Annotated in this window: 54 protein-coding genes; 26 read left to right on the forward strand and 28 right to left on the reverse strand. The window is 52.7% G+C overall.

Features of this window, described 5'->3' with window-relative positions; all coding sequences use genetic code 11:
• Positions 1–21 precede the first annotated feature (21 nt).
• From JYB84_RS12205 to JYB84_RS12225, 5 genes are all read left to right on the forward strand, one after another.
• A complete protein-coding gene (locus JYB84_RS12205; RefSeq protein WP_207320341.1) occupies positions 22–1,263 on the forward strand; it encodes an integrase domain-containing protein in 1,242 nt (413 codons plus the stop codon).
• A complete protein-coding gene (locus JYB84_RS12210; RefSeq protein ID WP_207320342.1) occupies positions 1,260–2,114 on the forward strand; it encodes a hypothetical protein in 855 nt (284 codons plus the stop codon). The genes JYB84_RS12205 and JYB84_RS12210 overlap by 4 nt, the downstream gene beginning before the upstream one ends.
• A gap of 334 nt (positions 2,115–2,448) precedes the next feature.
• On the forward strand, positions 2,449–2,718 hold the full coding sequence (locus tag JYB84_RS12215) for a helix-turn-helix transcriptional regulator (protein ID WP_228290765.1): 270 nt from the start codon (positions 2,449–2,451) through the stop codon (positions 2,716–2,718).
• Between the two features lie 299 nt (positions 2,719–3,017).
• Positions 3,018–3,620, forward strand: a complete 603-nt coding sequence (locus JYB84_RS12220; protein ID WP_207320343.1) for a YagK/YfjJ domain-containing protein — start codon at positions 3,018–3,020, stop codon at positions 3,618–3,620.
• A 521-nt stretch (positions 3,621–4,141) separates the two neighbouring features.
• Positions 4,142–4,978 carry a hypothetical protein gene (locus JYB84_RS12225; protein WP_207320344.1) on the forward strand — a complete coding sequence of 279 codons (837 nt, stop codon included), beginning with the start codon at positions 4,142–4,144 and terminating at the stop codon, positions 4,976–4,978.
• A 304-nt stretch (positions 4,979–5,282) separates the two neighbouring features.
• Here the strand turns inward: JYB84_RS12225 and JYB84_RS12230 are convergent, their stop codons facing one another.
• The 4 genes from JYB84_RS12230 to JYB84_RS12245 form a co-directional block, all read right to left on the reverse strand.
• Entirely contained in the window at positions 5,283–6,236 is a 954-nt protein-coding gene (locus tag JYB84_RS12230; protein WP_207320345.1) for a competence protein CoiA family protein, read from the reverse strand.
• Between the two features lie 92 nt (positions 6,237–6,328).
• On the reverse strand, positions 6,329–7,609 hold the full coding sequence (locus JYB84_RS12235; RefSeq protein ID WP_207320346.1) for a hypothetical protein: 1,281 nt from the start codon (positions 7,607–7,609) through the stop codon (positions 6,329–6,331).
• Positions 7,610–7,632: 23 nt separating this feature from the next.
• Positions 7,633–9,483, reverse strand: a complete 1,851-nt coding sequence (locus JYB84_RS12240) for a restriction endonuclease subunit S (protein ID WP_207320347.1) — start codon at positions 9,481–9,483, stop codon at positions 7,633–7,635.
• A complete protein-coding gene (locus JYB84_RS12245; RefSeq protein WP_207320348.1) occupies positions 9,483–10,958 on the reverse strand; it encodes a type I restriction-modification system subunit M in 1,476 nt (491 codons plus the stop codon). Before JYB84_RS12245 ends, JYB84_RS12240 begins: the two co-directional genes overlap by 1 nt.
• A 248-nt stretch (positions 10,959–11,206) precedes the next feature.
• Between JYB84_RS12245 and JYB84_RS12250 the strand changes: the two genes are divergently transcribed.
• Entirely contained in the window at positions 11,207–11,614 is a 408-nt protein-coding gene (locus tag JYB84_RS12250; RefSeq protein WP_207320349.1) for a hypothetical protein, read from the forward strand.
• A gap of 166 nt (positions 11,615–11,780) precedes the next feature.
• Here the strand turns inward: JYB84_RS12250 and JYB84_RS12255 are convergent, their stop codons facing one another.
• Entirely contained in the window at positions 11,781–11,930 is a 150-nt protein-coding gene (locus JYB84_RS12255; protein ID WP_207320350.1) for a hypothetical protein, read from the reverse strand.
• Positions 11,931–12,005: 75 nt separating this feature from the next.
• On the opposite strand from JYB84_RS12255, the gene JYB84_RS12260 reads away from it, so the two are divergent.
• A complete protein-coding gene (locus JYB84_RS12260; RefSeq protein WP_207320351.1) occupies positions 12,006–12,389 on the forward strand; it encodes a hypothetical protein in 384 nt (127 codons plus the stop codon).
• A gap of 30 nt (positions 12,390–12,419) precedes the next feature.
• Here JYB84_RS12260 and hsdR read toward each other — a convergent pair whose 3' ends face one another.
• Entirely contained in the window at positions 12,420–14,861 is a 2,442-nt protein-coding gene (hsdR, locus tag JYB84_RS12265) for an EcoAI/FtnUII family type I restriction enzme subunit R (protein WP_207320352.1), read from the reverse strand.
• A 470-nt stretch (positions 14,862–15,331) separates the two neighbouring features.
• Here hsdR and JYB84_RS12270 point away from each other — a divergent pair, with 470 nt between their 5' ends.
• The 6 genes from JYB84_RS12270 to JYB84_RS12295 all read left to right on the forward strand — a co-directional run bounded on the left by JYB84_RS12270 (position 15,332) and on the right by JYB84_RS12295 (position 21,087).
• Positions 15,332–15,724 carry a PDDEXK-like family protein gene (locus tag JYB84_RS12270; protein WP_207320353.1) on the forward strand — a complete coding sequence of 131 codons (393 nt, stop codon included), beginning with the start codon at positions 15,332–15,334 and terminating at the stop codon, positions 15,722–15,724.
• A gap of 435 nt (positions 15,725–16,159) precedes the next feature.
• Complete coding sequence (locus tag JYB84_RS12275; RefSeq protein WP_207320354.1) at positions 16,160–18,214, forward strand: AAA family ATPase; 2,055 nt, start codon at positions 16,160–16,162, stop codon at positions 18,212–18,214.
• 60 nt (positions 18,215–18,274) lie between these two features.
• Positions 18,275–19,267 carry a helix-turn-helix transcriptional regulator gene (locus JYB84_RS12280; protein WP_207320355.1) on the forward strand — a complete coding sequence of 331 codons (993 nt, stop codon included), beginning with the start codon at positions 18,275–18,277 and terminating at the stop codon, positions 19,265–19,267.
• A 101-nt stretch (positions 19,268–19,368) separates the two neighbouring features.
• Entirely contained in the window at positions 19,369–19,578 is a 210-nt protein-coding gene (locus tag JYB84_RS12285) for a hypothetical protein (RefSeq protein WP_207320356.1), read from the forward strand.
• Positions 19,553–20,779, forward strand: a complete 1,227-nt coding sequence (locus tag JYB84_RS12290) for a hypothetical protein (protein ID WP_207320357.1) — start codon at positions 19,553–19,555, stop codon at positions 20,777–20,779. Before JYB84_RS12285 ends, JYB84_RS12290 begins: the two co-directional genes overlap by 26 nt.
• Positions 20,780–20,820: 41 nt before the next feature.
• Entirely contained in the window at positions 20,821–21,087 is a 267-nt protein-coding gene (locus tag JYB84_RS12295) for a hypothetical protein (protein WP_207320358.1), read from the forward strand.
• Between the two features lie 583 nt (positions 21,088–21,670).
• Here JYB84_RS12295 and JYB84_RS12300 read toward each other — a convergent pair.
• A complete protein-coding gene (locus JYB84_RS12300) occupies positions 21,671–21,919 on the reverse strand; it encodes a DUF3297 family protein (RefSeq protein ID WP_207323213.1) in 249 nt (82 codons plus the stop codon).
• Between the two features lie 196 nt (positions 21,920–22,115).
• Between JYB84_RS12300 and JYB84_RS12305 the strand changes: the two genes are divergently transcribed.
• Positions 22,116–22,481: a thiol-disulfide oxidoreductase DCC family protein gene (locus tag JYB84_RS12305; protein WP_207320359.1), complete on the forward strand. Its 366-nt coding sequence runs from the start codon at positions 22,116–22,118 to the stop codon at positions 22,479–22,481.
• Between the two features lie 175 nt (positions 22,482–22,656).
• On the opposite strand, the gene JYB84_RS12310 is transcribed toward JYB84_RS12305, so the two are convergent.
• Entirely contained in the window at positions 22,657–23,880 is a 1,224-nt protein-coding gene (locus tag JYB84_RS12310) for a DEAD/DEAH box helicase (RefSeq protein ID WP_207320360.1), read from the reverse strand.
• Positions 23,881–23,925: 45 nt separating this feature from the next.
• Complete coding sequence (locus JYB84_RS12315) at positions 23,926–26,352, reverse strand: putative bifunctional diguanylate cyclase/phosphodiesterase (protein WP_228290766.1); 2,427 nt, start codon at positions 26,350–26,352, stop codon at positions 23,926–23,928.
• Between the two features lie 236 nt (positions 26,353–26,588).
• Here JYB84_RS12315 and JYB84_RS12320 point away from each other — a divergent pair, with 236 nt between their 5' ends.
• The 3 genes from JYB84_RS12320 (at position 26,589) to JYB84_RS12330 (ending at position 30,245) form a co-directional block, all read left to right on the forward strand.
• A complete protein-coding gene (locus JYB84_RS12320; RefSeq protein WP_207320361.1) occupies positions 26,589–28,955 on the forward strand; it encodes a Lon protease family protein in 2,367 nt (788 codons plus the stop codon).
• A gap of 173 nt (positions 28,956–29,128) precedes the next feature.
• Positions 29,129–29,563 carry a MarR family winged helix-turn-helix transcriptional regulator gene (locus JYB84_RS12325; RefSeq protein ID WP_207320362.1) on the forward strand — a complete coding sequence of 145 codons (435 nt, stop codon included), beginning with the start codon at positions 29,129–29,131 and terminating at the stop codon, positions 29,561–29,563.
• Between the two features lie 259 nt (positions 29,564–29,822).
• The gene (locus JYB84_RS12330) at positions 29,823–30,245 is read left to right on the forward strand and encodes an organic hydroperoxide resistance protein (protein WP_207320363.1); all 423 of its coding nucleotides are present in this window, start codon (positions 29,823–29,825) and stop codon (positions 30,243–30,245) included.
• A gap of 231 nt (positions 30,246–30,476) precedes the next feature.
• Here the strand turns inward: JYB84_RS12330 and JYB84_RS12335 are convergent, their stop codons facing one another.
• Positions 30,477–31,520: an alkene reductase gene (locus JYB84_RS12335; protein ID WP_207320364.1), complete on the reverse strand. Its 1,044-nt coding sequence runs from the start codon at positions 31,518–31,520 to the stop codon at positions 30,477–30,479.
• A 127-nt stretch (positions 31,521–31,647) separates the two neighbouring features.
• Here JYB84_RS12335 and JYB84_RS12340 point away from each other — a divergent pair, with 127 nt between their 5' ends.
• Complete coding sequence (locus JYB84_RS12340) at positions 31,648–32,229, forward strand: TetR/AcrR family transcriptional regulator (protein ID WP_207320365.1); 582 nt, start codon at positions 31,648–31,650, stop codon at positions 32,227–32,229.
• A 65-nt stretch (positions 32,230–32,294) separates the two neighbouring features.
• Here the strand turns inward: JYB84_RS12340 and JYB84_RS12345 are convergent, their stop codons facing one another.
• Positions 32,295–32,582: a TIGR02922 family protein gene (locus JYB84_RS12345; RefSeq protein ID WP_207320366.1), complete on the reverse strand. Its 288-nt coding sequence runs from the start codon at positions 32,580–32,582 to the stop codon at positions 32,295–32,297.
• A 258-nt stretch (positions 32,583–32,840) separates the two neighbouring features.
• Here JYB84_RS12345 and JYB84_RS12350 point away from each other — a divergent pair, with 258 nt between their 5' ends.
• Positions 32,841–33,563 (forward strand): YebC/PmpR family DNA-binding transcriptional regulator, encoded by a 723-nt coding sequence (locus JYB84_RS12350; protein ID WP_207320367.1) that lies wholly within the window; start codon positions 32,841–32,843, stop codon positions 33,561–33,563.
• A gap of 83 nt (positions 33,564–33,646) precedes the next feature.
• Here the strand turns inward: JYB84_RS12350 and JYB84_RS12355 are convergent, their stop codons facing one another.
• Together JYB84_RS12355 and JYB84_RS12360 are read right to left on the reverse strand one after the other, a co-directional pair.
• The gene (locus JYB84_RS12355; protein WP_207320368.1) at positions 33,647–34,066 is read right to left on the reverse strand and encodes a GNAT family N-acetyltransferase; all 420 of its coding nucleotides are present in this window, start codon (positions 34,064–34,066) and stop codon (positions 33,647–33,649) included.
• The gene (locus JYB84_RS12360) at positions 34,063–34,959 is read right to left on the reverse strand and encodes a DMT family transporter (RefSeq protein ID WP_207320369.1); all 897 of its coding nucleotides are present in this window, start codon (positions 34,957–34,959) and stop codon (positions 34,063–34,065) included. Before JYB84_RS12360 ends, JYB84_RS12355 begins: the two co-directional genes overlap by 4 nt.
• 192 nt (positions 34,960–35,151) lie before the next feature.
• Here JYB84_RS12360 and JYB84_RS12365 point away from each other — a divergent pair, with 192 nt between their 5' ends.
• The gene (locus tag JYB84_RS12365) at positions 35,152–35,364 is read left to right on the forward strand and encodes a hypothetical protein (RefSeq protein WP_207320370.1); all 213 of its coding nucleotides are present in this window, start codon (positions 35,152–35,154) and stop codon (positions 35,362–35,364) included.
• Between the two features lie 30 nt (positions 35,365–35,394).
• On the opposite strand, the gene JYB84_RS12370 is transcribed toward JYB84_RS12365, so the two are convergent.
• The 5 genes from JYB84_RS12370 to JYB84_RS12390 form a co-directional block, all read right to left on the reverse strand.
• A complete protein-coding gene (locus JYB84_RS12370; RefSeq protein ID WP_207320371.1) occupies positions 35,395–35,985 on the reverse strand; it encodes a hypothetical protein in 591 nt (196 codons plus the stop codon).
• 24 nt (positions 35,986–36,009) lie between these two features.
• A complete protein-coding gene (locus JYB84_RS12375; protein WP_207320372.1) occupies positions 36,010–36,765 on the reverse strand; it encodes a substrate-binding periplasmic protein in 756 nt (251 codons plus the stop codon).
• Positions 36,766–36,903: 138 nt separating this feature from the next.
• A complete protein-coding gene (locus JYB84_RS12380; RefSeq protein ID WP_207320373.1) occupies positions 36,904–37,512 on the reverse strand; it encodes a fumarylacetoacetate hydrolase family protein in 609 nt (202 codons plus the stop codon).
• A 29-nt stretch (positions 37,513–37,541) separates the two neighbouring features.
• Positions 37,542–38,552, reverse strand: a complete 1,011-nt coding sequence (locus JYB84_RS12385; protein ID WP_207320374.1) for a succinylglutamate desuccinylase/aspartoacylase family protein — start codon at positions 38,550–38,552, stop codon at positions 37,542–37,544.
• A 132-nt stretch (positions 38,553–38,684) separates the two neighbouring features.
• Positions 38,685–39,251: a PhnA domain-containing protein gene (locus JYB84_RS12390; RefSeq protein WP_407695859.1), complete on the reverse strand. Its 567-nt coding sequence runs from the start codon at positions 39,249–39,251 to the stop codon at positions 38,685–38,687.
• 116 nt (positions 39,252–39,367) lie between these two features.
• On the opposite strand from JYB84_RS12390, the gene JYB84_RS12395 reads away from it, so the two are divergent.
• From JYB84_RS12395 to JYB84_RS12405, 3 genes are all read left to right on the forward strand, one after another.
• Positions 39,368–40,039, forward strand: a complete 672-nt coding sequence (locus tag JYB84_RS12395) for a DUF2461 domain-containing protein (RefSeq protein ID WP_207320375.1) — start codon at positions 39,368–39,370, stop codon at positions 40,037–40,039.
• Between the two features lie 94 nt (positions 40,040–40,133).
• Complete coding sequence (locus tag JYB84_RS12400) at positions 40,134–41,450, forward strand: RsmB/NOP family class I SAM-dependent RNA methyltransferase (RefSeq protein WP_228290767.1); 1,317 nt, start codon at positions 40,134–40,136, stop codon at positions 41,448–41,450.
• A gap of 464 nt (positions 41,451–41,914) precedes the next feature.
• On the forward strand, positions 41,915–42,076 hold the full coding sequence (locus JYB84_RS12405; protein WP_207320376.1) for a small highly charged protein: 162 nt from the start codon (positions 41,915–41,917) through the stop codon (positions 42,074–42,076).
• Between the two features lie 179 nt (positions 42,077–42,255).
• Here JYB84_RS12405 and JYB84_RS12410 read toward each other — a convergent pair whose 3' ends face one another.
• Both JYB84_RS12410 and JYB84_RS12415 read right to left on the reverse strand, forming a co-directional pair.
• A complete protein-coding gene (locus tag JYB84_RS12410) occupies positions 42,256–42,762 on the reverse strand; it encodes a GNAT family N-acetyltransferase (protein ID WP_207320377.1) in 507 nt (168 codons plus the stop codon).
• Between the two features lie 7 nt (positions 42,763–42,769).
• Positions 42,770–44,146 (reverse strand): magnesium transporter, encoded by a 1,377-nt coding sequence (locus JYB84_RS12415; RefSeq protein ID WP_207320378.1) that lies wholly within the window; start codon positions 44,144–44,146, stop codon positions 42,770–42,772.
• 150 nt (positions 44,147–44,296) lie between these two features.
• On the opposite strand from JYB84_RS12415, the gene JYB84_RS12420 reads away from it, so the two are divergent.
• A complete protein-coding gene (locus JYB84_RS12420) occupies positions 44,297–44,785 on the forward strand; it encodes a glutathione peroxidase (protein WP_228290768.1) in 489 nt (162 codons plus the stop codon).
• Positions 44,786–45,231: 446 nt separating this feature from the next.
• On the opposite strand, the gene JYB84_RS12425 is transcribed toward JYB84_RS12420, so the two are convergent.
• The 5 genes from JYB84_RS12425 to JYB84_RS12445 form a co-directional block, all read right to left on the reverse strand.
• Positions 45,232–47,052 (reverse strand): M1 family metallopeptidase, encoded by a 1,821-nt coding sequence (locus JYB84_RS12425; protein WP_207320380.1) that lies wholly within the window; start codon positions 47,050–47,052, stop codon positions 45,232–45,234.
• Positions 47,053–47,374: 322 nt separating this feature from the next.
• The gene (locus JYB84_RS12430; RefSeq protein WP_207320381.1) at positions 47,375–48,346 is read right to left on the reverse strand and encodes a PstS family phosphate ABC transporter substrate-binding protein; all 972 of its coding nucleotides are present in this window, start codon (positions 48,344–48,346) and stop codon (positions 47,375–47,377) included.
• A 189-nt stretch (positions 48,347–48,535) separates the two neighbouring features.
• The gene (gene phoR, locus JYB84_RS12435) at positions 48,536–49,846 is read right to left on the reverse strand and encodes a phosphate regulon sensor histidine kinase PhoR (protein WP_207320382.1); all 1,311 of its coding nucleotides are present in this window, start codon (positions 49,844–49,846) and stop codon (positions 48,536–48,538) included.
• Positions 49,847–49,918: 72 nt separating this feature from the next.
• Positions 49,919–50,608, reverse strand: coding sequence for a phosphate regulon transcriptional regulator PhoB (phoB, locus tag JYB84_RS12440; RefSeq protein WP_207320383.1), 690 nt, complete (start codon positions 50,606–50,608; stop codon positions 49,919–49,921).
• Between the two features lie 197 nt (positions 50,609–50,805).
• The gene (locus JYB84_RS12445; protein WP_207320384.1) at positions 50,806–51,732 is read right to left on the reverse strand and encodes a porin; all 927 of its coding nucleotides are present in this window, start codon (positions 51,730–51,732) and stop codon (positions 50,806–50,808) included.
• A 283-nt stretch (positions 51,733–52,015) separates the two neighbouring features.
• Between JYB84_RS12445 and rdgC the strand changes: the two genes are divergently transcribed.
• Positions 52,016–52,927, forward strand: coding sequence for a recombination-associated protein RdgC (rdgC, locus tag JYB84_RS12450; protein ID WP_207320385.1), 912 nt, complete (start codon positions 52,016–52,018; stop codon positions 52,925–52,927).
• A 99-nt stretch (positions 52,928–53,026) separates the two neighbouring features.
• Positions 53,027–54,253: an HD-GYP domain-containing protein gene (locus JYB84_RS12455; RefSeq protein ID WP_207320386.1), complete on the forward strand. Its 1,227-nt coding sequence runs from the start codon at positions 53,027–53,029 to the stop codon at positions 54,251–54,253.
• A 12-nt stretch (positions 54,254–54,265) separates the two neighbouring features.
• Here JYB84_RS12455 and JYB84_RS12460 read toward each other — a convergent pair whose 3' ends face one another.
• The 3 genes from JYB84_RS12460 to JYB84_RS12470 form a co-directional block, all read right to left on the reverse strand.
• Positions 54,266–55,063: a substrate-binding periplasmic protein gene (locus JYB84_RS12460; protein WP_207320387.1), complete on the reverse strand. Its 798-nt coding sequence runs from the start codon at positions 55,061–55,063 to the stop codon at positions 54,266–54,268.
• Between the two features lie 102 nt (positions 55,064–55,165).
• Positions 55,166–55,813, reverse strand: coding sequence for a hypothetical protein (locus JYB84_RS12465; protein WP_207320388.1), 648 nt, complete (start codon positions 55,811–55,813; stop codon positions 55,166–55,168).
• Complete coding sequence (locus JYB84_RS12470) at positions 55,800–56,390, reverse strand: sigma-70 family RNA polymerase sigma factor (protein WP_207320389.1); 591 nt, start codon at positions 56,388–56,390, stop codon at positions 55,800–55,802. Before JYB84_RS12470 ends, JYB84_RS12465 begins: the two co-directional genes overlap by 14 nt.
• Positions 56,391–56,528 lie beyond the last annotated feature (138 nt).

A 56,528-nucleotide genomic window follows, 5' to 3' on the forward strand; every position in this document is an offset into this window, starting at 1 on the left:
ACCCAATGCCGTGTACCTAAAATGGCCAGAATGACAACCAAGCTCAGTGATACAGCAGTCAAGAACGCGAAGCCTCAAGAGCGTGAATATCTTCTGTTCGACGGGGATGGGCTCAGGTTAAGGGTCACCCCCTCTGGCACAAAGCTCTGGCTGTTTAATTACACCAAACCACACACAAAAACCCGATCAAACCTCAGCCTTGGCAATTATCCCCAAGTTTCTCTGGCACAGGCACGCAAAAAAGTGCTGGAAGCCAAGGAACTGCTAGCGGAAGGCATTGACCCCAAACAGCAGCGAGACCAAGACGCTGCAGCAAAAGCCGCCATTGAAGAACATACCTTTGAGAAGGTCGCGGCAGACTGGTTTGAGCGAAAGAAAGACGACATCACTGAAGCACACGCCAATTCCACCTGGAACTCATTGGCGCTGCATGTATTGCCGGCACTGGGCAAACTGCCTGTCAGTCAAGTCAGTGCCCCTCAGGTAGTAAAAATGCTGCGACCCATTGAGGCCAAGGGCAGCCTTGAAACCGTAAAGCGGCTCACCCAGCGTATCAATGAAATCATGACCTATGCGGTGAACACCGGGCTGATCCACGCGAACCCCTTGTCCGGGATAAAAGCAGCGTTCAAAAAGCCCAAGAAGCAAAACATGGCCGCGCTTTCCCCTGCTGAACTGCCTCTGCTGCTACACGCCCTCAGCGAAGCCAATATCAAAAAGGTCACCCGCGGCCTGATCTTCTGGCAACTGCATACCATGACCCGCCCCAACGAAGCTGCCGGCACCAGATGGGCAGAGATTGATGAAGAAGCAAGGCTTTGGACCATCCCGGCCGAACGGATGAAGATGCGCCGCGAACATGTAATTCCGCTCAGCGATGAGGCCATGGCCATTTTGGCAACGATCAAACCCTTGAGCGGTCATCGGGAATACGTCTTTCCATCCGATATAGATCCCAAAACCCACACCCATGTGCAAACTGCCAACATGGCCTTAAAGCGTATGGGACTGCAGGGCCGAACCACTGCCCACGGATTGCGAGCTTTGGCCAGTACCACACTCAATGAACAAGGCTTCGATTGGGACGTGGTAGAAGCTGCACTGGCCCACACAGACAAGAATCAGGTACGTAGCGCCTACAATCGCGCGTCTTACCTTGAAAGGCGCCGAGAAATGATGTGCTGGTGGAGTAATTTCATTCAGGAAGTTGCCAGAGGAACTCGGACAATCCCTTACCCACAAGCCAAATTGAGGGCCATATGAACAATCGGCAAAAATTGCGAAAACATAACATTGCACCAGTTGACAGGGAAAGACTGCACAGCCTTGGATTCACAGATGATGTCGAAAATGACCGGCTTAAAACAAAGGTGCGCGCCTATCCTTTGACCAAGGGCGAAATGTCCGAAGCGCACAAATATCTTGATGACATCAAATCAAAGTTCGAAGACACATTAAATTTGTACCTCAGGCTTCTTACACATGAACCAGGAATAGCAGCTGATCTGGCTCACATTCACCAACAACTACAGCGTGATGGCAATCCAGGGTATCTAAGTACCACTTCTCAAGATTGGCCAAGTTTGGAAAATGACGAATCTGCACAGATATTGAGCAATTTAACAAGCGGCCTCTTAAGAAACATAAAGGCAATTGAGATATACCATGCCCAAAGAACCAGCCGCTCACTAGTGCAGCTTGGGGACATCATCATGGAGAAAAAAATTACCAGCGGAAAAGAAAGGATGTTTGGCATACTGATTGATGCCTGGTACAGGGTACACCCTGAAGGCCAAGGTTCTTTGCCAGATGAATTTTTTGAATTTGTGGCAATCATGGTGGAAAGTTCAGATGCTCCGGGTAGCCAACCTCCTGACCCTGACAAAATGGAGCAGTGGTATAAGGAAGCCATCCGTGAAGATTTGAAAACTGGTGATTGCATACGGTTTCCAGTCAATACCATCCACCACCCCGATGGCACTATGTCTTATTGTCGGACCATTCCAGCCCATAAAATAAAAGACCCGGATAATTTGCCCGATAACATCCTGAAGGTCCATGCGGCAGATGGTTCCCCCATTTACTGGGAGTTTCAGTCACGTCTTGATTTTTAAGTCTGAAAAATCTTGCGCAGTGCTACTAAATCAGGATGTACCGCTTAGTAGCACAATAATTTTAACTTTTTAAAGCAGCAATCCATTAGCCGTTACAGTTCACGCCTTTGGATTTAGCCTGTAGAGAAAGCACTGCAGTATCCAACAGAAATAAGATGTTAATAACATCAGCCTCTTGTTGAATAACCCGCCGAACCCAACACCCATAATCACACCGACAAGTCAAGTGTAAAAACAGCGAAAAATTGTGATTTTTTATCCGTGATTCTGCGTTCTCATTCTCCGATTATCCCAGGTGTGAACTTTTTCACGGTCCAATAAGAGGGGAAAACGTATGAAAATGTCTCAAAACGACCGAATCATTAGGAAGCCCGAAGTGATGGCATTGCTAGGGCTCAGTAAGAGCACCGTGCATGAAAGGATCAACGCCGGCCTACTGCTACCACCATTTCAACTGGGGTGTCGCGCAGTAGGTTGGCTCGAAAGCGAAATTCTCCAGCTTATGGTGGCAATGGCTGCAGGCATATGCGATGAACTGCTGGTGGATTTAAATCAATACTTACTGGAGGAACGTCAAAGGTTATGGGCTGAACTACGCAAATGACCATGATCAGCCATGAATGGGGACAAGGACAGTCCCTGTCATGGGCATAGCTGACGTACAGCAATGGTCATTAAAACCCCTGCTCATACAGCAAAGGAAACAACTACTGGTTTTTTACCCCGAATATTGTGCCACAGATCCTATGTAACCCATTGACGAGCATTAATTCTAGCAGTGCATTGTGCCTCAGGCCAAAGGGGGTAATTGATATTATCTAGGCCGCAGATCTTAGATCGTATTTTATCAATCGAGATCCAGGATCCTTCTCAAAATAGCCACTGCATGGAAGGCATTCAAGAATGGGCATTTCACATTCAGACTATTTTCCTGGTGGCGATCTGTATTGGAAGGTGAACAACAAGCCGTCAGGTTTTTACCCACATATATTGCGGGCCATGTTTGACCAGGTGTTTGCATTTCTCTGTTATCACAGCCGGTTGTTTGCAGTGCGCTATGATCTCCACCAGCCCAGCTTTACCGCAGATAATCAGCGCATGACGACCTTCATACGCAGACTCAGCAAACAGCTCAATACACGATACGGTTTTAAGTATATTGGCTATGTGTGGGTTCGGGAGCAGGTTACTGGCCAAGGGCAACACTACCACCTACTGCTACTGTTGGATGGCAAATTGGTCCAGCATCCTCAAAGAATAACGGAAATTTGTCGACAAATTTGGCAGGACATGAGTGGTACGCTGTACGTACCAGACAGTCCCTACTACAACATCAAACGCAGTGATCAGCATACCCTGGCTAAACTGCTTTTTCGGCTGAGTTACTTCGCAAAGGCCAAAGACAAGGACCGTAACCCGACATACACCAACAACTACGGCCGCAGCCGAATAAAACCAAAGCTTGGATGGCAGTATGCCCCCAGCTCACCTGCGCTGTTCTCATAACGGTCTCTGCTGGTGGCCCTTTTTCATCTTCCAAGCCACCAGTAATTTGAAATTTTAAGGTACAAAATGAAGTCGAATTCAGGATGCTCAATGCTGGAATTGCCCCGGAGTTTTCGACACTCTAAAAACGGACAGCAAGCACAGTCATCGGACCAAAATGGATGCCAAAAGGTAGTGAAATCTGGATGTTACAACTAGGTAAAACTAGGTAACTTTTAATGGTGCTGTCACCTAACCACTTTTGAATGAGCAAGATCTCAACACCTATACAAGTAACTGACAAGCCTGGAATTGCGCCTTAAAGACGTATGACCTAGGCTAGCGAAGCTTCGGCCTGCCGATAAAAATGCCCATCAGGCAAAATACTTGCTAAATCAAAAGGCACCAACTCCTTTGCCTCTGGGGCTTTGATTTACTCAACAACATCATTGGCGATTGTAATAAACTGCAAATCCATCAATCTTTACTATGCTTATTGCTATGAAATAAGCTATGCCATTTGCCAACAAGGAAGGCCCATAATGAATCAGAGAATTCAATTGCTTTTTATTGTAATCATTACATATGCACAGCTCACCGCTTGTTCTCAGTTCAACAGTATTAATGGACATGATGACCAATCATTTCAACAGTCAGTTTCATCTATTGCGTTATCGCTTAACGATAAGCAGAGACATTCATTTTTATCGGCTCTTGATCTAATCATTGCCTACAAGAGTGGGGGGCTGGCAAGCAAAGATTCTCCAGGTGCAGAAATTAGGATTTCGCTTCATGGAATGACTTTGCAACAAGTTCTAAATGAAGCAGATAAAATTAAGACAAAACTTGCCAATACCCAAAAGGATGATCTATGTCTAAAAATTGCAACTGAATATAATGACATAAATATAAGTTACGAAACTGAAGAAGACTTGAATAATGAGAGAGAAAAACATGATAAAACTGCATTCATATGGACAGACGAATATAAAAGCGAGTGGTTTGACGGTCCTAGAGAGCGGCGAAGAATCCTTTCTGAACAACTAACTAAAATTACTAACAAACAAACCGCAGAAAAGCTATTCCTCCTAATCAATAGTTATAAAAAATCTCTTAGTAGCTACATGATTAATCTGCAAATGAAAAGACTTTTAACTGATGAAAAAGGAAACTACCTTTTATCGAGTTTTGAGGAAAAAAATAAAAAGCTAGAAATAGAGTTTTTGAGATCGATAATAAGCATCAACAATGCCTTGCCTAACCTCTCCAAACCAATTCAACCTGTATGTTCCCTAGATTGTTGGGAAGAAATGAGCCATTTGGACGGGGACCCAATTCCATTTGACCTTTCGGACAAAATGGCGAAATTGAAAAAGTGATATGAATTATTTAAGTGCATTAGTCAAGACTAATGCTGCTCAAAACTCACGCTAACGTTTAAAAGGCTGTTCATTGTGATGCTGCATGTACCACTGAAAACTTTCAATCTAGGCAATTTTAAGCCAGCAGTCCTAAAAATGCCCTACACCACAATGTAATCGGGCTAACGATGGCCTCCAAAGGGGTTGCTGAAAGCAGCTCGGTTAACCCCAGTTGATGCCGGGCGGCGATGTAGAGGCAAATGATGTCACCAAGGCCATCTTTGTATTGTTGGAAGGCATTGCCCTTTAACGTGTTCGCCCGTTAATACCCGGAATCCTGGCTGAGAAAACGCTTCTGAGTCACGTAGAGGTGAGTACAGCAAATCGGGCAGGCATTGGCCTTACCTTTAAAACCGGTGAACTCCTTGCCACAAACACATTTGCAGCGCACCAGCTTGTTGGGGTCAATACTAGAGGCTTTTGTATGGTGCTCTGTCACAGCCGCTAAAAGGTCTCCCAACTCCACATCGTCAGGTGTTGGGCTGCCAACTAATTTCTGCTCTTCAAGCGCTGCATCAATCAGTTGATGCTTTTTGGCGAGGCGTTCATCCTCTCTGGGATGGTATAGCCAAAACTTTGCCCGAGTGCCGGTGTTGAGCCAGCCCAGCAGCTGCGCTTTAGCACTGCCAAGCACGCCCCCTTCGGCCATGGGGTCACGATAAAAGTGGTGGGATAAGACCTCAAGGTCCAACAGTATCGCACCAGCGCCCATTTGCCGCAGCAGACGTTTCTCTATCGGGAAAGTGCGCCCCTGGTACACGAAATACACTATCAATGACGCCTCAGGGAATTCATACAGAGCATCAACCTTGTGCCCCATAAAGTCGGCATCCACGGTCAGCTTCCCCATTGCCGGGGTTAAAACGACCTCTTTGGCACACTTAACTTCAGGCTTGAAGCGGTGCTGCAACACCGGGGGAACAGTGACGTGAATGAGATACTCAGGCACGGTTAACCCGGCGCCTTCATTCAGCAGCTGGTGCGCCATCATCCTGAGCGACACTTCAAAGGAGTACTCGCAATCGACTATTTCTTCTTTGGGGATATTGCGGGTATGGTGGGAAAAGTGCCATTCGCGCTCATCGCCATGGCGGGCAGACAAGCGCAAACCACAGGAGGGACAAATACAGCCACACGCCAGACCACGCTCAACCTCGGCGACATCTTTCCAGTCGCCGGTCGCTTCATCCTTTCCGAAGGGTACGCCAAATTTCATCTCTGCCATCCTTAGCACGCTTAAGTCCTGTTATTCTGAATGCCTATCACCGTCTACGCTTAGTTACTGTATGCACAAAATCACAAGTGCCTTTAATCAGGATGGATGACACTTCCACTTACATCCGTGATAAAAGGCGTTCCAGCGCCGTTATTACCCAATACAATCGGAAAAGCAACAATCAACGATGTTTGAATACTATCACCATAAAACATCTTATCCTCATGATTCGTACCAGAAACAACGCAGCTCATCTCGGCTTCCCAGCGATTCAATGACACGTTGAAATTGACCGAATTCACTTGATAGTCACTGATCTCATCGAAATAGGCATTTGTCTCAGCCATGGGCCCACTAAGACCATCACTTTGAAAAACATCAACTTGGTTATCTTCGAAATATGAAATGGCTTCATCCTCTAAGGATTCGCTAGATATTAATCTACAATGCTCAACAGTTTCAAACAATGTAACTAGATAGTCAAACAGCTGGTTTTCATCTATAGAAATAGTGCTATCAGACTCCACTAAATCCTGTAGTTCCGAGAGAAAATATTCATGATCATAAATAACAACCGACAAGTCTTTCAGCGCATTTAAATTAAAACCCTTGTCTTTTAATATTGAACTTTTTGAATCGAATCCGAACGCAATTTCAATTGCTCTCCTCATGATCTCAACTTTTAACACAACACCATCATTCACCAGTATTTCTGACATATTTTCAAGATATTCATATAGCGTTGGAAATTGAGCTGATATGATTTGGTTATCATGAAACGCTTTTGCTCGTTCATGAGCTTGTCTCTCACGCTCATCCACAAGCCTTTGCTTTTCCAGCTCCATTTCAGCTTTAGCAGCCTCCGCTTTAGCCTTTTCTGCTAGTGCAGATTTAGCTTCTGCTTCAGCCCTAGAAGAATCAGCATCAGCAGCTACTTTCTTAGCTTCAGACTCCTTTTGTTCTATATCGGCTTTTATTTTTCGACCGATGTAGTCATTATCCGGATTAGACTTGTACCTTTCTTCATTTAATTTAAAAAGCTTCTTTTCCTTTTCTATATCAGTATCTACTACTTCGTTATACCTCAACAACTCTGCATGTCGCCTGAATTTTTGGGTGATTACATTTAAATATGGGAGCCCAAAAACATAGATAAGAGCGGCTACAAATGGCCAAAGCCAAAACTGATAGTCAGAAAAACTATTTGAATCTTGAAACGCTTGCAACCTTGCACTGAGACTTTCATCGCCCCAGAACAACAACAAGAACTTGTCCCAGTTGAATAATAGCCAAGCACTTAAAAATGCCCCAATCACTGGACTGGTGACTTTAACTTGATTATCCTTTAACCAACTTGAAATTATGTCATTCATTATTTATTCCAACATGTTTATTTCTATACGTGCTGTTCTAAAATCGCATCGGTGAGCTTGAGCTGGGTTTGCTGACTGTCGCTGAGGCGTTGTTTGAGTTGGTCGCAGATGGCCATTAGTTCATCGACTTTAGCTACAATGGCTTTTTGTTCTTTCTGTGGAGGGAAACTAACCAAAAAACTTCTTATAAGAGAAAGATTTAGATTCCCTTGTGATACTCCTTTACCTAAAGTATTTCTCTCTGAGAAGCCCCGGCCGATAGGTGAGTTGAGCCAAATAGCGAGGTATTTGGAATAAACCGCATTCCTATGGGGTTTAAGCAGTCCCGTACTTACGTATATTGCAAACTCCAAGTCAGTGTCAATAACAGCCGCTTCCCCAATACCTGCACCAACACGAGACAATAGAATATCCCCAAATTCAGGCTTCCGACTTTTAATATATAATTGATAATGCTCCTCAGATACGTAGCGACAAAATTCCGGCATGAATCTGAATGGTTTTACACACTGTGCCGAAACAAATGGACGCCCTCTATCTGTATATTTTGGCGTCTGGTGAGTACCATCTGTTATCAGTGAACACAGATCTTGCATATATGCAAAAGCCCAACCCTCAGGTATGGGGAAGGGTTTCTCGTCCTCGGTGATGGCGGGGAGCGGTTTGTCTTTTTTGATTTTTTTCTCTTTCACCAAACGCGCTTTTTCGGCGGCGATGCGCTCGAGCAGCTTGGCGGCGGGTTCATAGTCGGGACTGTTTCTCGCCTCGCGGCTGGCTTGGGGCACCAGCTTACCCATGACCGCCAGTTGCAGTATGGTCTGCTTTAAGGCGTCGATGCTGGCTTCGGTGGTAAACAGGGTATCGAAATGGTCGCTAATGCGGGCCCAGTTGGCCATGAAGTCATCGGCAGCAGAATTTATTAGCGAATCCAACAGGACGGTGACCAGCTGCTGGTGGGCCTCGATGCTGGCTTCGGTTTGCTGCTCCAGCTGATCGCATAGCGCCATCAGCTCTTCGACTTTAGCGACGATGCGGTGTTGTTCTTCGAGGGGGGGAACTGGTAGTAGAAGTGTAAGAACTGAACTGGTATTCAATTCAACTTGTTTGGTCGAACCCGATACGAGAGATTTCTCATGATCCGGTTCTATTCTACTTTGAATGCCAGGGGCTGCAACATAACACTTTAAAAAGTCCGAACTAACGCCCAATGGCCTAATTACAGTGACGTGCGAGTCGGCAACGATCTTTGCGCCAAGTGTATCCTTCAGCACATTTATTCGACCTACGGTACCCGTTCCCGTGGAGTTCCACAATAAATCGCCTGATTGTAAAAAACGCTCTTCTTGATAACCACCTAATGAAGAGTCCTCAATGAATCTCGCTTGTGAAATATCAAAACCTGACCATTGAATACACTTCTGAGAAACCACCTTGACCACACCACAGTCAGCATACGATGGTCCTTTGCCTCGTTGAATATATGAGCTTAGAGACTGAAAGTGACACCACTCCCATCCCTCCGGCAGCGCAAACGGCTTCTCGTCTTCACCAATTTCTGGCAACGCCTTGGGCTTTTTGACCTTGCCTTCTTTCACCAACTGCGCCTTTTCAGCAGCAATCCGCTCAAGCAGCTCAGACGCTGGCTCGTCCGTTGGATCCTGAGGCACCAGCTTGCCACGCACGGCCAGCTCCAAAATCAGCTCGCGCAGCTTTTTGATACCGTAAAGATCGATTTTCTTGCCACTGCCACGGCCGGAGGCGGACTTGGCTTGAATAGCAGAAGTCCAGATATCGATATGGTCGATAATTGCTCCTGCATGATCGACATTCACGCCATCCATGGCGCTCGCAGTTATAAGCTTCTCGACTGACATCAGTTGAACTCTCCTTGAGTGCCGGAGCTGAGCGCCTTACCGAGAATGTCTTTCAGCTGGGTGCGCAGCGCGCTTATCTCCTGCTGCTGGGCGGCAAAGCGGGCGAGCAGTTCATCTGGGTCATGGCTTTCGACCTCACCGACATGGGGGTTTTTGATGTCGAGATTGAAGTTACGCTCGATAAGGGTGTCGATGCTGACCTTCCAGGCGTGCTCATTCTCGACCCGGGCGGCAAAACCGTCGGCCTCGTCGCCCCACCACTGGATTTCGGCTTCAAACTCTTCAAACTTCATCGGCTTGGTTTTGCTGTAATTTTTAACGCCGTCCGGATAGGGGTGCTCGTAGAACCAGACGTCTTTGGTGGGCGCTCCCTTGGTGAAGAACAGGATATTGGTTTTGATGCCGGTGTAGGGGTTAAACACGCCGTTTGGCAGGCGCACTATGGTGTGCAGGTTACAGCTGTCACAGAGCAGCTTTTTGATTTTGGTTTTAACGCCTTCGCCAAATAGGGTGCCGTCCGGCAGGACCACTGCGGCGCGGCCCTTGTCAGCCAAGACTTCGATAATGAGCTGCAGGAACAGATCGGCGGTTTCGCGGGTTTGCATGTCGGCCGGGAAGTTCTTTTCGATGCCATCTTCTTCGGTGCCGCCAAAGGGCGGGTTGGTGATGATGACATCGACATCGTTATCCCAGCTGGATAGCGGCTGGCTTAAGGTATTGCCGTGTTTGATTTGCACCGGAACCTCGATGCCGTGCAGCAGCATGTTGGTGGTACACAGGAGGTGCGGCAGCTGCTTTTTCTCAACGCCGTGGATTTGCTGCTGCAGTAACTGATGCTCGGCGGCGGTATTTACCTGGGCTTTAAGGTGCTCGACCGCGCAGGCGAGAAAGCCGCCGGTGCCGCAGGCCGGGTCCATGATTTTTTCGCCAAGCTGTGGGTTAATGCGATTGACCATAAACTTGGTGACGGCGCGAGGGGTATAGAACTCACCGGCATTACCGGCGCTTTGCAAGTCGCGCAGGATTTGCTCGTAGATGTCGCCAAACAGGTGGCGTTCGCTGGAGTCGGTAAAATCGACCTCGTTGAGCTTGTTGATCACCTGGCGCAGCAGAGTGCCGTTTTTCATGTAGTTGAAGGCATCGCTGAAGGCTTCTTTAACCACATAACCGCGGGGGTTGGTGTCTTTGGGGGCGGTTAAGTTTTTCAGGTCTACAAACAGCTCGTTGTTGATGAATTCCAGCAGTTCATCGCCGGTAATGCCTTCTTTGTCTTCGGCCCAGTTACGCCACAGATACTCGCTGGGGATGGGTAAGCGGTAGTCGTCCTGCTCAAATTCCAGTTCCTGCTCCTGGGCATCAAATATCTTGAGAAACAGCAGCCATGAAAGCTGACCGAGGCGCTGGGCATCACCATCGACGCCGGCATCTTTGCGCATGATGTCCTGGATGGATTTAATAACGGAACTGATGGACATAAATGAAATCTCTGAATACCTGAAAATGCTTGGGATAGTAGCAAAATAGTGGCGGCAGTACACTGATGCAGACTCGAATTTGGGGATACACAGCAGAAGCTTGGCGATTAAAAAATCAGCTTGCAGCAAGCGGTTAACGCAAGGCTTCACAAAATCTGGTTATCGCGGCCACAAAGCCTGTGCAAGGGGTAAAACTTTGTGCTTAAATGCGCGCCACAACAACTCATTAACAGGGACGAGAGTGAGCAATGATTATTGAATGCCCCCACTGCAAACACGACAACGAAATAGAACAGGCCGAACAAATCCGCTGCATCAAGTGCGAGAAGGACTATAAGGGATTTACCTTTTCAAAGCGCAAATGGCTTGCCACTGGAACCATTATCGTTGGCGTGGCCTTTGGTATTCATACAGGGAAAGAGCACCTGCTGCACGACAATACCGATCGCTACCCCTTGGAAGTGGAATATGCCTTTTTAGACAGCTGCGTTAATGCCAGCAATAACCTGCACACCATCAGTGGCTATCAGAATAAACGTGAGCGCTGTGTATGCGCCATGACCAAGACGCAAAAGAAAATCAGCTACGCTGAGGCCAGTAAAAATCCAAACAGCTTTAAGGTATTGTTCGAGACTTACGCCCGTAGCTGTAGTTAAATAAAAAGCCCACCATAAATGGCAGGCTTTTCAGTTCAGCAGTGATTAACGCTTAGGAGTATTACCACGGCCCGGGCCGGACGGATTACCGGTTTTGCTGGGGTAGTTTGGGTTATTGGCACGTAATGATGGCTTGATAAATTCTACGGCTTTCATGGTTATCTCCTTATTTACCGGCTTTTTGGTTTTTTGCCGCCGCGCGATCGGCGCGTGCTGAGAACGAGTCTTTACCCACCTTACCACCGTTTTGCTTCGCTTCATTTGACTTAATGCGAGCAGCGGCTTCAGGAGTCATTGGGGTTTTATTGTTGGACATGTTCAATTCCTTATATTGAGTTAATTGGGTGTCTTCGCTAAGACAGGCACAGAATCGCACAGGGACCGGGGACAAATGGGGACAGCGCAAGAGCAACAAAGACGAAAGCGAAAACAAATTAAAGAAATATTGAACAAGTTACAGCTGAGCATCCCGAACTTTGCCGGACTGGTTTACGAGGCACTTTATGTAGACGACTGTGGCGATTTTGGCGTGAGTAATACGGATGAAGAGCGCAAATTTGCAGGAAAAATAAAAAAGCAGCTAAGCCGCTCCACTACCCCCGAGGCGTTGCTGGATAAATACCTTGAAGTGCTGATCCAGCAGCCGGGTTATGAAGCGTTAAAGCTTGGGTATATTCAGAGCCGCTATGTGCCCCACCCTTGTTTAAGTGATGAATTAACAGAGGTTATGACCCAGCTTTCTGCCGAGCTGGACACGCGGGCAGAGCTGGATTGAACCTGAGCAGCAGAGCGTAATGACATAACATCAGCCGGCTGACTGATAGATAGCAGCCTCCAGCTCGCTGATGGCCTTTTCGTAATCCGCAGGCGCACCAAAACCCTTTTTAACAATCTCCATGGGGCGCCCCAGTTCAGTAAAGGGCGCCACCTTCAATACCTGACGGTTTTCAATCTCCTGCACCCCGGCATCGGCATACTTGTCGAGCAGGCTGCTTAGCACTTGTTGGGCTGTCTCTGAGTATTTGGTGAAGTAATTGCGCTTTTTCACCTGCTCGGCGCGCTCGCGGCGGGTGAGTGGCGGCTGGTCGTAGACCACATGGCAGATAAGGTCGAAAGGGTCCATCTCTTTGCCAACCTCTTGCTCGAGCAGCTCCCACACCACGCCCTGATTGGCCAGCTCATCAATCACGGCCTGCTTACGCTCGGCGCTTTGCCAGCGCCTGACAAACTCATCCATGGAGGCAAACTGCCTGGACAGGGCTTTGCGGGTATAGTCTTTGAACGACTCGGTCACCAGTTTACCGTCGGTATCGTAGTACTGCACCCGCTCAGCAAGGGTCGTTACTGCCACACCGTTGACATGGTATTTGCGAATTTTGTCTTCGCTGTCCCAGTCATCGCCTTTGCCCTGGTTGTTTTGTGCAGCGTCAGGCTTATAGCTTGATGGAGGCTCCTGGATGGAGTTGGCATCTATGTCTTCGCCTTCAAACATTGAAGCTGGGTCTGTAGCTGCCGAATCAACATCATCTTCCGAAATACCGTTTAAGCCTTCTTCGGTGTCGAAGTCTTCCGGCTTGACCTGCTTAACCCGCTCGGGAGTGCCGTCGAAGCGCTCATCGGCAAAGAGTTCGGTGGCCTTTTTGAAATCAAGAATGGTGAACCACAGCTTGTTGTATTTATCGTCGATACGGGTGCCACGGCCGATGATCTGCTTGAACTTGGTCATGGATTGGATGGATTGGTCGAGCACCACCAGCTTACAGGTTTTGGCGTCCACGCCTGTGGTCATCAGCTCGGAGGTTGTGGCAATGACCGGATAGGCTTTTTTGGGGTTGATGAAGTTATCAAGCTGGCCCTTGCCGATTTCATCATCGCCGGTGATTTTCATCACGTACTTGTCGTTTTTAGCCACCTGTTCGGGATTGAGGTTTACCAACGCCCGGCGCATACGCTCGGCATGATCGATGTCATTACAAAAGACGATGGTTTTTGCCATGGGATCGGTGCGCTTCAAATACTGGGTGACGGTTTTGGCCACCAGCTCAGTACGCTCATCAATGACAAGGGTGCGGTCCATGTCCTTTTGGTTGTAGATACGGTCTTCGATTTCGTGCCCGGCTTTATCCAGCTGACCTTTGCTTGGCCGCCAGCCCTGCACATCCACATCGATATCGACACGGATCACCTTGTAAGGCGCAAGGAAGCCATCCTCAATGCCCTGCTTGAGAGAATAGGTATAAACCGGGTCGCCAAAGTATTCGGTGTTGGAAACTTCGTCGGTTTCTTTTGGGGTGGCGGTAAGGCCAATTTGGGTGGCGCCTGAGAAATACTCGAGTATTTCACGCCAGGCGCTGTCTTCAGCGGCGCTGCCACGGTGACACTCGTCTACAACGATGAGGTCAAAGAAATCCGGTGCCACTTGCTTGTAGGCCTTTTGATGTTCTTCAGGCCCGGTGAGCGCCTGATAGAGCGCGAGATGAATTTCATAGGCCGGATCGACGGTTCTGCCGGTAACCTTGGTCATGGCCGGACCGAAGGGCTGAAAGTCGTTGGTTTTGGTTTGATCGACCAAAATGTTGCGGTCGGCAAGAAACAGGATCCGCTTTTTGGCGCGGGATTTCCACAAACGCCAGATGATTTGAAAGGCGGTGTAGGTTTTACCTGTGCCTGTTGCCATCACCAGCAGCACCCTGTCCTGTCCTGCGGCAACTGCCTCTACGGTTTTGTTGATGGCCTGCAGTTGATAATAGCGGGGTGATTTGCCACTACTGTCGGGATGATACTCCTGGGTGATAACCGGCAGATGCTCTGTTTTGTAGCCTTTCCAGGTGCAGTATTTGTCCCAAAGCTGCGCCGGAGTGGGGAAGTCTTCCAGAGTGATGGTAGTTTCGAGGGCCGAGGAATTGGTTTTATCGTGGAAGACAAAACCGTCGCCGTTAGAGGCAAATATGAAGGGCACTTCCAACAAGGCAGCATAATCCAGCCCCTGCTGCATCCCCTTGCCGATTTCGTGCTTATTGGCTTTGGCCTCGATTACCGCAAGCGGCATTGAGGGCTTGTGATACAGCACAATATCGGCAGATTTTACTTTCCGCCTGGCGGCTGCCTGACCACGCACAATAACCTTGCCATCACGCAGTTTTACCTCTTGGCGGATTTGCGTCATATCGTTCCAACCGGCTTGCTTGACGGCCGGCAAGATGAACTTGGAAATGATATCGGCTTCGGTTAATGAGGCTTTGTGCATGATGGCATCCACTATCGTCCATGGGTTGGAATGTGTTTGGATTCTCGCACAAAGTTGCAGACTCAGGTAGCCGTAAACCTGAGTTATTTGACCTAAGACAATGGGATAGGATTATCCAGGTGAATACCAGCTTGCGCAGTCGATTGCGAATGCGTGTAGACCGGGCGCAGCCACTCATGGGGAAAATTAATACACGTCATCACTTGGAAGCGGCAAATGAAAAGAATTGACTCAGAGAGAATGCCAAATTAGATTGAATCGGAACACCAAACCGCGATTCACCAGTGTGAGACTGAATTGGCATTTATGGAGAGTATGGGAAGAGCCCGAAATCCAGGCTTGGCCGCTTTGCCATGGACTATAGCAAGAAGCTTAGTTGTGAATCCTGATTGAAAGCGTCCCATAAGGGAGCTTTCGCCACCGTTTGAGCAGCCATGAGCCGACGGGGGCATCTATTCAGGATCATAATTATGCCTATCAAACAAACCTCTACCCCACCAAAAACCGCTCAGTTTTTCAAAAGTGTATCCTATGAGACGTTGACTGCATCTTGGCTTCAAGCTGATGGCTGGGAAGTCTTTATGCCCCTTACCGATCATGGCAGCAAGACTGACCTACTCATTTCAGATGGGCTGCAGTTTTACCGAATTCAGGTCAAATCACTGCAAACCAATGATGAAAATGTGCTGGTGGACGCGCAGTGGCCCAAGGATAAAATTGACTATGTGCTTTACTTCTCCCGCCCTGGCAATTGGGGCTATATCACGCCGCCTTTTCAAGGGCGGGTAAAGCTCAACCGTAAAGGGCATGTGCGATTCCACCAGCACCCCAAAAACTTCAACTCAGCCTTTGCGAAGATTTGATTCCACTCCAGCCAAGCAGGCCTGATTGACATGATCAGGCTTGTTTGGATACACGTTTAGATACATGGATAAAATCTGAAATCCGAGGCATTCAATTTATTCAGTAAGTTGCACAGCCAAATCAGAAGAAGCTGGAGCTGGAAGGTCGATTGACAGCCGAGCCATATGGCAGGGGTCAAGGCTGTGATGACCTGTGCCGATAGAAGCAGTGACCTCTCCGCCGGATCTGAGTCTATATCATCAACAACGCCACTTGAGTCTGAGTTCTATCAGATATCTCCCTTCTGCCATCGGAATCTTTCCCTGTTGCTTGTCCTTAACCAACTTTGTTCCTGAGACCTAAGAGCTATAGCGTCCATTGCCCTCACTTATTAGCTTCATTTTTTGAAGCCATGTGCAGGTACAGTTCAGATCAAACTACCAGGAGGTCAGCCTATGGAACCTGTCTTTTTAACGTCACCTAACGAACCAAACTACTGCATAAACTCAGCCATATCGGCAGATTTAGCCATCGCTGTTCGTTGGGTCTTACAAATACAGCAACATTTCTACCGTTATCGTTGTGCCAAGGCTCTGGAATCTCTTGGTTTTAAAGAAGAGTTTATTGAATTGCTAATAGCTGACGAGTCGACTGTAAGTTATGACCAACTAATCAGTATTCTGGATGAGCATATCGCCGCACAGCCGCCGCTGCCGCTCGATAGTAATATTCAGCAATTTGGCAATCTAATTGGTTTAAAAGCACTTGAAGTTAAAATTTTCCGTTTTGTATTAATAACCAGAAGCTGGCGCTTGGTGTTCAGCGATGTCCGAGCTTCGAGATATTACACAACCAGAAATGACCTGTTTGAACTGGTTGCGCATTGTTTAAAAACGGATGCCGCAGATGTTGAAGTGGCACTGATGCCAACATCAACCTTAGCTTTATGTAATCTGGTCACAATGGAGCGTGGAAATGATTTGGCTGATAACTTCAGATCCCTTTGGGTATTTAACAAACTCTTTACCAAAGACTGCAACCCAAAAGAATTACTGCAAAAATTCAGTCATCCAGTTGATGCGCCACGGCTCAATGCCGACGATTTTTCACATCTTGCTGATGCGGTGAAACTAATGCAACGCTTGTTGTCATACGCTCTTAATCAGCACCAAACTGGGGCGAACTTTTTATTGTACGGTCCCCCAGGTACGGGTAAAACGGAGCTGGCAAAATGGCTTGGCTACCAAGTAAGCCAACACGTGATGGGGGTGAGCGCTTTTTCTGGTGTGGACGTGCACGGAGCAAAATCTCGGCTTAATGCCTTGCTGATGTGCCAGCGGTTATATGCTACCAGTGGCGGCAGAGTTCTGATATTTGATGAAGCTGATGATGTACTGCCAAGTAAAGTAGGCATAACCGTTGGCAATAATGATGCACTTAAAATGGCTATCAACCAACTACTGGAAACAAATGCAACGCCTTGTATTTGGATATGTAACAGTATTCGCCATTTTGATGCTGCTCAGCTTAGACGCTTTAGTCAGATCATTAACGTTGAAACTCCACCGCAAGAGATTAGGCAAAACATTGCACAGCGCTATCTGGCAGATACCGGTGTCAGTAGCCAATATATTTCTGAACTAGCCAGCGATGAGCAAATCACACCAGCACTGTTATCATGCCTCGCACAAAGTCATGCGGCACTGACTGACTCTGCACCATCAGAGAAAGAGCGCGATTTTGATTTGATATTGAACCCGCTGTTGAAAGCCCGTTTCGGCAGGAGCCGGCGAAATGCCAATCAGATTGAGATAAATCCAGCTTATTACAATACAACAGTATGTATGGCGGAGTTGGCCAAGCAATTAAACTGCATACCCGATCTACGTTTGTGCCTTTATGGCCCGCCGGGCACAGGTAAAAGCAGCTTTGCGACTTTCTTGGCACAGCAGGCAAAAAGGCCGTTAGTGCAAAAAAAGGCCAGCGATTTACTGGGAAGCTTTGTTGGGGAAACCGAAAAGGCCATTGCTAATGCGTTTGCCGAGGCCGAGCGTGGAGGCGCTATTTTACTATTGGATGAAGTGGATAGCTTTCTTTGTAAACGTGAGCAGGCGGAGCGAAACTGGCAGAAAACCATGACCAACGAGCTGCTGGCACAACTTGACCAGTATCGGGGGGCCTTAATATGTACCACCAACTTTATAGATGCACTGGATCCAGCAGCTTTGCGCCGCTTTGATATGAAAATTCAGTTGGATTATTTAACTGTCGCCCAGGCTGGCCAACTTTTTACGGAGCTGCAGCAAACATTCGGCTTGCCTGCAGGAATAACCCCATCCCAGCAACAGCTAGGCACACTCAAGCTCACGCCAGCAGATTTTGCTGTGCTCAAGCGCCAACTGAGCTTGCAGCCAAGCCATGAATGGAATGATGACGCCATCGTTAGAGCTTTAGTTGCAGAGACGCAATTCAGACAGCCACCAACTAAAGCGATTGGCTTCGTACAATAAACTATCTACAACAAGGATGTTGTTGTATAAAAAGCAAAATTATCTGTCGAAGGGATTTTTATGGAATCACTGGGTGAAGCCATTTACCGCAATTTGCCGACAAATGAGCAATATGCACTCAGCGTAGCATCGCTTAGCGAAAGGCTAAACCAGCATGAGGCATTGCAAAAATGTGATTGCGATAAGCATAAAGCGCAGAAGATAAGGCGGCAGCTTGCAAAATTAGAGGCCGATAAACCTGGTAAAATTCATGCCCAGCAATACGGTAAAGAGTGGCGGTTTTGGAAATCTTGTGAGCCTGAAACACAACTTAGTTACCTGTTGCAACAGTTAAGTGTGTTGCAGGATGTAATACAACAGCGTCTTCCTTCAGGCCTGCAGCGACAGCTGAACGATGTGATGCAGCAGTTGCCAGTGAACAAAGGTAACTGGCTGCGTAAGATTTACATCGCTCCCTCCAGCGTTTGGCAGCCACCAAAGCTGAATCCTGAAGTTGTTACTGTGGTGTATCAGGCGATAGAAGAGGACAGGACCTTTAGTTGTGACTACACCACTCTAAAAGGCATAACCCGCAGAGTTACACTGGTGCCCTGGGGATTAATGACCAAAGCAGAAAAAGTGTATGTGCTGGCTATTGAACGTGGCAGTAAAAAAACCGCACCGGTTACCTATGCCATGCTGAGCATTCGCAATGCCGAGCTCGGCGAGCATATTAGCTTACTTGAAGGCTTGCCTGTCGATGTGGATTTACGCACTTACTGTGAAACGCATCAGATTGGCTCCTTCGGTGCAGACTCTCCGGTAATTGATCTCGTTGTCAGGTTTTATGGTAATGCTGGCCGAAGGCTGGAAGAAACACCGCTCAGTGACAATATGCAGCTGCATGAGCTCAGTAACAATTGCCGCGAAATTCATGCAACGGTGCGTAACACTGTAGAGCTTAGAAAATTTCTGCGTGGCTTTGGTGAACAAGTAGAGGTTATCGCGCCGGATCTATTGCGTAGCGAAATGATACAAGAGCTACATGCCTGCCTTAATCGCTATCAGCAATAAATATTTAAACAACGAATAGATAGCTTCACTTTATGAAGCTACCTATTGCTAAAGTTGTCTCAAATAACTGCTTGTGGCCAGTCAACACCCACGAGGTATGTATGAACGAAGCAATTGCTGTATTTAAAAAGCTGGTAGTGCCACTGAAACAACTTGGCTTTCACTCTGGGCTGACGCTGTTCCCCATCGTTAAGGAGTTAACACAATTCACACCATTAACAGAAGAAGCCAAATTGCTATTAAGCGCAATACTGGCATCGGATCTTCAAGTTGAAGAAGACTTCGATGACCCTGAGCATCTCAAAAATTAAAGTAAAAGCAAAGTATCTAAAGCTGTTGCAGCGGGAATTAAAACAATTTAATAACGCTTACCGTAGTTGGAATTTAATATCAAGGATTAACTATATGGCACTTTACACTGAAATTTTAAAAGAGATCCAAGATCGCACTATACCAGCACAATTCAAGTCAGCAGATTTAAGAAAAAAACCAACAACTGATGGTATGTATCAAGTGGGTGAAAAAACCTACAAACGCAGTACGCTCGACACCATGCTTGCAAACTTGGCAATTGACGCAAATGGAAAGCCAGCAGGTAAGCACGTTCAGAATGGACAAAAAGAGCAATTCATTCGAGTAGCACCTGGTGTGTATAGCGTAATATGCTCACCGGAGCAGTTGCATGCCCCAGCTGTTGATGATGAGATCCCTTACCAAGACAACGAAGAGTCTGAGCCAATCCATTTTGAATTTGCACCAATCATTGGAGCAAAAAGTATTGCCGGGTTTATTGCTGATTATCTACAGCAGTCGCCATTTCAGTACTTTTTCAAGAAGCAAAATAAAAAGCATCCAGTCAAGCCCGCAAATGGATTAAAACAGCGGTTAAATGCCTATTTTTGGCCAGACTTATCAGTAAGCTGGGAAAGCACGCAGCAAGAACTTCATCAGTATGTTGCTGAGTTCAAGACGATAGAGCAGAACAAAGAACATCCGAATAGCGCCGATAAGCTACTGGAATTATTCAGCAAAATTTGCAAGTGGGGTGGTGTAAAGCTACCTGACATTGCAGCAATAGACTTGAAGCAACAGGTATTTTCAGTTCTGCATGCATTGGATAGTGGTAATATTCCAAGCAGTAATTTCAGAATAAATAGCGCTTATACCAAGCTGTATGCTATCGCGCGACCTGACACTTTTATTATCTTTGATTCCCGTGTGGCAGCTGCACTAACCAGTATTATTGATAGCGCATATCAGACATTTGTGAGCTCACCAGATTGGTCAAAATACAAAGGTTTGGGGTTTGTAAATGGTCGAGGTGGAAGTAGACCAAGGCCACTGCACAACGTATGGCCAAATGGTTACCAGAAATGGTCAGCTCAAATAGCCGCTAATCAATTGTGCCAGGATATTGTATCTCACATTAATAAAAACCCGCTGAGTTATGGGTTTGATACAACAATTACCCTGCGCGAGCTTGAGGCAATATTGTTTATGGAAGGGTACTAATCCTATATCACTAATAAGTTAATTTATTGGAGGATTACAGTATGTCAAAAATCAACAGAAATAGTACAAGTGAAGAGTTGTTAAAGGTCATTTTTTACCTGTCTGACACAGTACTATATTGGTATATGGCGCTGCTTTGCTCAGCTGGTGTATTTATGATTGTCTTGTTGTTAGTGTTCAGTCGTATTGTACCAGAAACCACGTTGTTGATTGCCCCGCCATGCACATTTGGGCTTTTTGTACTGGGATGGATCAGCGAACGTGCATATAAGCGTGAGGCCACAGAAAAAAAAGAAGCGCGCAAGTAAATTAAACTTTGGCAGTGCATTCAGAACACTGAGAGCTACCGGTTGTTACCAACCTGTAGCTCGATGCCATTTTGTTGAAGCAATGCTTGGTTGTCATGAACCAACCGACTTTGGACACGTGATACCGCTGAACGTGTCCTCAACTCGGACCTCGATGTTTGAAGGAATCTGCTTAAAGGTGACCACGACCTATTTGGCTGTCATATTGTCATTGATGATATCCTTCGCCAAGGCAGCATTAAGTTTTTTCCGCCCAACAGCTAATTTCGCTAAAGATCATTACCTGGCGCCTTGAAGGTGCATTTTTGAACAGTTTTCAATTTAGATACACAGGTAGATACACAGGCAAAATCTGAACAGCTATTTATGCATTACTATCAGCGCAATATGAACCCAGTTCAGATGACGCCCCACCAAACCTAGATAAAAAGGGCCATCCACACGGATGGCCCTTTTTCTTTGTGCTTTTCGGTGAAACAGGCCACATACCTTTGATATCAAAATAAAAAAGACAGGGCTCAGCCCTGTCTTTTTAACGCCATAACACATTCAAAGCTGCCAGAATGACTTACTTCAGAAAGGCTTACTTGTAGAAAGCTTCCACAGTGCCTTTGATGGTCATCAGCAGCGGTTGGCCACGGCGGTCCAGGGCTTTGCGGGATGCAACCTTAATCCAACCTTCACTGATGCAATATTCTTCAACATCAAAACGCTCTTTGCCGTTGATCTTGATTCCGATATCGTGCTCAAACACGGCGGCCACATTGTGTGGGCTGCGGGGGTTGATGGAAAGGCGGTCCGGTAATGCAGGCTGTGATTTAGTGTCGTTCATGCTCGTTATCTGCTCATCAATTGCAAAATAAAAATCGTGCGCCATTGTAGGCAATCCCAGTCGGGGGCTCAATAGCGGTAGCAAAAGAGACGGCGCACATTCGAGAGAGCTAAAATTGTAGCTTTGGGGCATTGTCACGAATGGCGGTATGATACAAGTGAATCCCAAATTCCAGTGACAAATTCACGGAGGAGTTATGGCCCAAAAACATTTGACCGTGTATTACGACGGAGCCTGCCCTACCTGTGTGCGGGACAGGGCTAATTATGAAAAACTGGCCGGTAAACAAGGTGCCGAGGTGGAGTGGTTCGATATAACAGGAAAGGATGACGCCCTGTGTCAGTTGGGAATCGATCCCAAGAAGGCGCTGCGGGAACTGCATGTGCGCGATGAGCAGCAACAGCTGCACGTGGAAATGGATGCCTACATATTGCTAATGCAGCGGGTGTGGTTGCTTAAACCCCTGGCCTGGTTTATCGGCCTGCCCTTTATTCGTCCCTGGCTGTCACGCCTGTATCACAAGATGGTGAGTGAGCGCCTGGAGCGTACGGGTCGCGGCTGAAGACTCGGCATTGCATGGGTTGAAAAACCAGTTATCGGCCACATGACACTACTCAATCCATGCAGCCCTATCCACAGTACCCAATCCACACTGCCCTGCGCGGCTTTCCCAAGGCGGCGTGACTTAACAAGCCGAGTTTTACCACTTGTTTAGCCAATCCTTTCCGCTGCTAAAGCTACTTGCGCCCCATGGCGCGCTTTTTGGCGCGCTGGCGCTGGGCGGCGCGGCTGAGACTGCGGCCTTCCGGGGACGGAGCGTTGAGATCCGGTTCGAACCCCGGCAGCCATTGCTGGGGTAGACGCCTGTCGAGCATGGCCTCCAGCTCCTCCAGCAGGCGCAGATCCTCAGGCGCCAGCAAGGTGATAGCCAGACCATTGGCCCCTGCCCGGCCGGTGCGACCAATACGGTGTACATAGTCTTCGCGTTTGAACGGCAGCTCCAGATTGATGACACAGGGCAAGGCTTCCACATCCAGCCCCCGCGCTGCCACGTCGGTGGCCACCAGCACCCGGCATTGGCCCTGGCGAAAATCGCTGTAGTTGCGCTCACGCTGGCTTTGGGAAAGATCCGCATGCAGGGCCACGGCGGCAATGTCCTGCCGGGCAAGGCTGTCCACCAGGGCATCGGCCCCCTGTTTGGTGCGACTGAAGATCAGCACCTGTGACCAGGGGTTGGTCTTCAGCAGATGGGCCACTATCTCGTGCCGCCTTGGGGCATCTATGTTGAACACCCGCTCCTCAATACGGGCGGCGGTGTCCTCGCAGTGGGCCAATTCTATGTGTTCGGGCTCAGTCAGCAGATTCTTTGCCAGGCGCCAGATACCGTCGTTAAAGGTGGCGGAGAACAGCGCGGTGCAGCGCTCGGCGGGCAGCTTTTTCATCAGGGCGCGGATCTCATCCTCAAAGCCCATGTCGAGCATGCGATCGGCCTCGTCAAACACCAGAAACTGCACCTTGTCGAGCCTCAGGGTGCGTTTTTTAAGATGATCGAGCAGGCGTCCCGGGGTCGCCACCAACAAATCCACGCCATCTTTGAGTTGCTTGAGCTGGCCTTCCAATGGCACGCCGCCATAGACCAGGGCCAACTTGAGGCCGCTGCCGCGACCATAGTCTCGCAGGCTGTCATACACCTGCTGCGCCAGCTCCCGGGTCGGAGTCAACACCAGGGCCCTGGGGGCCGGCAGGTTCAATGCCATGGCGGGCTCATTCAGCAGTTGGCTAAGCAGCGGCAGACCAAAGGCCGCGGTTTTGCCGGTGCCGGTTTGGGCCTTGACCAGGAGATCCTTGCCCGCCAACAGGGCCGGGATGGCCCGCGCCTGCACGGGCGTGGGCTCGGAGAATCCGAGACGCTGCAGATTGGCCAGCAGGGATTCAGGCAGGGCAAAGGAGTGAAAGGACATGGCAGGATCCGCTGTTAATACATCAGGGGGCGGATCCTAGCAAAATCAGCGGTCTTTTCCAGCATTGGTAACCGGCTTTTGCCCGGCAGCGACCGGGGGAGGAAGCAAAAACGCCCCCAGATCTTCCGCTGCCGCAGGCTTGGCAAACAGATAGCCCTGGGCCTGCTGACAGCCAAGCGCGCTGAGGAACCTGGCCTGGGCCTCGGTTTCCACCCCTTCGGCAATGACCTGCAACCGCAGCGCCTGCCCCATGGCAATGATGGCCCCGGCGATAGCACCGTTGTCGCTGTCATCCGGCAGATCCCGCACAAAGGACTGATCGATTTTCAGAATGTGAATTGGAAGTTTTTTCAAATAGTTGAGCGATGAATAGCCGGTACCGAAGTCATCCACCGCCAGCATAATACCAAGATCGCCCAACCGTTTGAGGGTGTCTATCACCTGCTCGGGTTCCTGCATCATCATGCTTTCGGTGATTTCCAGCTCCAGGCATGCGGCGGGGAAGCCGGTATCACGGAGCACCTGCTGCACTTCCTCAACAAAACCCGGGCGATGCAGTTGGGGCCCGGCGACGTTGACGCCAATCCGGCCTATCTCATAACCGGCATCAAGCCAGCGCCGCCCCTGCATACAGGCCTGGCGCAGCACCCAGAGGCCTATTTCATGAATAAGCCCGGCGGATTCGGCAATGGGAATGAAGACCGCAGGTGAGACAAAGCCCAGCAAGGGATCGTGCCAGCGGATCAGCGCTTCGAAGCCCATGGCCTTGCGACTGCTCAAATCCACCTTGGGCTGATACACCAGATGGAAGGCATTGGATGCCAGGGCACCATAGAGGGCGCTTTGCATCCTGAGCTGAACCACGGAGGCCTTGGTCAGCTGCTCGGTATAGAAGGCGTGGCTGTTGCGCCCTTCCTGCTTGGCGCGGTACATGGCGGCATCGGCATTGCGCAGCAGGGTATCGGGATCGCCACCGTCATTGGGGAAGGTGGCTATGCCCATGCTGGCGGTGAGCCTGAGCTCATCACCGGTACTGACCCTGAAAGGCTGCTCGAAGGCGCGTTTGAGGCGACTGACCGCCAGCGAGGCATCCTCGTTATTGTCTATGTTGCACAGCAAGACGAATTCATCGCCGCCGATGCGGGCCAACATGTCTTCGGAGCTGACGCTGTCATCCAGGCGTTTTGACAGCTCCAGCAGCACTTCATCCCCGATGAGGTGGCCGAAGCTGTCGTTGATGTGTTTGAACAAATCGACGTCGATGAGCACCAGCGCCAATTGCTGACCATGGTGCAACGCCGTGCGCAGTTGCTGCTCCATCACTGTGGCCAGCTTTATACGGTTGGGCAGGCGGGTCAGCGGATCGTGATAGGCCATGTGGGCCAGTTCGGCCTCGCTCTGCTTCTGGCGCGAAATGTCGGAAAACACCGCCACAAAGTACTGCACTTCCTCGTTGTCGCCGTACACGGCGCTGATGCGGATCTGCTGTGGAAACAGATTACCGTCCTTGCGCCGGTTCCAGATCTCGCCGTGCCATTGACCTTCTGTAAGCAGCGATTGCCACATTTTGGCAAAGAAAGCCTTTTCATGGCGACCCGAGCTGAGCATACGCGGATTCTTGCCTATGACCTCTTCGCGACTGTAGCCGGTGATATCAAAGAAGGCGCCGTTGATTTCGCTGATCTTGCCATGGCGGTCGGTGATCATCACCCCTTCCACCGAGTTCTCGAATACCCGCCGCGCCAACAGTAACTGTTCCTCGGCGGCCTTGTAGCGGGCGATATCGCGAGTAATACCGATAATGCCAAGCAGGCGGCCGTCCCTGTCCAGCATGGGGGCCTTGGTGGTTTCGAGCCAGATACGGCCCTTGTGCAGATCCCTATCGACGCACTCGGCCACCACTATGGGTACGCCACGGCGAATGGCTTCGGCATCGGTGCTGACAAAACTGTCGGCATTATCGGGATTGAGCTCATCGTCGCTTTTGCCGACAATCTCGCCCAGCGGCTTGCCCCAGGAAAGAGAGGCGCTGATATTGCAGATGCGATAAACGCCGCTGGTGTCTTTAATCCAGATGTGTTCGTGGAAAGAATCGATATAATTTTGCAGCAACTCCATGGCATCGGGGCCGGCGTCACTGAGGCTGTGGTGCATGGGAGTCAAACCACTGCGGCCAATCAACTGCCCCAGGCTGTCACAGGCCATCAGCAACAGACCATCAGCAAGCTCGTCACTGCATTTGCCGCCCGGCCCCAAGCCAATACAGGCCACCACCAGACGGGGGTTGTCACCCTGGCCACAGTCAACCGCAATATCGTGCCACAGGCCTATTCCTGACTCACTGCCACACAGCACCAGACCTTCGCAGTCCCGCAGGCAGACATCCCGGCCCGTTGCCCGTTCCAGTATGTCCAATTGCCGGCGACATAAGTCCAGCATCTCCGGGTGCCAAACCACACGTTGATGAGTCAATGCTAATTCCTTTGAGATCAGAATACTTTCAGTATCCGGTAGCCTGCGATCATTCGCCACATCATGTATAGGACGCCAGTGTAACCCTGGCAGGACAATTCGCCAAACAAGTGGCAGCCTCGAGAGGTCAATCGGGCCAGCAGCGGATAAAATTGCAGCAGTCGGCAAGGGAGTGTTTGCGTTGCGCCTCCAGCCATCTTATTGTCAGTAAAAGCATTATTCAACAAGGAACGGCCATGGCCATCACGACTCTCACGGGCGAGCAACTGTACCGCTGCGCCAATCTGGACGCGCTGGGCACTGATTTCAGCTCAACTGCCCAGCTGCCACCGCTGGACGACATTATTGGTCAGGAAAGAGCCCAGAGTGCGGTGGAGTTTGCCATGTCCATCCGTGAGAAGGGCTACAACATTTATGCCATAGGCCAGAACGGTCTGGGCAAGCGCACCATGATGCTGCGCTACCTCAAGCGCCACGAGTTCGAGGAGCACAGCCTGCACGACTGGTGCTATGTGGTCAATTTTGATGACACCCGCAGCCCAAAAGTGTTGAAGCTGCCGGCGGGCACAGCCAACACCTTCAGGAAGGAAATGGAAAAACTGATGCTGCGCCTGGTCAAGGCGTTGCCGTTGGCTTTCGACAATGAGATGTATTATTCCCGCGCCGACAAGCTCAAAACAGAGTTGGCCAAGCAGCAGCAGGCGGCCCTGACCGAGCTGACCGAGGAAGCCAAGGCGGAGAACATCAGCCTGTCACTAACGGTACAGGGGGATTACCAACTCATTGCCATGAACGGCGAGGAGCCCCACACCGACGAGAGCTACGATGCCCTGGATGAGGCCGAGCGCAACCGTTTCGAGAGCGCCATCAAGCAGCTGGAGAAACGCCTGCGTGGCATCATACGCCAGCTGACCGAATGGGAAGAGGAGTTTTCCAACAAGCAGCAGGAACACGATGAGCAGGTGGCCAAAGAAGTGCTGACCCACTTTTTCAAGCCGCTCAAGGACAAGTACCGCAGCCAGCCCGAGGTGCGCGGCTTCCTGACCGCCATGCAAAAGGACATATTGGACAACCTGGACATCTTCCTGGAGGAGAGCGAGGAGCAACTGGCGCTGGCCTACGCCTCGCTGGATAAAAAGATGCCCCGCCGTTATCAGGTCAATGTGCTGGTCAACCAGGACGAGCACAAGTTTCCCGTGGTGGTGGAAGAAAGCCCCAACTACCACACCCTGTTCGGCTATGTGGAAAGCGCCACCTTCAAGGGCACGGTATTTACCGACTTTACCCTGATCCGCCCCGGCAGCCTGCACAAGGCCAACGGCGGCGTGCTGCTGATGGACGCCATCAAGGTACTGGAACGTCCCTACGTTTGGGATGGCCTGAAAAAAGCACTGCGTTCACGGCAGCTGGACCTGAGCTCCCTGGAGCGGGAAGTGTCCCTGTCCGGCGCCATCTCCCTGGCCCCCGAGCCCATAGCTCTGGATGTGAAGATCATCCTGTTCGGCGACTACCAAACCTACCAGCTGCTGCAGCATTACGATCCCGACTTCAGCGAGCTGTTCCGGGTGACCGCCGACTTTGAGGACGTGATGCCGCGCAGCCCCGAATCCGAGTCCATGTATGCCCGATTTATCTCCAGCATAGTGCACGACAATCAGATGCTGCACTGCACCCCCGGCGCCATGTCGCGGGTGATAGAGTACAGCTCCCGCCAGGCGGAAGATCAGACCAAACTGTCGCTGCATTCGGCCAATATTGCCAACCTGCTCAGGGAGAGCAATTACTGCGCCCGCAGCGCCGGTGCCGAGCTGATGGCGCGGGAGCACATAGAGCAGGCCCTGGCCAACCAGGAGCTGAGGGTATGCCGCCTTAAAGATCAAATCATGCAGCAGTTTAAAAACGGCACCACACTGCTCGACACCACAGGACAGGTGGTGGGCCAGATCAATGCCTTGTCTGTGATAGCCACCTCGGATCACGAGTTTGGGGTGCCCAACCGGGTCACGGCCGCCACCGCCTATGGCAAGGGAGAAATCCTCGATATCGAATACAAGGTCAAGCTCGGTGGCCGCATCCACACCAAGGGGGTGTGGATCCTGACGGCCTACCTGTCGTCGGTGCTCGGCAAAACCGCCCACATACCGCTGACCACCTACCTGACCTTCGAGCAGTCCTACAGCGGTGTCGACGGTGACAGCGCCTCCATGGCCGAATGCTGCGCCATTATCTCCGCCATCAGCGGCGCCCCGCTGCGCCAGGACCTGGCCATCACGGGCTCGATGAACCAGTTCGGCGAGGCCCAGCCCATCGGCGGGGTCAACGAGAAAATCGAGGGTTTCTTTGATGTCTGTGTCATCAAGGGCAGACACAAGGGCCAGGGGGTGATCATCCCCGCCGCCAACCGGGCCAACCTGATGCTGAGGCAAGACATAGTGGCCGCAGTCAATGCCGGTGAATTCCACATCTATGCCATAGATCATGTCACCGAGGCCATGTCACTGCTGACCGGCATGGAAACCGGCAATGTGGAAGAGAGCGGCAGCGACACCCTGTTCGGGCTGGCACGGCTCAGGCTGAGCGGCCTCAAGCCACTGGAATCCTGACAAGTCCTCCCTAGACAAAAAGCCGGGCCCCTGCCCGGCTTTGTTATTATTTTTAGAGCGGCCTGTTATCGGGGCCACCAGGCTTTTTGCCCGCCCGGCGGTTTTTGCTCTGTGGCATTTGCTCTGTCGCTTTTGTTATAGTGCCTGCACTCAAGTCTTTGAAGAAACACATCATGACCAGCCATCCACGCCTGCTTCTGGACAACCAGCTCTGTTTTGCCCTCTATTCCACCTCGCTGGCCATGACCTCACTCTACAAGCCGCTGCTGGAACCCCTGGGTCTGACCTATACCCAATATCTCATCATGCTGATCCTCTGGGAGCAGGATGGTATGGGCCTCAAAGACATAGCCGAGCGGCTGGGGCAACAATCGGGAGCCTTGACCCCAGTCATCAAGCGGCTTGAGAACCAGGGCCTGGTGCAAAGGCGCCGCAGCGACGAGGACGAGCGTTCCCTGGCGATCACCCTCACAGACGCAGGTAAGGCTATGGAGCAACAGGCCCTTGAGGTCAATCAATGCATCATCAGCCGCTGCGGCATGGACATCCCCGAATTGCAGGCGCTCAAGCAGTTGCTGGACAATTTGCGCCGTAAGTTGGGCAGCTAGCCTAATCCCAAGCCGGAGGGCCATTGCCCAAAAGCTCAACACCGCCATGTGATCCTGCTCACAAAACACCATCTCACCAAGCTGTCATTGATTATTATGCTTGCGTGCATTTAGTTATCGCGATAACTTTAATAGCAAGACGCCTGAGCGGCTTTTTATTTCACCATATAGTTATTGCAATAACTATTACCGAGATAACTACTATCGAAATAGCATCGGCTCACGGGCGCAAACTTACCCCATATAAAGAGGAATACTTATGAACGCACTGTACAACACCAGCGCCACCTCCATAGGTGGTCGCGAAGGAAAATCCGCTTCCGACGATGGTCGCCTGAGTGTCAGCCTCAGCACACCCAAGGCCCTGGGTGGCAATGACGGTCCGGGCACCAATCCGGAGCAGCTGTTCGCCGCCGGTTATTCGGCCTGCTTTATCGGTGCACTGAAGTTTGTCGCCGGTCAGGACAAGCTGCGCCTGCCAAACGAACCCGAGGTCACGGCCAAGGTTGGTATAGGTGCCAACCCCAAGGGCGTGGGTTTTGCCATAGCTGTGGAGCTGGGCGTTAAGCTTGCGGGTCTGGAGCAAGCCCTGGCCCAGGCTCTGATTGAAAAGGCGCACCAGGTGTGCCCCTACTCCAACGCCACCCGCGGCAACGTGGATGTGACCCTGAGCCTTATCTGATCCCAAACAAGAAAAATGCCGCCTCAGGGCGGCTTTTTTATGCCTGCTCGCGGCAGCCTTCGCAGCAACTTATCCCTTCCCAAGCCGGCCATAAGACTCTGGAATACAAACCGGGAATACAAGCAGGGCATAAAAGCGGGACATAAAAAAGCCCCGCTTGGGAACGGGGCAAGGGACCTGGAGTGGATGGTAGGCATCCGCGGGCGCCAGGCACGCCCGTGTCATTGCATATCAGTACAGATTGGCCAACATCTCGTCCGAGTAGGCCACCAGCTCACTGCCCGCCTTCACCTTGGCCACATAGTCGTGGTTGGCGATAAAGGGACGACCTATGGCAATCAGGTTGAAGCGACCTTCACTGATGGCCAGGCTGGCGCTGTGGGCTGTGTAGCTGCCGACACCCACCAGGGTCTTGCCATACTTGCCGCGCATATAGTCGGACACCCGGCCACCCAGGTAATCGAACTCCATGGCATCGTCGAAGATCCCGGCATGCAGGTACGCCAGTTGACGGCCTTCAAGTTCAGCCAGCAGATAGTCAAATACTTCCCTGTCACGGGCATCGCCGGTCATATTGAAATAGGCGCCGGGCGACAGGCGCAGCGCGGTGCGCTCATGGCCGATACGGGCAATAACCGCATCCACCACTTCCAGAGCGAAACGGCTCATGTTTTCCGGGCTGCCGCCATATTCATCCTCACGGCGGTTACTGTCGTGGTGCAGGAACTGGTCAATCAGGTAGCCGTTGGCGCCGTGGATTTCCACGCCGTCAAAACCGGCTTCGATGGCATTCTCTGCCGCCTTGGCATAATCGGACACCAGCTCGGCAATTTCGGTGACAGTCACTGCCTTGGGAATCTGGTATACCAGCTCACGCATTCTCGGCACTGTGCCTTCCACGGCAATGGCTGACGGCGCAATGGGGGCTTCACCACCCCAGAAGAAGGGGTGAGCTACCCGGCCCGTATGCCACAGCTGCATAAATATCTTGCCGCCCTTGGCATGTACCGCATCTGTAACCTTACGCCAGCCGTCAATTTGCGCCTGGGTAAAAATCCCCGGAGTATTGGGGTAGCCCTGACCGTCGGGACGGATAATGGTGGCTTCGCTGATAATCAAACCGGCATCGGCACGGCGGGCATAGTAGTCGGCCATGGCCTGGGTGGGCACCAGATCGGCATCGGCCATACAACGGGTCAGGGGCGCCATCAGAATATGGTTGTCCAGTACCAGGGAGTCATTGAGCCTGTAGGGCTGAAAAAGTTGGGCTGTCATAAAGGGGTCACTCCTTTCTTGAATGTGCGCTCAAGATAACCATTCTTGAACGATCATTCAAGATGTTTTTTGAACGAACATTCAATATCGGTTAGAATGGCGCTGAGTTCACAGAGGATAAGAGCAGATGCGTACCGCGGAATACGATCGGGAACAGGTGCTGAGACAGGCCATGAAAGCCTTTATGGCCAAGGGCTTTGCCAAGACCAGTATGCAGGACCTCACCCGTGCCACCGGCCTGCACCCGGGATCCATTTATTGCGCCTTCGATAACAAGCGCGGCCTGTTGCTGGCGGCGCTGGAGCAATATCAGCTGGACAGGGGCAGACAATTTGAGCAATTTTTTTCGCCGTCGGTGCCGGCGCTGACCGGTCTTCGGGCCTACCTGGACAATCTGGTGCAGGAATGCAGCAGCTGTGAAAGCGACAAGGCCTGCCTGTTAACCAAAACCTTCAATGAAGTGGACGAAGAGGATGCCGAAATCCGCAGTTTGTTGTGCGACAGCCTGCGCCGCTGGCAACAGGGTCTTGAGCAACAGTTTGCCCGCGCCATTGCCGAAGGTGAGTTGGCGCCGGACAGGGATCCTGCCCTGTTGGCCCAATACCTGGTGATGGGGATCTATGGTCTGCGTACCTATGCCCAGGCCCACCCCCAAGGGGATACCCTGGCACAACTGACCGAACGCCTGTACCAGGATCTGTGTCGCTGAGGTCTATCTCAGTAAAACAAAACGCCCGCAGTTGCGGGCGTTTTGCTATCAAATCTTGCTGTCGCTTACACCAGATCCAGACTCTTCTGGGCATAAACCCGCTCACCCAGGGAGTTGAGAATTTTGCACTCACCCTCAAGCACGGCAATGATGGATTTACCGTCCCGGAAGGATTGGGGGATCATCACCCTGCCCGAGCTGCTGACCACCAGATCGGTCAGCACAGCATTGTGCATGATAAGCCCGGCCGGGGCATCGTAGTAAAGCACAGTGACCGTGGCACCAGTGTCTTCTTCCCGCAAGTCGTTTGCCAGGTTGGCAAGCTCTTGTTCTTTATTATGTCCGCCTTGCATAGCTAATGTCCTGGGTATGCCGGCTGTGCGTGCCGGTACGCTGTATGCCGTTCACTAAAGTGAAGTAAATGTTAACAACACCTTTCCATAACACTATAAATTGCTTCAGAAAGCAACAGCTCAGAACCCGCCAGGAACACAATTTTTCTTAATTTATCCGTGCTTTGTGAGCAGTGTTGCCTCTGTGGGTGCACAGCGGCAAGGAAAGCTGTTAAAATCGCGGCACTTTTTTCACAGGCTTAATCCGAGACGAACAAGATGGGCAGAGCGTATCAGAACCGTAAAGAATCCATGGCGAAAACCGCCACACAGAAGACCAGGATCTATGGCCGTTATGGCAAGGAAATCTATGTGTGTGCCAAGGGTGGCGGGGTCGATCCCGACGGCAACCTGGCACTGCGCCGTTTGATTGAACGCGCCAAGAAAGATCAGGTGCCTGCCCACGTCATTGAGCGCGCCCTGGACAAGGCCAAGGGTGGCGGCGGTGAAGACTATGATACCGCCCGTTACGAGGGCTTCGGCCCCGGCAACTGCATGGTGATAGTTGACTGTCTGACCGACAACGGCAAGCGTACCTTTACCGAAGTGCGTCAGGCCTTTGTGAAGAACGATGCCAAGCTCGGTGGTCCCGGTACCGTGGGCCACATGTTCGATCACCAGGCAGTGTTCGTGTTCAAGGGTGAGGACGACGAAGCCATACTGGAAATCCTGATGATGGCCGATGTGGATGTGTCCGATGTGGAAGTGGAAGATGGCATGATCAGCGTCTTTGCTCCCAACACCGAATTCTACAAGGTGAAAACCGCCCTGACCGAAGCCATGCCGGACATCCAATTCGTGGTGGAAGAAATCACCTTCGTGCCCCAGACCATGACCGAAATCAGCGGTGAAGACGTAGTGGCCTTCGACAAGTTCATTGCCGCCCTGGAAGATTGTGACGATGTGCAAAACGTGTATCACAATGCCCAGATAGTCGAGTAATGAAAGTGAAATAACGCTTTGATTGACTGATAAAAAACGCAGCCATAGCTGCGTTTTTTATTGTCTGGGCGCCAAGCCTGGCGCTACTGCCCCAGTTGCTTCACCATATAGTACTTCTCACCGCTGAAGGGATACTGCTGCTGCACCCACACGGTCCGATAACCGTGGCGCTGGTAAAAATCCCGCGCCTGAAACTCCAGGGTATCGAGCAGCACACTGTGACACCCCCTTGCCCTGGCAAGCTCTTCCGCTCGGCTTAACAAGCGGCTGCCGAGGCCCTTGCCCCGCCCTGCCTCACTGACCCACAGATACTCTATATGGCACCAGTTGCCGAACGTGCGACCACTGATCCCGCCAAGCAAGCTGCCATCGGCGTCAAGTAATTTAAGTCCCAGGGGTTTGCGGGCACTGGCATCCCAATGCTGGGCATTAAAGGCCGCGATACGGGCCTTCATCTCATCGGCAAAGGTCGATGATTCATCTTCCAGAATATCCAGGGTCATGATGAACGACTCAGTTTGGGCTTAAACAGGGACGGCAGGCGAATCCCTGTGGTCAGGGCCGTGCCCAGCAGGATAATGGCGGTACCAGAAAGGGTATGCCAGCCTATGTGCTCATCCAGCAGCAGTGCGCCCCAGAAAATACCGAATACCGGAATAAGAAAAGTCACAGTCAGGGCCGACATGGCGCCCAGGGTATTCACCAGGCGGAAATACAACAAATAGGCGATGCCGCTGCACAGCACGCCAAGGGCCAGAACCGCCAGCAGCGCACCGCTCGATGGCAGGGCAACCGGCGCCGGCACCAGCCACAGGCTCGGCAGCAGTATGGCGGTGGCCGCCCACATACTGCCATGGGCGTTACCGAAGGCATCGGTCTGCTTGGCTTGTTTGCTGTAAATGGAGGCGATGGCATAGCAAACGGCGGCCGCCAATCCGGCCAGCAGCGCCAGCAGCCCGTCCGTCGACAGGGCCAGGCTTTCAACGCCTGCCAAGAGCACCACACCGGCAAAGCCGGTCACCAGTCCAAGCAAGGCCCTGCCCGTCGGCCAGTGTTTAAGATAAAAGGCCGAGATCAGTGCACCCCACAGCGGCGCGGTGGCATTGAGAATCGATAGCAGCGACGCCGGCAACTCGGTGGCAGCATAGCCGTAGAGCAGAAAAGGCAGCGCCGAATTGAACATGCCCAGCATCAGGTAGTGGCCCTTGTAACGGCCAAAATGCAGCGACTTTTTCAGCGTCAGCGCGGTCAGCGCCAAAAACAGCGCCGCCATGCCCACCCGGCCGAACATCAGCCAGGCGGGACCCAGCTCGGGCACAGCTATACGCATAAACAGGAAAGAGGCCCCCCAAATGGCGGACAGCAGAATAAGTTGCAACAGGGACGAGAGCTTCATGGGCAAGGTCACAGGGCTAATGGATGGCCAAGTGTAGGGCCGCGGGAGTTGGGCTGTAAAGCGACTTCCGGAACTCGAATGTAAACACAAATGAATGACGTCCGGCCCCGGGCGGCAAACGGGCTGGGCCGGATGCCTGGCTTGTCGTATACTGGGCGCAGCTTGAACCCCAAAAGGAACAGAGATATCAATATGGGTGATTTTTCAAAGATTAACAGCAGCAGCACAGAGTCATTCAACAAGCAAAAACAGCTTATCAAGCAATTGCTTTCCGGCAAAAGCATCAAGTGTGATGTCTGCGGCAAACCACTGCATGCCCTGTTGCCAGCCAATCCAAAAAAAGATCCCATAGGCCATATCCGCTGCGACAAGGGTTGCACAGATATTGAACTGGAAATGGATTAATTTCCAGGCTCAATCGCGCGGCAAGGATCCCTACTCTTGCTTCTGCAGGACGGGCTCCAGGCGGCTTGAAGCCGCCTGCCAGTGAAACCACAGCAGCGCCTTCTCGGCCGGTTCGTCGGCCATGGCCTGCTGCTCACCGTGACGCAGCAATTCAACGCCCAATCTGTCATCCTGCTGGCTCAACTGTTGCACCTTAATCCTGTCGCCGAGAAAAGCGCTGGCCAGGTGCTCCACAGTTCCCGCGCTATTGTCCCGGAACAATCCCAGGTACCAGAACAGCCCCGTGCCCTGATAATTGACGGCAAAGGTGGCCAGCCGCAGCCCCCGGGCTTCGCCCTCCAGGACCAGGGTCTGGCTGCAGTCCAGTATTGCCCGGCCCCGCACCTCGTCTTGGGTAAAATCCCCTTGCAGAAAATTGCGTCCATCCCAGGTTGTGCGCTCAGACAGTGTCAACAGCAATTCGGACTCGGGTAATTGCAAGCTCAGCTCCGCAGCATGTTCGCCACAGGCCAGCGCTGTTGGTTGTAAGACTTGCTCCCCGTTCGATTCAGGTTCCGGCTCGCCATGCTGACAGGCCGTGAGGATCAGGGATAAAAGAGCAACAAGCGCTGCATTAGACATAAGATTATTTCCTGAAGGCTCGGTTCAATACCAGTGAGGATGAGTGTCAATAAACTCCCGGATTGCATCCTCAAACACCCCGGCGGCAAAGGCCGTTTCCACCTTGTCCCTGAGTGTCTGCTCGCTGAGCCCCAAGCCGTGAAAACGACTGAATCCGAACTGAATTATCCTGTCCTCACCTATCCGCAAAGGGTTCACCTGCAATAGGCGGTCAAAGTCCTCAAATTGCGACCTTAATCCCCCAAGATTGACCTCAGGCACTATCACCAACTGGATCCGCTCCGCCAGCAACATACGGATTGCGGTATTCAAGCTTCCCACCTGTTCCTTTTGCAGTGCGGGATCCTTGTCGAATCGGGAGAAATACAAGGTGTTACGGCTGACGGCTATGGGCTTGCCATAGAGATCTTCATAGCGAAGCAAAGGCTGCAGGCCCTTGTGACTGACAAATACATAGCGACTGTCATGGCGAAACGGCAGCAACAGGTATTGGCGGGCACGCTCTTCACTGGGGATGATCCCGGGAACCACATCAACTTCCCCCCTGTCGAGCATCAGCAGACAACGGGCGAAGTTGGGACCTTCCACCAGCACCAGATCCAATGACAACAGCTGCGACAGGGCCTCCAAGGCGGCGATATTCTCCCCCTCGGCTTTGGGGTGCAGACGCTGCTGGGGTGGATATTCATCAACACAGGCCCTGAGCCTGGGTGTGGCCCCGGCCTGCAAGGACAGGCAGCACAAGCCAAACAACAGCAGGATCGCGTGCTTTCTCCCCATGGGCATTCTCCTAAGGCAATAATCTGAGTATGGTTGGCGGCCATCCCTGCCTCAAGTGAGCCTCCAGCGCCAATTCTGCTCATAAACAGCCTTGGCCGCAGCGTCATTGCTGCTTATTAAGAGCCTGCTGCGGCTCCTTCAGCGGCAGCGCCACTCCTTGGTCAGCAAACAGCGGCCATGCTGGTACACAGTGCCGCTGTAAAGCGCACCGGCCTTAAGGGCGCCAACGCCAGCCGGGGTGCCGGTCATCAGCACATCGTTGTCCTGCAGCGCCATAAAGCCTTCCAGGGCAGCTATCACTGTGGCGGGTTGATGGATCATCAGCTCCAGGCTGCCCTGTTGCAACAGCTCGCCGTCGCAGCGGAACTCAAAGCTCAGGCCGGTCGCGTCGTCGATGGCGACAAAATCGCTCAGCAGTGCAGCACCATCAAAGGCCTTGGCACGCTCCCAGGGCAAGCCCTTTTGCTTGAGTCTGGATTGCAGATCGCGCTTGGTGAGATCCAGCCCCAGGGCCACGGCCACTATCCTGCCGGTGCGAATTAAAAAGCTCAGCTCGGCCTCGTAATGCAGCGCCTCACCGGCAAAGGCCCTGAGTTCATTGGTCAGGGCACTGGCGGGTTTATTGAACAGCACTATGTCGTCCGGCATCTCATTGCCCAACTCCTCAATGTGGGCCACATAGTTGCGGCCGACACAGACCAGCTTGCCGGGAATGATGCTCTGGCTGCCAAAATGAATTGCGGTCATTAACTGTCCTTTAAAATACAAACGTAAAATCAGGCGAATTCCATCAGGAATTCATCCAGTTGCTCATTGAGGATTTCGATTTCATCGCCCTGGAACTGGGCGATATGGAACATGCCTTCCCCTTCGTTGGTCACGGGGATATTGCTGATGCCGATGATGATACCATCGGAGGGCGCCCGAACTGGCAGGGCCTCTGTTCCATGGGGACTGACTATGTGGGCGATAATATTGCCCTTGTTGACCCGCTGCCCAAGACGGATTTTCTTGTTCACCAGGCCATCGGCATCGCTGCGCAGCCAATAACTGTGGATGGCGCTGACCGCCGTGGTACGGCGTATGGGGCCCTTTTGCATTTCCAGCATCCGCATCACGTTAAGCACCCCGCGAACGCCGGTGCGAATCGCCAGCTCGCTGAAGCGCAGGGCTTCGCCGGCCTCGTACAATATGCAGGGAATCCCCTTTTGATTGGCGTACCCGCGCAGGGACACCCCCTTGGCGCGGCTGTCCATGATCAGCGGCGCGCCGAAGGCTCCGGCCATGGCCATCATCACGGGATCCGAAGTGTCACAGCGGATCTGCGGTAAGTTGTCCCTGTGAATGGCCCCTGTGTGCAGGTCAATGATATGGCTGGCGCGGGACAGGAGTTCAGTAGCCACCAGATTGGCAAGACGGCTCGCCAGGGCGCCTTTTTCCGAGCCGGGAAAACAGCGGTTAAGATCGCGCCGGTCCGGCAGGTAGCGTGATTTCTGAATAAAACCGAATACATTGACTATCGGCACCAGGAGCACTGTGCCATGCAGGGCCTTGGGATTGATGCGGCCCATCAGGCGGCGACAGATTTCGATGCCGTTGAGTTCATCGCCGTGAATGGCGGCGCACACCAGCAGGGTTGGGCCTGGCTTGCTGCCGTGATAGACCTCCACCATCAAATCCAGTTGGGTGTCGTTGTACAGCCTGGCGGCCGGCAGCCTCAGGGTGCGGGCGGTCCCCGCAGCCACGGCCTCACCGGCGAATTCAAATGCTTCCCGTCGTTTTGCCATAGCAGCATCCAGTGTTTTCAATGGCTTATTTATAACAGTTAAGCTTGCCCGCCACCAGTCGAGTCTGAATTCACTAAAAAGAAGGGCACAAAAAAGCCGCCCGGAGGCGGCTTGAATTCCATGATACGCGGATCAGGACTTCTTCACGTAGCAGCTGAGAATCACGATACGGGTGCCGTTGACGCGGCCCTCGATATGCTCAGGGTTGCTGGTGAGACCAATGTTACGCACCGCTGTGCCGCGTTTGGCCACAAAGCTGGTGCCCTTGACGTTGAGGTCTTTGATGATAACCACTGTATCACCGGCGGCCAGTTGGGTGCCGTTGGAGTCCAGGGTCGGTGCCGCATCGGCATCCAGGGCGGCTTCGGCCGCTGCCGCATCCACCCAGGCCTGGGTATCTTCGTCCAGGTACAGCATGTCCAGCAGGTCCTGGGCCCAGGTCTCGCTGGCCAGTTCCTTGAGCATACGGGCTGCCATCACCTGCACCGCAGGCACCTGGCTCCACATGCTGTCGTTGAGGCAACGCCAGTGGTTCACATCCAGGGTGTCGGTATCGGCGATTTGGCCGCTACAGGTGGCACACAGGGCGATTTCATTGTCGCGTCTGTCACCGCTGGCTGGGACCGCAAACAGCGACAATTCACCTTCGCTGCCACATAATTCACATTTGCCGCCGGCGCGGCTGATTGCATCTGTCATCTTGATCTTTCACTTAAAACGAACGTAAATGCGGATTGTAACAGGAATTGCCTTTCTTGTCCGCCATCCGGGGCGGGCGAAAGGCAAATAGGCCTAATAAAGTAAAGGATAATGCCATGTTCACCCAAGATACCTTCAGCTTCCTCAGCGAACTTGAGCAAAATAACGACAGGGATTGGTTCAAAGCCAACCAAGGGCGTTACGAGGATAAGGTCCGCACGCCGGCGCTGCAGCTGATAACCACCCTGGCGCCGGGAATTCAAGCCCTGTCACCCAGACTGACGGCGGTGGCAAAAAAAGTCGGCGGCAGCCTGATGCGGCCCCAGCGCGACAGTCGCTTCAGTGCAGACAAGCGCCCCTACAAGACCAACGTCGGCATCCAGTTCCGCCATTTCCAGGGCAAGGATGTGCACGCCCCCGGCCTCTATCTGCATATTGCCACCGACGGCTGCTTTATCGGTGCCGGAATTTGGCACCCCGAGGCCCAGGCTCTCAATGCCATTCGCAGCTGCATGGATGAAAATCCCAACGGTTATCGCAAGGCGCTGACCCAGTTGCAGGCCGGTGGTTTCGAGATGGAGGGCGACAGCCTAAGCCGGCCTCCTCGGGGCTATGACAAGAGCCATGCACTGATTGATGAGCTTAAGCGCAAGGACTTTATTGCCATCAAGCCCCTGAGCCAAGAGCAAGTCCTGGCCCCTGATTTCGCCACAAATTTGCTGGCGGAGTTTGAGGCCACCCAAGCACTGATGTCCTACCTGTGCTTTGCCTTGAATCTGGATTACTGAGGTTGGAAAAGGCGCAGTTCCCTGTGTGCCGAAGAGGCACTGCGCAACCGATTCTGTTACACTGGCGCCCTGATTTTCAGCGGGCGCAGTAATTTTGAGTGCACAAGTTTCCCCGGCCGAGGTTGCCGTTAAAAGAGCGGGCAGCCACAGCCACACCATCAAGCAGCTTTTCAACGACATAATGGAAAGTGGCCAGAGTGCCGATAGGGTGCTGGCCGCCTATTTCAAGCTCAATCGCAAACATGGCTCCAAGGACAGAAAGCTTATTCGTGAGACCCTGTTTGCCCTGTTTCGCTGGTGGGGCTGGGCCCGCAAACTGCCCCTTGAGGGCGATGCCCTCTGGCACGGGCAACTGGCCCTGTGTGCCGCGCTGGAGCAACATCCCTGGGAAGACATTCGCGCTGCCTGGGCCATGGAGGCCGGTTGGCAGCAACTGGCACTGCCCGGCTTTGATACCCCCTCTGCCACCGCTCTGCAGCTGAGCCAACTGCTGGCGCCGGTGCAATTTCATGCAGCCGATCTCGTGCCCGACTGGTTCTGGCCCCTGTTGCCGCCACTGGATGACGCCGAACGGGAAGCGCTTCTGACCAGCCTGTGCAAACGGCCCCCCATTTGGGCCAGGGCCCAGGGAATGGCGCGCGACAAGGCCGTGAGCGACCTGCGCGCCCTCGGCATAGAGGCCAGCGCGGCCCCCTATTTCAGCGATGCCCTGAGCCTTGGCAGCAAGAGCATCAATCTCAATGAAATTACCCTCTACACTGCAGGTAAGCTTGAGATACAGGATCTGTCCTCCCAGGTGATAGGCCAGGTCTGTGACCCCAAGCCGGGTGAGTCCTGGTGGGATGCCTGCGCCGGTGCCGGCGGCAAAAGCCTGCAACTCAGCTCGCTGATGGCCAACAGAGCTACATCGGCCAATGCAGGCCAAATCGTCGCCTCTGACATCCGCGCCCTGGCCTTGGAAGAGCTGGGCAAGCGAGCCCGGCGCGCCGGTTTTGCCAACATCAGCGTCGCCCGTTGGCGCAGTGACGCCCTGCCGGTGGATGCAGGCAGTTTTGATGGCGTGTTGGTGGATGCCCCCTGCAGTTGCACCGGCACCTGGCGCCGCAATCCGGACATGCGCTGGCTGGACTCGGCCACCGCGGTCACTGACAAGCCTGAACTGCAGTTGGACATACTGCGCCGCGCCAGTGCCGCGGTCAGAGAAGGCGGCGTGCTGGTGTATGCCACCTGCTCCCTGGCCGAGGCGGAAAACCGGGCCGTGGCCGAGGCGTTTCTCGCGGCCCACCCGGAGTTTAGCCCCGAAGAATTCACCCACCCCTTCAGTGGCGAGCGCTGCACTATGGCCACGGTCTGGCCGCAGCAAGCCAACAGCGACGGCATGTTTGTCGCCCGCTTTCGGCGCCTGGATTGATCCTACCCCCGGGGCCGCCTTGCCCGTTAAGGAATGGCCCCGGGAAATTCACTCATACTTTTCTTTCAGTGGCGAACGCTGCACCTTGATCACGGTCTGGCCACTGTCTGGCCACTGTTCGCCCACAACAGGCCAACTGCAACGGCATGTTTGTCGCCCGTTTTCGGCGCCTGAATTGATCCAATTTGTGTCCGGCAACGGGGTCACCTTGAGCACCAAGGTTATGCCCCGAATGCCAGGCGCACCCCATTACAAAAACTGAATAATCATTTCCTTTTAATATCAAATAAATAACCAACACCTTCACCTTTGGGTTGCCACTAACAACAGCTGCCGTGATTGAGCGCAACTCATGCAATATTTTTCACCATAAAACGGTAAAAAATTCGCTTTAGCTTATTGAGACCTTTGGGTAAAAAGAAGCCGTGCCGAGAATGGCACAGTTCTATTCGGAAATAGTTACCATGTCACACTCCTACGAATTTGATGATGAAGAATCGCCATGGGGCGACCATGTCAAAGGGAAGCAAAAGAACAAACGGGTTAAGCAACGCCGCCGTGATACCAAGCGCCGTTACTCAGATGAGCATGCAGAGGTGGAATTTCTCCAGAATAAATGGAAGTAAGGTGCTCCGGGGTTTAGCTTGAACCCCACAAATGAGCCGCTGATCCCGATAGTACAGTCAGTTCAATAAAGTACAGCCAGTTCACTAAGCCAGGGGCAGGTTGAGCATTCAGCTTGCCCAAGCGGCAAACTTCGCGACCTCTGAACCAACCCACTTATCAACCAAGCTGCCAACCTATCTCATTCAGGGGTGCAGAGCCTCACCCTATCACCCACTTGCTGTTGCATCAGGGCAAGGGCATCAATATCCGCTTTCAGCGGAAAAAAGTACCAACCTATGCGGTTGCCGGTGCCGCGAATGCTGAGGTAGTCGCCGAAGAATTGCCAGCCGGCCCGCAGCAGATTGTCGCGGCTGGCACTGTTTTCGGCACGCACTGTGGCGAACAGCAGACTCAAGCCCATCTCCCTTGCGGCCGCCATCCTGGCCTGGGTCAGACTTTTGGCAATCCCACTGCGGCGCGCGTCCGGAGCCACCATAAGATAGCCCAGTTCCCCCACCTCCCCCGTACCGGCCTTGATGGCGGCGCAGCCGAGCAATTGCCCCTGCTGACGGGCCAGCAACAGCAGCCGGGCCCGGCGCAATTGCTCCGGATCCAGTGGATGGTGGTTATCATCCCGGGATTGCAGCAGGGCAATGGCGGCATCGAAGTCCTCGGGGCTGCGGGCAGCGGTTATCTCAAGCTCCATTTCAGACTCACAAAAACAGCAGGGTCGCCAGACCGAGGAAGGTGAAAAAGCCCACCACATCGGTGACAGTGGTCAGGATCACCGACCCCGACAGGGCCGCATCCTGATTGAATTTTTGCAGCAGCATGGGAATGGCTACCCCCGCCACCGCGGCCACCAGCATATTGATCAAAATAGCGCAGGCGATGGCTATACCTATGACGCTGTCATTGAACCACCAGGATGCCACGGCGCCAATCACCAGGGCCCAAAGCAGGCCATTGACCGCCCCAATGCCGAGTTCGTTCTTCATCAACGACATCAGGTTACCGCCGGAAATTTGCCCCATGGCCATGCCACGGATCATCAGGGTCAGGGACTGACTGCCGGCGATACCGCCCATGGAGGCCACAATGGGCATCAAGACCGCCAGCGCCACCACCTGGGCCAATACGTTCTCAAACAGACCAATGGTGGCCGAGGCCAAAAAGGCGGTCAGCAGATTAATGCCAAGCCACACGGCGCGGCGCCTGGCACCCTTGAGTATGGGCGCAAACAGGTCGTGGGACTCATCCATACCGGCGGTCGCCATCAGCTGGGCCTCGTAGTGCTCACGCACCAAGGCCGTGGCGGTTCTCAGTGTCACCCGGCCGATAAGGCCCCCCTCATAGTCCACCACCGGCAACTCCACCTCACGGCTGTGTTCCAGGGCTTCGGCGGCCTCCAACAGTGAGGCATCGGCGCTCAGGGCCCGGCTGTCTTCCGACAACAGGCTGGCCAGGGGCTGTTCCGGACCGTGCCGGAACACATCATGGCGCCGAACCGTGCCCTGGTAGTGCTCCTGCTCATCCACCAGAAACAGGTTGTCATTGCAGTCCAAATCGATACGACGGAAAAAGCGTTGCGCCTGGCCAACCGTGGCCTTGGTGCTGAGCACCAGCATCTGGTGATCGGCATAACGACCGATCTCGTTTTCATCGTACTGGTTATAGAGTTCGAAGTGCTGCCGCTGGCGCTCCCCCATCTGGGCCAAAGCCCTGTCGGTGTAGCTCTCCGGCAGGTAGTCACTCCACTCGATCAAATCTTCGGGACTCAACTGGGCAAACAGCAAATCCACTTCGCTGTCGGGCATTTGCCGCAAAATTCCCATGCGGGGATCGGCACGCATCAGGCTGAGCACTTCCACCCGGTCGGCGAATTGCACTTGTTGCCAACGCTCATAACGCTCATCCAGCGGCAGCGCTTCCAGCAACAGGGCCACAGTGCCGGGTTCGGCTTCCTCGAGAATGTCACTGAACATCTCGGCCTGCTCTTCACCCTCGGCGCCGGTCAACTGCTGTACCACTACCCCGACTTCATTCTGGGGATGCAAGTTAATGTCTTGTTCGCTATTGAGTTCTGTCACCGGGCCGTCCATCCGTTCACATTTGGGCTGACTATATTGGCAAACCCGGGTGTTCGCAACGACACATTTATATTGCGCACAATTAAATTGTGTAATTAGTTATTTTACTCTAGACTGTTTGTTAACCAGTGATCCGACATGAGGTTTTCCATGAGTTCAATTTACGATGTGAGCGTGACCCGCATAGATGGCAGTACCCAGTCCATGGCCGACTACCGCGGTAAGGTGCTGCTGATAGTCAATACCGCCAGTAAATGTGGTTTCACCCCGCAGTATCAGGCACTTGAGCAATTATACCGGGACTACAAGGACAGAGGTTTTGCCATACTCGGCTTTCCCTGCAATCAGTTCGGCGCCCAGGAACAGGGCAGTGAGAGCGAGATCCAATCCTTCTGTGAGCTGAATTTCGGCGTCAGCTTTCCCCTGTTCGCCAAGCTTGAGGTCAACGGAGCCAACAGCCATCCTCTCTACCAGCATCTGAAAGACGCCGCCCCCGGCCTGCTCGGCAGCCGCAGCATCAAATGGAACTTCACCAAGTTTCTGGTCGATGCTGATGGTCGGGTGCTGGAGCGTTTTGCGCCCACCACCAAACCCGAGGCGCTGACGCAAAAAATCGAGTCGCTGCTGCCGCAGTCATAGGCAAGTATTTGATAGTCAGTGACAAATAAAATTGTTTAAAAAATACTCGGATCGGTGGGAACTTTTACCGCATGGGACTCTCAAAATGTATGAACACTGGAATAGGTTTTTCATGTTCATCATTCTCCCTGGGACTTCTAGCGCAGTCCCCTTGATCCAAGAAGGATCGAAGGCAACCGAGGTAGGTTGCCTTTTTTTATGCCATGCAGAAAATTTTTTCAGAAATCGTGAACTTTTGTTTTTGCCGGGACTCTGAATAAGTGAACCGAATTTTGTATGTGTGCCTTCGGGCTTAACAGCTGAGTTTCACGTTCGTCATCATCTCCCTTTAGGGACAGTATCGTAACCGCTAGCGCAAACCTCGATGCTTATCCTGACACTGAATTGTTCGGCAACCCTCTGGGTTGCCATTTTTTTATCTGTCTATCAGCTCATCCCTGTTCCGCCTATTCCCAAGCCAAAATGCGATCCAATTGCACCTGCAGTGACGGATGGTAGCCGGGGCGGGCACGGCGATAAATGTCGCCAAGCTCCTGCTGATAACCCGCCAATTGCAGTTCCAGATACAGGGGACGGACAAATTTCGCCCTACCAATACGGGCTAAAAACGCCCCCAACGCAGGCAAAACAGGATCGTAGTTATTGCGAATGGCGACCCGGAACCAGTCGCAGGCAATTTCGCAATTGCCGCTGTCACTGAAACCAAAGCTGTCATCCAGTTCCATCAACTGTGCCTGGCTGAGACATTCAGGCAAACGGGAAAAGAAATATTGCCAATGTTGCACCCGCCATTTGGCCACATCGAGGGACAGTGCCGGCTGGCCGTTAAGCCAACTCGCCAGTGCGTCGTCGACCTTGGTCAAACTGGAAGAGCTGGGGGCCACAAAGCTTGGAGGCAGGCCCGAGCCATAAATCCACTCCATGAGTTCCGCTTTGCTCAGGCAATCGGCGAAGGCCGACAGCAGATGCTGCTCGGCATAGGCGACAAAATCTTCCGTGGTAATGGCCTGGAAGGCGAAATGCGCCAGATAATCGCGCAATGCCCTGTCAAAACGCTCGCGGCCAATGCGTCTTTCGAGGAAATGGACAAACATCGACGCCTTGTCGTAGGTAAAGCGATTGAAGGCCAGGTTGGGATCGCTGCGCTGCAGATTGGCGGGCAAGGTCTGTTGTGACCTCAAGGTAGAAGCCATCTCCTCCCGCAGCCGACCGTACTCTATCATCAGCTCCAGTTGCGCCTGCTCGGTACCATAAACCGCTTCCACTATGCGGTTGGTGAAATAGGTGGTAAAGCCCTCATTGAGCCAGAGATCGCGCCAGGTGGCATTACTGACCAGGTTACCGGTCCAGGAATGGGCCAGCTCGTGGGCCACTGTAGCGACCAGGCTCTTGTCTCCTGCGATCAGGGTGGGGGTCAAAAAGGCCAAACAGGGATTTTCCATGCCGCCGAAGGGGAAACTCGGCGGCAGGATCAGCATATCGTAACGTTGCCAGCGATAGGGACCGAGCAAATTCTCGGCCACCTGCATCATCTGTTCTATGTCTTCAAATTCCTTTGCCGCGGCCGCCAGCATACCTGGCTCGGCAAACACGGCGCTGCGTGGACCAATTTCCTGCCGGGCTATGTCGCCGACCGCTATGGCCAGCAAATGGGTCGGGATAGGTTTGTCCATCTCAAAGCTGAAGGCACCGTCGGCGCCGCGCTGTCCCAGATTCAAGGCGCTCATCACCACCTGCATCCCTTCTGGGGCCATAACCCTGGCGCTGAAACTTATTCTGGCCTTTGGGGTATCCTGCAGCGGGATCCAACTGCGGGCATTGATGGGCTGGGACTGGGAAAACAGAAATGGCAGTTCGCCTCCCAGGGTTTGCGCCGGGCTCAGCCACTGCAGTCCCTGTGCCGATGGTGAGGTTTGGTATTCTATCTCAATCCAGGGGCTGGCCTCCTTGAGGCTTATTTGCATCCCCTGCCCCAATACCTCGCTGAACTGGCACAACTGCCAATCCAAAGGGCGAGCTTTAGAATCGTAAACGGCCGAGATAGCCAAATCCCGGCAATCCAGCCACAGACAGCGGCTGTCCGGCGCCACATAATCCAGCATAAGACGCACCCGCCCCTGAAGCCTTTGTTGCTCGAAATCGATACCGAGGGTTAAATCCAGGTGTTCCACCCGGATCTGCTCCGGATTGGCGAAAGAGTGAAAATCCCTCTGGGGGTGATAGTGCTGACTCAAGTGAACGCCCTGCGCAAATGAATGAATCCACATTATGCCTGCTAAGGTAGAAGTCAGCCAGCGAGCCAGGAAATGCAGGGGAGATTGCAGGAACAAATCAATCCCTGGCACGGGTGGCCACAAGGTGTAAATATTTTTAACTTGGGGTGAACCAACTGCCGGAGGGCCTGTCAGATTATGTGAACCGAATTGATTTTGACGTTCATCATCATCCTCCCTTCCGATGGTTGTCAGATATGACCATCACGAGTTTCTGAATTGGAACTACCGCGACCTCAGGGTCGCATTTTTTTATGTCTTTTTGCCAACAAAAACAAAAAAGCCTCCCGAAGGAGGCTCTTTGAAGGAGCTGGAATTACAGGCGGATGCCGGCTTTTTCCAGATCTTTGGCGATAACACTCTTAGGCAGAGCGACATAGCCATCTTTCTCAACAACTTGCTGACCTTGCTTGGACAGGATGAAGCGGATGAATTCACGCTCCATTGGGGCCAGATCCTTGTTGGGGTGCTTGTTCACGTACACGTAGAGGTAACGTGACAGAGGGTAAGTACCGTTGGCCGCGTTTTCAGTGGTCGCATCGATAAACTCGTTACCCTTCTTGGAGATAGCCAGGGCGCGAACACCGGCAGTCTTGTAACCAATACCTGAGTAACCGATGGCGTTCAGAGATTGAGACACAGACTGAACCACAGAGGCGCTGCCTGGTTGCTCGTTCACGTTGGCCTTGAAGTCACCTTTACACAGGGCGTGCTCTTTGAAGTAACCGTAGGTACCGGATACAGAGTTACGGCCGTACAGTTGGATGTCTTTGGCTGACCAGTTGCCATCCAGACCTACATCGCCCCAACGCTCCAGGTTGGTACCACCACATTTCAGGGTGGAAGAGAAGATGCCGTCAACCTGCTCCATGCTCAAACCCTTGATTGGGTTGTCTTTGTGCACGAATACGGCCAAGGCATCGATAGCTACGCGAATCGCGGTTGGCTGATAGCCATAGTGTTTTTCGAAGGCTTCAACTTCGTTGGGCTTCATCTTGCGGCTCATTGGGCCGAATTGAGAAGTACCTTCGGTCAGGGCTGGTGGCGCAGTGGAAGAACCGGCAGCCTGGATTTGGATGTTTACGTTTGGATAAACTTGCTTAAATTCTTCGGCCCACAGGGTCATCATGTTGGCCAGAGTATCTGAACCAACAGAAGACAGGTTACCGGATACGCCGCTGGTCTTTTGATATTCAGGCAGTGAAGGATCCAGGGCAGCCATGGAAGAGGCTGAGAATACACCAGCGGCCGTTAAGGTAACCGCGCCGACAAGCTGTTTCAGTTTCATTTTTTGCTCCAGTGTTTAGCGTACTTGGTTTCTAAAACGCAGCCAGTATCAACTGCCACAATGACAAGTCTATGACCTCTAAATGACACTTGTATGACAAGCAGCATTTTTTATTGGCTTGGGATCCGCACAGAATAAAACAGGCCCAAACGGGCCTGTTTTTATGTCCTATGTTTACCAAATTCCCGTTCAGGCACGCTTGCTGTCGGCATGCTCCAGCAGGTGGGTCGGGATAACAAAGCTGAAGGTACTGCCCTTACCCAGCTCACTGCTGATGGCAAGCTCGCTGTGGTGGTGGCTCAGGGCATGCTTGACTATGGCGAGGCCCAAACCGCTGCCACCGGTGGCCCGTGAGCGGGCACTGTCGACCCGGTAAAAGCGTTCGGTCAGACGACTGATGTGCTGGGGTGCAATACCCTCGCCAGAGTCGGTAACCGAGAAACGGGCACCGTTGGCGACACTGCGCCAGCTGACACTGATTTTGCCACCGGGTTCGGTATAACGAATGGCGTTGGAAATCAGATTGCTGCAGGCACTGCGCAACTGCAGCTCGTTGCCATGGGTATTGAGCCCGGTTTCACAATGGAAACTCAGTTCATATTGCCCCTGCGCCAGGGCTTCGGCTTCATCCTTGAGGATTTGCATCATCTGCCCCATGTTGACCGTATGCTCCAGACTGATATCCGAGGCATCTTCAATACGTGACAGGGCCAGCAGCTGTTCCACCATGGATTGCATGCGCTTGGTCTGCTGCTCCATTAACGCCAGCGGCCTGGCCTGCAGAGAGTCGGGTTCGGCCATCCCCTGCATCATCTCCAGATAGCCCTGCAACACGGTCAAGGGCGTTTTGAGCTCATGGGACACGTTGGCAACAAACTCCTTGCGCATGCCTTCCAGCTGACGGATGCGGGTGATGTCGCGGGCGATAAGCAGCAACTGCCTGTCGCCATAGGGCATCAACCTGACTTCCAGACGGCGTTTGTCCGACACAGGTGACGCCAGCTCCAGGGGTTCGCGGAACTGTTGCTTCTTCAGGTAGGCGGAAAAATCCGGATCCCTGAGCAGGTTGTCTATGCGCTGTCCATTGTCCTGGGGCCACACCAAACCCAGGATCAACTGCGCCAGCTTGTTGCACCAGAGGATATTGAGATCCGAATCCAGCACCACGGCGCCATCGGGCAAGGCCTCCGCCCCCTGGCGAAAACGGCCCAGCAGGGACGCCAACTGGGAGACCCGGCGACGGTTCTTGCCCTGCAAACGGTAGATGCCGTTGAATACCCCTTCCCAACTGCCACTGCCCTGAGGCGGAGTCAGGCGACGATCGTGCCACAACCAATGATTAAGACGGCCGAGCTGGCGATAGTGCCAGCCCAGCAGAATGATGCAGGTCAACAACAATACCCACAGCAGCTGACCGCTGAGCAGGCCTATGACCAATGCAAGGGCAAGGTAAATCATCAACCTGGAAGCCAGGCGATACCCTGAATAGGAGTCGAACATCTCAAGTGTCCAAGCGTCGTGCTATGGGGGCACAAGATAGCCGAAAAGGCCATCCGTGCCTATAGCCAGCCACTATATGCGTGTCGAAAAGCGGTAGCCGGCGCCGCGCACTGTCTGGATCAGCCTGTCGTGCCCTGACACTTCCACCGCTTTACGCAGGCGACGGATATGCACATCCACGGTTCTGTCTTCAACATAGACGTTGGTACCCCAGACGTTATCCAGCAGCTGCTCGCGGCTGTAAACCCGCTCCGGGTGGGTCATGAAAAAATGCAGTAAGCGAAACTCGGTGGGGCCCATGTCCAGCACAGTGTCGCCGACAGAAACCCTGTGACTCACCGGGTCCAACATCAACCCCTGAACGTCAATGGTTTCTTCCAGACGGGTCGGTGCCGCGCGGCGCAACACAGCCTTGATGCGGGCGACCAGCTCCTTGGGAGAAAAGGGTTTGGTGATGTAATCGTCGGCGCCTACTTCCAGGCCCTTGACCTTGTCCTCTTCCTCTCCGCGGGCGGTGAGCATTATGATGGGGATCTGGCGGGTAAACTCGTCCTGCTTCAGGCGTTTGGCCAGCTGGATACCACTGCCTCCGGGAAACATCCAATCCAGCAGGATGAGATCCGGGAAGGGCTCCTTGAGCAGGGACAGTGCCGAATCGAAATCCTCTGCCGCTATAGTGGTGAACCCGTGTTGTTCCATTACAAAGGTCAGCATCTCGCGGATGGCCAACTCATCTTCAACTATCAAAATCCGTGCAGTCATAAGCGATGTTCTTCAGTGAATTTCCACACTGCCATTATTGGTCAGTTTTATTACAAAATTATGAAGCGAGCGGTCGACAATGTCATTAAACCCAAAAAATTGTCATAATTGCAATAATTTAGCTGATTTCATTGTCAGTAAAATCCCATAAAAAAAAGGAGACCTCAGGTCTCCTTTTTGCCATAAGCAGGTTCAGCTTAGAACTTGTGTTCGATACCTACACCGATATAGTCTTCAGATTCGGTTGAAGCATCCATATCGCGAGTGGTGTAGAAGGCCAGCAGTTTGGTAGGCTTGCCCAGTTTGTAGTCAGCACCGATAGACCAGGAATCACCTTTATCTTCCATGTCCTGATATTGGGCTTTCAGTACTACGGCATTAATATGGTAAGCCGCGCTCAGCAGGAAACCGTCGGTGCTGGTACCGCCAACTGATTTTTCCTGTTGCTGGTACATACCACCCAAGGTGAAATCGGCCAGCTTGGCCTGAACAGTGGCACGCAGAATGTCGTAACCAGCCACTTCAGAATCATAAGCAAGGGCGGCGTACACAGGAGTATTCTTCAGATCCTTGTCACCGTACATGGCGGCCAGAGAGAAACCATCTTCGCCACCCTGAGTCTTGGCAGCTTCGGCGGCATAGGTCACGCCCAGACGGAAGTTGTTCATGGCAGGTGTCATGTAGGTCACTGTCTGTTCAACGCGGTTGTCACCCTTGAACAGGTGCTTCAGGTCACCAGACAGGTCGTTGAACAGGTCAACGTTACCTTGGGAATTCTTCATCATGGTGTCATTACGACCCAGAGAAACGGCACCGAAAGCACCTTTCAGGCCGACAAACTGGTTACGGGCCAGGAAGTTGTCTTTGGCATCGTTGCCGGTATCCACTTCATATTCCACAGTGTAGAAGGCTTCCAGTGAGCTGCTCAGCTCGAAATCACCTTTAACACCCAGACGAGAAGCGTTGCTTTGTACAGTAGTTTCTGACTCTACGCCGTCGTCGTTGGACTGGGCAGTCACGTTTACCTTACCATAAACAGTCAGAGGCTCAGCGGCCTGGGCAGACGCGAGAGTGGCAGCGGTCAGTGCAGAAGCGAGTAAAGTTTTGCAAAACACGTTCATCATTTAATCCTTTCGACGTTCTGTTCGTCTTGGTTATTGGTTTGGAACGAGCGCAAGTTTGCAACGGATATATTGCAGTTTTATTTCACTGCTGCAGTAAGCTGCATCATTCGGTGAATAATGCAGCACAAAAGCAAATATTATTAATATTTAACAACGCCTTAAGATGATTTTTACACTGTGTGACAGTTTGATGAATTCTGTGGCTGCCGCAATTTCAATACGGGTTTACCCCCGCAGGTGTATGGCTTACACTGCGGTTTTATTTTTTGGCAGAGCCTAAGCTATGTGGTTTAAAAATCTCACCCTGTATCGATTCAACAAACCAGTGTCCCTGGACGCGGAGACACTGGAAAAAGCGCTGGCCGATTTTACCTTCTCCCCCTGTTCCAGCCAGGACATCAGCAAATTCGGTTTCTCCAAGGCCCTGGGCAAGCAGGGCGATGCCCTGGTTCACAGTGCCAACAACCGCCATTTGATTTGTGCCACCAAGGAAGAAAAGATCCTGCCCGGCCAGGTCATCAAGGAAGCACTGGAAGAAAAAGTGGGTCAGCTGGAAGCAGAAGAAAATCGTAAGCTGACCAAGAAAGAAAAAGATGCTCTCAAGGATGAAATCACCACCAGCTTGCTGCCCAGGGCCTTCTCCCGCCGCAGCCAAATTCATGCCTTGATCCTGCCTGAGATCAATATGATCCTGGTGGATAGCTCCAGCGCCACCAAGGCGGAAGAGCTGCTGGCCCTGCTGCGCAAAGCCATCGGCAGCCTGCCGGTGATCCCGGTGAGTTTTGAGCAACCACTGGAAGTGCAATTGACCGAATGGCTCAAGCAGGGTCAGGCGCCCGCCCCGTTTGAGATGCAGGACGAAGCCGAACTGAAGGCGGTGGCCGATGAAGGTGGCATAGTTCGCTTCAAGCAACAGGTGTTGACCGAAGATGAAGTGCTGGCCCATTTGGAAACCGGCAAGCAGGTGACCAAACTGGCACTGCATTTTGGCCAGAGCATCGCCTTCCTGCTGCAGGCAGATGCCAGCCTGAAGCGCCTGAAGTTCTCGGAAGAATTCCGTGCCGGCAATGACGAGGTCGGCAATGACGATCCCATGGCCCGCCTGGATGCCGATTTTGCCCTGATGGGCTCTGAGCTGGTGGCGCTGATGACCAGCCTGGTGGATGTACTGGGTGGTCTGCCAGACGCAGAGTAAACTCCTGCCTCAGCCCACAGGCATGACACAATTAACCTTTGAGTTATGCCTGTGGGACTCTTATGCTTGTTGGGTATCGTTTTTCAACCGGATAGCACCATGTTCCCAGCGAGCGAATTCCGTCTTAACGCCTCCCATTTACCCCAATGGCGCTACACCATATTTCGCCGCCTGTTCGGCTTTATGGCCGTCTTCTGCATCCCCGTGTATGTGACCAGCATCTACCTGTGCATTGCCCAAGGTCTGTGGGCCATGGTGATAGTGGACACCCTGGCCTATCTGTTATTGCTGGGATTGCTGTTCTTCCCCGAACTCAGTGACAGGCAACGTTACCTTATGGGCTCCGGCCTCTGCTACGGCATAGGCGCCGCTTTTATGGTGTCTGTGGGCCCCACCGGGGCCGGTTGGTTCTGGATGTTCCTGTTTCCCCTGCTCACCGCACTGCTGCTGGGATTCAGCGCCAGTATTTGGGCTCAGGTAATCAATGCCCTGACCCTGATTGCCATAGGTATCGCCTATCAGCAACAGCAATTGCAGTGGCCACCGCTGCCGGCCTACAGCACCACAATTTACTTTGTGGTGTTGATTAACTTTATGGTGCTCAATGCCATGTTAAGCCTGTCCATCGCCTTTTTGATGGACAAGCTGAGCAAGTCGCTGGAAGAGGCCATCAGCTCCAGGCAGGCCACTGTCATAGGTCTGGCCAAACTGGCCGAATACCGGGATAACGACACCGGAGAGCACCTGCTGCGTATGGCCCAGTACGCCAGATTACTCGCAACCCGGCTGGCCGGCAGTCACAATCCACCGGATGAGCTGACGGAGGAATTTATCGATTACATAGGGTTGGCCTCGACCCTGCACGACATAGGTAAGGTCGGCATCCCCGATGCCATATTGCTCAAACCCGGGCGCCTCAGCGATGAGGAGTTTGAAACCATCAAGGGCCATCCGCAGATAGGGGCCGGGGTACTGAGGGATCTGCAGCAATACGCGCCAAGCTGTCAGCTGCTGTTACTGGGTGAACAGATAGCCTCCGGACACCACGAAAAGTGGGATGGCAGCGGTTATCCCAGGCAACTGGAAGGCAAGGCCATTCCGCTTGCGGCGCGAATTGTGGCCCTGGCGGATGTCTATGATGCCCTGACCAGTCAAAGATGTTACAAACGCCCCTACAGCCATGAAGAGGCGCGGCAAATCATTATCGAGGGTCGTGGCAAACACTTTGATCCGCAATTGGTGGACGTGTTTCTGAGCAACGAAGCCGATTTTATTGCGCAAGCAAAACAACAGGATGCCACCGAGCAACAGTCCATGGCCAGTTAGGGCGGTGATGTTTCAGCGCCCGGTTTCCCCCTGATCGACTATCCCGTCGATCTTATCCAGCCAGCTATGCTGTAATTTTTGCAGCCGGCCATCCTTGCGGGCATGACTGATGGCGCCATCAAACAGGACCACCAACTGCGGGGAGACAGAGCTGCGGGCAAACAGCAGATGAATAGGCTCGCGGCTCGGCACCAGGGGCTGACGCTCAAGCCTGACACCTTCCACCTGACGGGCGATATAAGGTAAGGCCAGGCTGTCACCAATCACCACCTCGCCGCGGCCATGGGCCAACATCTGAATACTGCGCTCCGCATCCGGACTGGCGATCAACTGCTGCCGGTTGCTGAGCTGGTTACGCAGCCGCTCAAATTCATTGCCGTACCAGCCACTGGAAGGCAGCAACAGCCGATAGCCCAGATCCAGCAGCTGTTGCCAACTGTGGATCGGTTCCAGCTGGGAAGCCGAATCAAGCTCAAACAGCGCGACCTCTTCCTCCCTGTATGCCAGGGAAAAATGCCCATATTGGGCCCGCTCGGCGGTAAAACTGGCTCCCATCATGAGATCCAGCGCCCCCTGACGCAACAGCTGGTGACTGCGCTTGGCCGGCAGCAGCTGAAAATCGAGCTCGCAGCCCACCTCGGTCGCCAGCAAACGTAAAATGTCCACGTCCAGGCCCCGGGTCACCCCGTCGCTTTCCTGCCAGGCATAGGGCGGCCAGTGATTAAAGCCCACCCGCAGTGGCTGCTCACAGTCGGGAGCAGACCACACAGGTGCAATCATCAGTAGCAACAGCAAGCTTAATAAACGCAAGGGCACTGTCTCCCGGGCAGCGGTGGGTTACTCCCACTGAGTATAGTTCGCACTGCTGCAAGTCTGAGGCAAGGCCCCATTGCCGCAGACAAAGCCAGCCCCTCAAGGCTGTGCCAGGCGCTGTTGCAGACTCTCCAGGCGTTGCCGCTGGACATGGGTCAGGCTTGGCTCAGCCTCAAGCAGTGCGGCAAGGCGCTGAGCGGCGGCCTCTTTATCGCCCTTGTCCAGCAAGGTGCTCACCTCCGCCAGCATCGCATCCACATCCACAGGCTCGGGTAGCAAGGCCGTTCTGGCCGCCTCCGGTACCTGCTTGGCGGCACGGGACATTGAAACTGACGGCGCCAGAGCGGCAGAATCTGCGCTACTCGCATCTGCACTGCCTGGCGAGCTCATCACAGGAGCAGGCAACGCCTGCTCCATCGACTCAAGGGACAGGGACTCTGGGTTCAGGGGCAAGGACTCGGGGTTCAGGGGTAAGGGATCGCCTCCCTGCATGGCGGGGTTGAGCCACACCAGAGCCACCACCAAGAGCAAGGACGCTGCGCTGCTGATGGCCAAAGGATTCTCCCGCCACCAAGGCCGGTTCACCTTGGGCTGTCCCAAGCCTTGCCGCGCCATGTCCAGAATGCGGCTATCGACGGTCTCGCCGGGCAACTCATCGGCCCCCTCCCGGTAAAGCGCATCCAATTGCTCCGCACTGCGGCGCTCTTCGGTGCCCATGTCGGCAAATTTTTGCTCAGAGGACTTCATCGACACTCTCCTGCAAACGCCGGTTCAAACACTGACGCAAACTCTGGTAGGCATAGCGTACGCGACTCTTGCAAGCCTCGAGGGATACACCGGCAATCTCGCTGATGGCCTGGGCAGTCAGCCCCATTTCACTGCTGAGCAAAAACGCCTCCTTCTGTACCGTCGGCAAGCGTCCAATGCACAGCTTAAGGGCCAAGGCCTGCTGATGCTGCAGCGCTGCGGATTCCGGCGTATTGGCATCACCAACATGTTCCAACTCAAACTCCTGCAGCTGATCCAGGGGTTTGACCGCCCGCACATGATCTATCAGCAAATTGTGGGCGATGCGATACAACCAAGTGGTAAATTTGGCGCTGACCTGATAACTCGGCGCCGCTTTTATCACCCGCCCCCAGGTTTCCTGATACAAATCTTCGGCCAACTGTTTATCCCCCAGTTGGCGCACAAAAAAGCGGTACAGTCCGCCCTTGTGCCTCAGGTACAGGCATTCGAAGGCGCGGATATCGCCACCGGCATAATCCAGCATCAGGCTTGCATCGCTCTGGGTATCCCTTGCCACCGCGGATAAGGCTGTCATCTGTTGCTCTGTTAAGGCATGAATAACAACAGTTTGCCCCTTGCCCGCCCGCTTGTCCATGCGCGAAAAGCCGCGATGGCGTTCACCATTGCTACACTCGTGCCGCCCCTTTTCGCGGGGATCCTTTGGGTTATAAAC

Origin of the sequence: Shewanella cyperi (assembly GCF_017354985.1) — a bacterium.
Classification (GTDB): Bacteria; Pseudomonadota; Gammaproteobacteria; order Enterobacterales; family Shewanellaceae; genus Shewanella; species Shewanella cyperi.

Excerpts from the sequence above, each read along its gene's own strand:
- JYB84_RS12470 (WP_207320389.1), bottom strand. The coding sequence starts at position 56,390 with ATGACAGCCTTATCCGCGGTGGCAAGGGATACCCAGAGCGATGCAAGC.
- JYB84_RS12465 (WP_207320388.1), bottom strand. The coding sequence starts at position 55,813 with ATGAAGTCCTCTGAGCAAAAATTTGCCGACATGGGCACCGAAGAGCGC.
- phoB (WP_207320383.1), bottom strand. The coding sequence starts at position 50,608 with ATGACTGCACGGATTTTGATAGTTGAAGATGAGTTGGCCATCCGCGAG.
- JYB84_RS12220 (WP_207320343.1), top strand. The coding sequence starts at position 3,018 with ATGGGCATTTCACATTCAGACTATTTTCCTGGTGGCGATCTGTATTGG.
- JYB84_RS12250 (WP_207320349.1), top strand. The coding sequence starts at position 11,207 with ATGATTATTGAATGCCCCCACTGCAAACACGACAACGAAATAGAACAG.
- JYB84_RS12350 (WP_207320367.1), top strand. The coding sequence starts at position 32,841 with ATGGGCAGAGCGTATCAGAACCGTAAAGAATCCATGGCGAAAACCGCC.
- rdgC (WP_207320385.1), top strand. The coding sequence starts at position 52,016 with ATGTGGTTTAAAAATCTCACCCTGTATCGATTCAACAAACCAGTGTCC.
- JYB84_RS12345 (WP_207320366.1), bottom strand. The coding sequence starts at position 32,582 with ATGCAAGGCGGACATAATAAAGAACAAGAGCTTGCCAACCTGGCAAAC.
- JYB84_RS12325 (WP_207320362.1), top strand. The coding sequence starts at position 29,129 with ATGACCAGCCATCCACGCCTGCTTCTGGACAACCAGCTCTGTTTTGCC.
- JYB84_RS12455 (WP_207320386.1), top strand. The coding sequence starts at position 53,027 with ATGTTCCCAGCGAGCGAATTCCGTCTTAACGCCTCCCATTTACCCCAA.
- JYB84_RS12300 (WP_207323213.1), bottom strand. The coding sequence starts at position 21,919 with ATGAACGACACTAAATCACAGCCTGCATTACCGGACCGCCTTTCCATC.
- JYB84_RS12340 (WP_207320365.1), top strand. The coding sequence starts at position 31,648 with ATGCGTACCGCGGAATACGATCGGGAACAGGTGCTGAGACAGGCCATG.
- JYB84_RS12235 (WP_207320346.1), bottom strand. The coding sequence starts at position 7,609 with ATGAATGACATAATTTCAAGTTGGTTAAAGGATAATCAAGTTAAAGTC.
- JYB84_RS12260 (WP_207320351.1), top strand. The coding sequence starts at position 12,006 with ATGGGGACAGCGCAAGAGCAACAAAGACGAAAGCGAAAACAAATTAAA.
- JYB84_RS12295 (WP_207320358.1), top strand. The coding sequence starts at position 20,821 with ATGTCAAAAATCAACAGAAATAGTACAAGTGAAGAGTTGTTAAAGGTC.
- JYB84_RS12255 (WP_207320350.1), bottom strand. The coding sequence starts at position 11,930 with ATGTCCAACAATAAAACCCCAATGACTCCTGAAGCCGCTGCTCGCATT.
- JYB84_RS12430 (WP_207320381.1), bottom strand. The coding sequence starts at position 48,346 with ATGAAACTGAAACAGCTTGTCGGCGCGGTTACCTTAACGGCCGCTGGT.
- JYB84_RS12395 (WP_207320375.1), top strand. The coding sequence starts at position 39,368 with ATGTTCACCCAAGATACCTTCAGCTTCCTCAGCGAACTTGAGCAAAAT.
- JYB84_RS12360 (WP_207320369.1), bottom strand. The coding sequence starts at position 34,959 with ATGAAGCTCTCGTCCCTGTTGCAACTTATTCTGCTGTCCGCCATTTGG.
- JYB84_RS12205 (WP_207320341.1), top strand. The coding sequence starts at position 22 with ATGGCCAGAATGACAACCAAGCTCAGTGATACAGCAGTCAAGAACGCG.
- JYB84_RS12365 (WP_207320370.1), top strand. The coding sequence starts at position 35,152 with ATGGGTGATTTTTCAAAGATTAACAGCAGCAGCACAGAGTCATTCAAC.
- hsdR (WP_207320352.1), bottom strand. The coding sequence starts at position 14,861 with ATGCACAAAGCCTCATTAACCGAAGCCGATATCATTTCCAAGTTCATC.
- JYB84_RS12355 (WP_207320368.1), bottom strand. The coding sequence starts at position 34,066 with ATGACCCTGGATATTCTGGAAGATGAATCATCGACCTTTGCCGATGAG.
- JYB84_RS12310 (WP_207320360.1), bottom strand. The coding sequence starts at position 23,880 with ATGTCCTTTCACTCCTTTGCCCTGCCTGAATCCCTGCTGGCCAATCTG.
- JYB84_RS12410 (WP_207320377.1), bottom strand. The coding sequence starts at position 42,762 with ATGGAGCTTGAGATAACCGCTGCCCGCAGCCCCGAGGACTTCGATGCC.
- JYB84_RS12375 (WP_207320372.1), bottom strand. The coding sequence starts at position 36,765 with ATGGGGAGAAAGCACGCGATCCTGCTGTTGTTTGGCTTGTGCTGCCTG.
- JYB84_RS12285 (WP_207320356.1), top strand. The coding sequence starts at position 19,369 with ATGAACGAAGCAATTGCTGTATTTAAAAAGCTGGTAGTGCCACTGAAA.
- JYB84_RS12330 (WP_207320363.1), top strand. The coding sequence starts at position 29,823 with ATGAACGCACTGTACAACACCAGCGCCACCTCCATAGGTGGTCGCGAA.
- JYB84_RS12320 (WP_207320361.1), top strand. The coding sequence starts at position 26,589 with ATGGCCATCACGACTCTCACGGGCGAGCAACTGTACCGCTGCGCCAAT.
- JYB84_RS12380 (WP_207320373.1), bottom strand. The coding sequence starts at position 37,512 with ATGACCGCAATTCATTTTGGCAGCCAGAGCATCATTCCCGGCAAGCTG.
- JYB84_RS12335 (WP_207320364.1), bottom strand. The coding sequence starts at position 31,520 with ATGACAGCCCAACTTTTTCAGCCCTACAGGCTCAATGACTCCCTGGTA.
- JYB84_RS12280 (WP_207320355.1), top strand. The coding sequence starts at position 18,275 with ATGGAATCACTGGGTGAAGCCATTTACCGCAATTTGCCGACAAATGAG.
- JYB84_RS12225 (WP_207320344.1), top strand. The coding sequence starts at position 4,142 with ATGAATCAGAGAATTCAATTGCTTTTTATTGTAATCATTACATATGCA.
- JYB84_RS12405 (WP_207320376.1), top strand. The coding sequence starts at position 41,915 with ATGTCACACTCCTACGAATTTGATGATGAAGAATCGCCATGGGGCGAC.
- JYB84_RS12290 (WP_207320357.1), top strand. The coding sequence starts at position 19,553 with ATGACCCTGAGCATCTCAAAAATTAAAGTAAAAGCAAAGTATCTAAAG.
- JYB84_RS12215 (WP_228290765.1), top strand. The coding sequence starts at position 2,449 with ATGAAAATGTCTCAAAACGACCGAATCATTAGGAAGCCCGAAGTGATG.
- JYB84_RS12210 (WP_207320342.1), top strand. The coding sequence starts at position 1,260 with ATGAACAATCGGCAAAAATTGCGAAAACATAACATTGCACCAGTTGAC.
- JYB84_RS12245 (WP_207320348.1), bottom strand. The coding sequence starts at position 10,958 with ATGTCCATCAGTTCCGTTATTAAATCCATCCAGGACATCATGCGCAAA.
- JYB84_RS12445 (WP_207320384.1), bottom strand. The coding sequence starts at position 51,732 with ATGATGAACGTGTTTTGCAAAACTTTACTCGCTTCTGCACTGACCGCT.
- JYB84_RS12390 (WP_407695859.1), bottom strand. The coding sequence starts at position 39,251 with ATGACAGATGCAATCAGCCGCGCCGGCGGCAAATGTGAATTATGTGGC.
- phoR (WP_207320382.1), bottom strand. The coding sequence starts at position 49,846 with ATGTTCGACTCCTATTCAGGGTATCGCCTGGCTTCCAGGTTGATGATT.
- JYB84_RS12385 (WP_207320374.1), bottom strand. The coding sequence starts at position 38,552 with ATGGCAAAACGACGGGAAGCATTTGAATTCGCCGGTGAGGCCGTGGCT.
- JYB84_RS12370 (WP_207320371.1), bottom strand. The coding sequence starts at position 35,985 with ATGTCTAATGCAGCGCTTGTTGCTCTTTTATCCCTGATCCTCACGGCC.
- JYB84_RS12275 (WP_207320354.1), top strand. The coding sequence starts at position 16,160 with ATGGAACCTGTCTTTTTAACGTCACCTAACGAACCAAACTACTGCATA.
- JYB84_RS12305 (WP_207320359.1), top strand. The coding sequence starts at position 22,116 with ATGGCCCAAAAACATTTGACCGTGTATTACGACGGAGCCTGCCCTACC.
- JYB84_RS12230 (WP_207320345.1), bottom strand. The coding sequence starts at position 6,236 with ATGAAATTTGGCGTACCCTTCGGAAAGGATGAAGCGACCGGCGACTGG.
- JYB84_RS12240 (WP_207320347.1), bottom strand. The coding sequence starts at position 9,483 with ATGTCAGTCGAGAAGCTTATAACTGCGAGCGCCATGGATGGCGTGAAT.
- JYB84_RS12270 (WP_207320353.1), top strand. The coding sequence starts at position 15,332 with ATGCCTATCAAACAAACCTCTACCCCACCAAAAACCGCTCAGTTTTTC.
- JYB84_RS12425 (WP_207320380.1), bottom strand. The coding sequence starts at position 47,052 with ATGTGGATTCATTCATTTGCGCAGGGCGTTCACTTGAGTCAGCACTAT.
- JYB84_RS12420 (WP_228290768.1), top strand. The coding sequence starts at position 44,297 with ATGAGTTCAATTTACGATGTGAGCGTGACCCGCATAGATGGCAGTACC.